The organism is Cupriavidus sp. JZ107 (assembly GCF_053903255.1).
Genome location: NZ_CP096481.1, coordinates 978,053 through 1,034,617, shown reverse-complemented (window position 1 = coordinate 1,034,617; position 56,565 = coordinate 978,053). Strand labels below are relative to the sequence as shown.

The window sequence follows — 56,565 nt, the reverse complement described above, 5'->3', positions numbered from 1 at the left end:
GACCTGATGACCGAGCCGCTGGGCAAGGGCAAGAACGGGCGCGACATCTATATCGGCGACATCTGGCCGACCTCGGACGAGGTCAACGCGCTGATGCGCTTCGCAATGGACGAGGAGACCTTCAAGGACAACTACGAGAAGGTCAAGAAGCCGAGCACGCTGTGGGGCAAGATCAAGGGCACCTCGGGCCAGGTCTACGACTGGCCGAAGTCGACCTATATCGCGCAGCCGCCGTTCTTCGAGAACTTCACGATGGAGCCGGACAGCGGCGCGCGCAGCATCCGCGGCGCCCGCGCGCTCGGCATCTTTGGCGACTCGGTGACCACCGACCATATCTCGCCCGCGGGCTCGATCAAGGACACCTCGCCGGCCGGCAAGTACCTGCTCGAGAACGGCGTGCTGAAGGCCGACTTCAACAGCTACGGCTCGCGCCGCGGCAACCATGAGGTGATGATGCGCGGCACCTTCGCCAACGTGCGCATCAAGAACCTGATGATCCCGCCGCGGGAAGATGGCACCCGCGTCGAGGGCGGCTACACGCTGTTCCAGCCGTCGGGCGAACAGCTGTCGATCTACGACGCGGCGATGCAGTACATCGCCGAAGGCACGCCGACCGTGGTGTTCGGCGGCGAGGAATACGGCACCGGCTCGTCGCGCGACTGGGCGGCAAAGGGCACGCAGCTGCTCGGCGTCAAGGCCGTGATCGCGCGCAGCTTCGAGCGGATCCACCGCTCGAACCTGGTCGGCATGGGCGTGCTGCCGCTGCAGTTCAAGGGCGAGGACAGCGCGCAGTCGCTGGGCCTGACCGGCACCGAGACCTTCGATATCGAAGGCATCGAGGGCGAACTGCGCCCGCAGCAGGACGTCACGCTGGTGATCCACCGCGACGGCGGCCAGACCCAGCGCGTGCCGCTGCTGCTGCGTATCGACACGCCGATCGAGGTCGACTACTTCAACCACGGCGGCATCCTGCCGTTCGTGCTGCGGCAGCTGCTGGTGGCTTAGTCGCTGCTCAGGCGCCGCGCCATGGCCCCGGGTCCGGTGCGACCGGGCGCCATGGCCGTGTCATGAATCTGTCATGGCTCCAGCGCGCACGTATGTAAGTTCCACGCAAGGCTGCGCTGCCACACTCGGTCTCATTCGTAGAACAGCGCGGCCCCGCTCCAGGGGCCGCCATCGAGACTTAGGAGACAAGCATGGCCAAGATCCTGATCGCCTTTATCGTCATCGCCGGCGCCGCCCTGATGCTGCTGATGCAGGGAGGCGGCGACGTCTCGATGGGCGGCGAGCAGCACGGCGCCGAAACCCACGCACCGGCCTCGGGCGAGACCGCGACCCAGAAGTGACCCGGCGGCCCTGACGGGCCCGAATCCCAGGCGGACACCGTTCCGAGGCGTCACACTTGCGCCGGACAGGCGCCGGACGCCGACACGCCGCCCCAGCGGCACATGGCCGATCCATCAGGGTTTGCCCATGCGTTCGCTGGGCCGTGTCAACGCAACGAGTAGAATACCGTTTTACCGAAAAACGGATGAACTCAGCATATGGCAGGTTTTCGCCCCAAGGCCTCTCAACGACTGTCGCCGGACGCCGAGCGTCTGGTCGCCGACGCGCTCGCGCTCGACGCGTCCGGTAGCCGCATGGAGGACGCGTATTGGGAACGGCGCCTATCGCAACGCCTGGGCCGGCTGCTGAAAAACGGCAGCCAGTCCGCGCTGGACGCCGCGCTCGAGCATCTGTTCAAGCACAACGTCGACGCCTCCGACGTGCTCGCCGAGCAGGCCGAGACGCTGGCCGAATCCGCCACGGTCGAGATCGACGGCGTGCGTTACGACGCGCTGCTGATCGCGGCGCCGATCCTGGCCCACACCCGCTACGCGATTCCGTCCGGCGCGCTCAAGCCCGAGCAGGCGCAGACGCTGGCCGTGCACCTGCAGGCGCATGTGGTGGCCTCCAACGCCCGCATGGCGCTGTCGCCCTATCTGTACAGCATCGACCAGCTGCCGCGCACCCATAGCGACACCTTCGCGCTGACCCACAAGCTGATCTCGGCCGCGCTGGCCGGCGTCGCGCCCAAGGTCGACCTGCGCGACCTGCCGGAGACGGCGCCCATCCTGGCCGACCCGCGCTATCTGCTGGCGGTGGTCGTCGCCGAGCACGAGCAGCCGCTGTTCCGCTGGCAGGAAGAGTCGAAAGAACACCACGCGGAGCGCTCGGTCTGCCTCGAGCAATGGCGCACGCAGGTCCAGCCCTCGCTGGCGCTGCTGCTGCCCGGCTGCGAGTTCGAGTTGCTGCTGCCCGACGCCTTCTTCCTGTCGTGCCGCGAGTCGGACAAGAGCATCCGTCCGCTGACGGTGCGCGCCGCGGTCAACTATCTGTGCGGCACGCTCGATATCACCGCGGGCCAGCTGGCGGCGGTGACCGCGGCATTCGGCGAGGACGAGGTCGAGGAATACCGCGTCGCGTTCACGATGCGCGGCGAGAAGGACGTGATCTACGGCATCGTCTGGCCGGTCTACGGCCGCGAGTCGGGCGAGATCGACGACAGCGGGCAAGGCAATCCGCTCGAGCAGATCTGCGAGGAGCTGCGCAACGCCGGCGTCGACGATATCTTTCGCCACGCCTCGCTGTTCGATCCCGAATACTGCGAGGACTGCGGCACGCCGCTGTACGCCGACCGCTCCGGCGAGATCGTACACGCCGAGCTGCCCGAGGACGCGCCGACGCAGCAGCCGCTGTTCCATTGAGGTTTCGCCCGTCGTCCCCGCGCAGCAGGGGACCCAGCGTCTTGCGAACCACTGCAGTCACTGGATCCCCGCTTTCGGGGAGACGACAGACAGGTCCACGGCCCGCAGCGATGCGGGCCGTTTTCATTGGGGCGCCGGTCCCTCGCTGACGCAGCGCCACAGCGGATGGCCCGAGGCCTGGTACTTGCGTTCGAACGGCGTCATCGGTGGCTCGGGATGCCACGGCTCGGTACGGGCAGGCCTGCCGACCAGCGCCAGCGCCGCGGCGAATTCGTCGATATAGATCGGCCAGTTGCTGCGGCACTCCAGATAGTCACCGCAGGCGGCCAGCGCGGGGAACACCGCATGGCCATGCCAGCGCCGCCCCAGGTGCCCGATCTTCGGCCACGGATTCGGATACAGCACGTAGTGGCGCGCCACCGCGATGCGGTCGCGCTGCAGCAGGCGCCAGACGTCGACCAGATCGGCGCGGGCCCAGACGTAGTTGTCGGGCAGCGCGCCCTGCCACCAGTCCTTGCCGGCCGTCAGCCGCTTCTCCGACTGATCCACGCCGATGACGAAGTGGTCGGGATGCGCCTGTGCCAGCCGCAGCGTGCTTTCGCCGACGCCGCAGCCGGCATCGAGAATCAGCGGCGCCCCGCCGGCGGCCTGCCAGCTGGCCAGCGCCGCGTCCAGCGCGCGCCGGCTGACCTCGCCGATCGGCTTGCGGAACGGCTCGGCGAGATGGCGGGCGACACGGGTGGCGAGCTGCTGGTGGGCATCGGTCTGGGCCGATGCGATCGGGCGGGAGTTGGCGAACATGGGCGCGATTCTACCGGGGGCGATTCCGCCCGGCGCGATTCGCCGAGCCCCATTGGCGCCCGCGCTCGCCATAAGCATATGACGCACGCATCGCACGCGGCCCGCCATTTATCGGCACAATGCGCATCAAAGCCATCCGCGAACCCGCCTGCCCGCCTCGGCCGCAGCAGCAGCAACAGCACACCAGCAGCCACCGCGCAGGCCCGTACCAGGAGCCAAGCAACGATGCCGCACCGCCAACGCCCCCTTCACCCGTTTCGCCAGACCACCCCTGCCCTGCCATCGCGCCGCGGCTGGCTGCAGGCCAGCGCCGCGCTGCTGGCCACGCTCGGTGCCAGCGCGGCCTTCACGCTGCTGCCCGCCGGCGCCGCGCAGGCCGAGGACCTGCGCATCGGCCTGGCGGCCGACGTCACGTCGATGGACCCGCACTGGAACAACGCGGGGCCCAACAACGCGATCGCACTGCATATCTTCGAATCGCTGGTGTTCATGGACAAGAACGCCCGCTACATCCCGGGGCTCGCGCTGTCGTGGAAGCCGATCGACGCGACCACCTGGGAAATCAAGCTGCGTCCCAACGTCAAGTGGCACGACGGCTCGCCCTTCACCAGCGAGGACGTCAAGGCGTCGCTGCAGCGTCCCGAGAAGCTGACCAACGCGCCGGGCTCGTTCACCAGCTACACCAAGCCGATCGCGCGAATCGACACGCCGGACCCGCTGACGGTGCGGCTGACGATGAACGTGCGCAACTACGCCAACCTCGCCAACGACCTGAACAGCGTGTCGATCATGCCCAAGCGCATCGCGGCGACGCTGAACCAGACGGACTTCGACAGCGGCAAGGCGATGATCGGCACCGGGCCGTTCAAGTTCGTCCGCTTCGCGCGCGGCAGCGAGATCGTGATGGAGCGCAATCCGGACTACTGGGGCCCGAAACCCGAGTGGGACCGCGCGGTGTTCCGCATCATCACCGACAGCGGCGCGCGCACCTCGGCGCTGCTGGCCGGCGATGTCGACGTGATCGAGAGCGTGCCGTCGGCCGACGTGGCGAAGCTGAAGAAGGACGCACGCTTTCGCATCGAGCAGCAGGTCTCGTGGCGCACGATCTTCTGGCAGATGGACCAGTCGCGCGACAACCCGCCTTATGTGACCGACCGCGCCGGCAAGCCGCTCGGCAAGAACCCGTTCAAGGACGCGCGCGTGCGCGCCGCGATCAGCCACGCGCTGAACCGCGACGCGATCGTCTCGCGCATCATGGAGGGCCTGGCGGTGCCCGCCTCGTCGATCGTCTCGCCGCAGATCTTCGGCCATCCGGGCACCAAGCCCGACGCCTACGATCCGCAGCGCGCCAGGCAGCTGCTGGCTCAGGCCGGCTACCCGGACGGCTTCGGCCTGACGCTGCATGCGACCAACAACCGCTACCTGAACGACGCGCAGGTGGCGCAGGCCACCGCCAGCATGCTGACGCGCATCGGCATCCAGACCAAGGTGGAGACCATGCCGGTGGCGGCCTACTTCACGCGCGCGCGCCAGGGCGATTTCTCGTTCCAGATGCTGGGTTGGGGCTCGGCCGCGGCCGACGTCGCGCTGCGCTCGATCACCGGCACGCCCGATCCCAAGACCGGCTATGGCACGTGGAACTGGGGGCGCTACAGCAATCCGCAGCTGGACAAGCTGATCGAGACCTCGCTGACCACGATCAGCAGCGACAAGGCGCGCGAGGAGAACGCCCGCACCGCCGCCAAATTCGCACTGGCCGACCACGCCATCATTCCGTCGCACAGCCAGCTGGCGATGTGGGCGATGCGCAAGGGCATCCGCTACGAAGCGCGCACCGACGAATGGTCGCTGGCGCAGTTCTTCCGCAAGGAATAGCGACAGATAGCGCCCGAATCGGGCTAGGGGCTCCCCTCTCCCGCGCGCGGGAGAGGGGTTGGGGGAGAGGGCAACGGCGGTCCCGACACCGCCGCGCTCGAAAACCACCTCCCTCTCCCCAGCCCTCTCCCCCTGAGGGGGAGAGGGAGAACACCACGGCCGGCAATATAGTCCGCCTAGATCCTCAACCGCTCCTCCTGCCGCGCATTCGCCCTGCGCAAGCCCTTGACCCACTGGCGCGCCGGCAGGCCCGTCGCTTCCTGCACCACGCGCGCGCGCTGGTCCAGCGTTTCCCAATCGATGTCGATCGCCGGCCCATTGAAGGCCAGCGCGATGACGTTGCCGTCGTGCACCTCGGGAAACACCAGCACGCGATCGTCGAACGCCTCGCAGATCCGCACGATGTTCTTCGGAAAGCTGTCGTGGTCGCCGAACAGGTTGATCGTCATCACGCCGGGGTCCTTCAGCACGCGCCGGCAGGCCTTGTAGAACGCCGTGGTGTCGAGCACCGGCCCGCGCGCGGTGGCGTCGTACAGGTCGACCTGCAGCACGTCGTGCGCGCCGGTGCTGGCGGGGTCCATCACATAGTCCCAGGCGTCCTGTTCGCGCACGGTCAGCCGCGCGTCGTTCTCGCGCAGGCCGAACATGCTGCGGCCCGCGACGATCACGGCGGGATTGAGCTCCACCGCGGTGACGCGCGCGCTGGCGAAATGCCGATGGCAGAACTTCGTCAGCGAGGCCGCGCCGAGACCCAGCTGCGCGATATGGAAATCGCGCTGCGACGGCGACAGGAACAGCAGCCAGGCCATCATCTGCTGCGCGTATTCGAGCTCGATCGCATCGGGCTTGCGCAGCCGCATCGCGCCCTGCACCCACTCGGTGCCGAAATGCAGATAGCGCACGCCATTCCATTCGGAGAAGGTCACCGGCGCAAAGCGCGGCGTCATCCGTTTTTCGTCGTTGCGCAGATCACGGTCGGCGGCCGTGTCGCGATCGTGGCGGCGCGCGGCGCGCTCGCGTTCGCCGCGCGCGGGGCGGCGCGAAGCCACGGCTTCGATCGATTTTCTTTTCAACAGGGTCATGGGTCGGCAATGCGGTCGGCAATGCGGTCCGCAACGCAGTCAGCAATGCGGCGGGCTACGGAAAGACCGCCCCATTCGAAGAGGCGGTCCGGCGTCAATCACGGCCGCGATTGTGACAGAAGCGCGCGCCACAGCTCCAGTTTCTGCTCGAAGGTGCGCGCGGCATGGGCGGGGCTCGACGAGGGGAGCACCACGGTCTCGTAGCCGGCCGCGGCGAATTGCGGCGCGAAGCGGCCCGAGGTGCCGCCGTTGAAGCCGACGCGGCGCAGCGCCGGCGCCAGCTGCCGCAGGCGCTCGAAATCGTTGGCCTGCGGATGGCGGATATTGGAATCGAGGCTGCCGGGCCGCACGCAGGCGCCCAGCACGTCCCAGATGCCGACGCGATGCGCCAGCACGCGCGTCAGCCGCTCGGCATAGGGCAGCTCGGGCAGCGGTTCGCCGAGCAGCGCGCCGAGCAGCGGCCAGAACTGGTTGCGCGGATGCGCGTAGTACTGGCGCGCGGCCAGCGACGCGGCGCCGGGGAAGCTGCCGAGGATCAGCACGCGGGTATGGCGGTCGATCACCGGCGGCAGGCCTTGCTGCAGGTCTGGCGGCGCCTCTGGCGACGCCGCCGACGGTACCACCCGGGGCACGCCGCGCCTGGCCGGCATCAGGCCAGCAGCTTGTTGATCCGCTGCACGTAGGCCGCGGGGTCTTCCAGCATGCCGCCCTCGGCCAGCAGCGCCTGGTCGAACAGCACGTGCACGCGGTCGGCGAACGCATCGCCCTCGGCTCCCGCATCGGCACCGGCCAGCTGACGCAGCTTGCCGACCAGCGCGTGCGACGGGTTCAGCTCGAGGATCGGCTTGGTCTGCGGCGCCTTCTGGCCGGCCTGCTTCAGCAGCCGCTGCAGATAGCCGCTGATCTCGCCCTCGTCCGACACCAGGCACGAGGCCGAATCGGTCAGGCGCAGCGTCACGCGCACGTCCTTGGCCTTGTCGACCAGCACCTCCTTTGCGCGCGTCAGCACGTCCTTCCATTCGTCCTCGGCCTTCTGCTGCTCGGCCTTTTCCTCTTCGTCGGCCAGCGCGCCCAGGTCCAGGCCGCCGCGCGCCACCGACACCAGCTCCTTGCCGTCGAACTCGTTCAGGAAGGACAGCATCCATTCGTCGACGCGATCGGTCAGCAGCAGCACCTCGATGCCCTTCTTGCGGAACACCTCCAGATGCGGGCTGGCCTTGGCGGCATTCCACGTGTCGGCGGTCACGTAGTAGATCTTGTCCTGCCCTTCCTTGATGCGGCCGACATAGTCGGCCAGCGACACGGTCTGCTCGGCCGAATCCTGATGGGTCGAGGCGAAGCGCAGCAGCCTGGCGAGGCGCTCCTGGTTCGCGGTGTCCTCGCCCAGGCCCTCCTTGAGCACCTGGCCGAACTGCTGCCAGAAGCTGGCGTACTTGTCGCGCTCGGCCTGGTCCTCGCTGTCGGCCATCGCTTCGAGCATCGACAGCACGCGCTTGGTGCTGCCTTCGCGGATCGCCTTGACGTCGCGGCTTTCCTGCAGCAGCTCGCGCGACACGTTCAGCGGCAGGTCGGACGAATCGATCACGCCCTTGACGAAGCGCAGGTAGTTCGGCAGCAGCTGCTCGGCGTCGTCCATGATGAAGACGCGCTTGACGTACAGCTTCAGGCCGCCGCGATGGTTGCGGTCCCACAGGTCGAACGGCGCGCGCGCCGGGATGTACAGCAGCTGCGTGTATTCGTTGCGCCCTTCGACGCGGTTGTGCGTCCATGCCAGCGGCTTCTCGTGGTCGTGCGCGATGTGCTGGTAGAAGGCGACGTACTGCTCCTCGGTGATGTCGCTCTTGGCGCGGGTCCACAGCGCGCTGGCCTGGTTGACGCTCTCCCACTCGTCGGTGCGCTTGTACGCGCTGGTGTCGGCGTCCCAGACCTCCTTGGGCATGCGGATCGGCAGCGAGATATGGTCGGAGTACTTGCGGATGATGTCCTTGATCTTCCACGCCGACAGGAAGTCGTCCTCGCCCTCGCGCAGATGCAGCGTGATCGCGGTGCCGCGCTCGGCGCGCTCGATCGCATCGACGGTGAACTCGCCGTCGCCGCCGCTCTCCCAGCGCACCGCCTCCGAGGCGGGCACGCCCGCACGGCGGGTCTCGACGGTGACGCGGTCGGCGACGATGAAGGCCGAGTAGAAACCAACGCCGAACTGGCCGATCAGCGCGGCGTCCTTCTGCTGGTCGCCCGACAGCTGCTCGAAGAATTCCTTGGTACCCGAACGCGCGATCGTGCCCAGGTTGCGGATCGCCTCGTCGCGGCTCATGCCGATGCCGTTGTCGGTGATCGTGATGGTGCGGGCCTGGCTGTCGGTCTCGATGCGGATCGCCAGGTCGGCGTCGTTCTCGAGCAGCGCGGGATTGGCGATCGCCTCGAAGCGCAGCTTGTCGGTGGCATCCGAGGCGTTCGAGATCAGCTCGCGCAGGAAGATCTCCTTGTTGCTGTACAGGCTGTGGATCATCAGATGCAGCAGCTGCTTGACTTCCGCCTGGAAGCTCATCGTCTCGTGCGTGGCGTTCATGGTTCTCCTCGTCAATGGGTCCCGGCGCCGCCGCCGCGCAAAGGCGGCAGCGCCCATCGTTCAGTTCGGTGCGCCGCGGGCGGGTGGCATGGCGGCGCCGGTGGCGGCCAGATAGGGACGCCCCGGCGGATTTTCAAGTGGCAAGCCCGAAGCCCGGGTCAGCCCCGGTGCAGCCCCGGGCGGCCGGGGGCTATAGCCGGTCGAGCTGGCGCGCCAGGAAGTCCAGCATCTGCGGATCGTGGCCGCAGGCGACGTTGAAGCGCATCCAGCCGGATGGCAGCTGCGACGGCGAGAACAGGCTGCCGGGCGCGAAGAGATAGCCCTCCTCGTGTCCGGCGGTGGCGATCGCATTGGTATCGCGGCCGGTATCGGCCCACAGGTACATGCCGGCATGCTGGCCCGGAAACAGCGTCAGCCCGAGCTTCTCCAGCTCGTGCCGGGTCTCGTCGCGGGCGCGCTCGAGGCGGTTGCGCACGCGCTCGACGTGCTTGCGGTAGTGGCCCTCGGTCAGCACCTTGTACAGCACGCGCTCGTTGATCTCCGGCGTGGCCAGCCCGGCCAGCAGCTTGGCGTCGGTCAGGCTCTGCGCCAGTTCGGAACGCGCCGCGACGAAGCCGACCCGCAGGTTGGCTGCCAGCGTCTTGGAGAAGCTGCCGAGGTAGATCACGCGCTTGAGCTGGTCCAGGCTCGCCAGCCGCGTGGCAGGATGGCCGGGCGGGCACAGGTCGCAGTAGATGTCGTCCTCGACCACCAGGAAGTCGTACTGCTCGGCCAGCCGCAGCAGCTGGAAGGCCTTGGCGGCCGACAGCGAGGTGCCGGTCGGGTTGTGCAGCACCGAATTGAGGACCAGCAGCCGGGGACGGTGGGCCTGCACGATGCGCTCCAGCGCCTCGAGGTCGGGTCCCTCGGCCGTGTACGGCACGCCGATCACCTGCGCGCCCTGGGCGGCGAAGCGCGCGAACATCACGAACCAGGCGGGATCGCCGACCAGCACCGGATCGCCGGGCCGGACATAGAGCCGCGCGATCAGGTCCAGCGCCTGCGTGATGCCCGAGGTCAGCACGATCTGTTCGGGTGCGGCGCCGATCTCCAGCTCCGCCAAACGCGTGCGCAGCTGCTGGCGCAGCGGCAGGAAGCCCTCGGGCGTGCCGCTGGCCAGGAAATGGCTGCCCGGCTGGCGCGCCAGGCCGCGCAGCGCGCTGCCGATCAGCTCGCCATCGAGCCAGTCGTTGGGCAGGAAGCCCAGGCCCGGCGCCTTGCGCGGCTCGGCACGGTGGAACATGTTGCGCAGCAGCCAGGGCACGTCGATGTTGCGCGACGCATGCGGCGCCGTGGCGCCCTCGCTTGGCATGCCGGCGCCCAGGCCCGGGCCGATCGACGGCCCCCGCTCGCGCACGAAGAAGCCAGAGCCGCGCCGCGATTCGAGATAGCCCAGCGCGACCAGCCGGTCGTAGGCCTCGACCACGGTAAAGCGCGAGATGCCCTTGTCCTGCGCCAGCTGGCGGATCGACGGCATGCGCATGCCGGGGCGGAACACCCGCTCCTCGATCCGCATCCGCGCCCATTCGGTCAGTTGCCCGACCAGCGTCATCTGCGCCGAGGGCACCGGGTCGGGCAGGCTGTCGGCGGCCGACAGCTCGCCCGATGCCGGAGGGGCCGACGGCAACACCAGCCGCAGCGGACGGCGGGTGGCGGCACGGGCCGGCCTGCCGGCCGCCTCGTCCTTGCCCTGGCCGATCGCCTGCCCGGCCGGCGGCGTTTGCCCGGTCTCGCCGTGCGGCGACCCGGCCTGATTTCCTGTTTCCATGGACGGCCCCCGAAAACTGTACTGAGGATCAGCAGAATAACTGTATCGGTACTGTACCGACAACCTTGTCTAACATCGACACACGATAAAAGCCGGTCCGGCGTCACCCCGCGAACCGGTGCCGGCTGTCCGGCCGGCAAGGCCATGCCGGCACAGGCCGCCGCACCGGTACAGGCTCCGGCGCTCGGCCAATACCGGCCCACATACCGACACCCCGCAGAACAAGGAGACCCCGATGTCCGACACCCCGCTGCCGCCCACGCGCAAGCGCTTCGACGAGGACGCCTATCTCGACCGCTGCGACGCCACCGTGCTCGCGGTACTGCCCGAGGGCATCGTGCTCGACGAAACGGTCTGCTACGCGCGCAGCGGCGGCCAGGCCGGCGATACCGGGACGCTGACGCTCGCCGACGGCAGCACGATCGCGCTGGCCGAAACCGTCTACGCACCGGATCGCAGCGCGATCCTGCACGTGCCCGCGCCCGATCAGGCGCTGCCGGTAGTGGCCCCCGGCGACCGCGTCACGGTCGCGATCGACTGGGCCCGCCGCCATCGGCTGATGCGGCTGCACACCTGCCTGCATCTGCTCGGCGCGTTGATCCCGGTGCCCGTCACCGGCTGCAACATCAACCCGGACACGGCGCGGATCGACTTCGACCTGCCCGAATCGACGCTCGACAAGGCCGAGCTCAGCGAGCGGCTCAATGCCCTGATCGCCGCCAATACGCCGGTCCGCATCGACCGCATCACGCCGGAGCAGCTGGCGGCCGAGCCCGAGCTGGTGCGCACCATCGGCGCGGCGCCGCCGGCGGGCACCGGCCAGATCCGCATCATCGAGATCCCCGGCATCGACCGTCAGCCCTGCGGCGGCACCCATGTGGCCGCGGTCGGCGAGATCGGTCCGGTAGCGGTGACCAAGATCGAGAAGAAGAGCCGCACCAACCGGCGCGTGGTGGTCAACTTCGCCGAGGGGGCCGGGCAGGCCGCCGCTTCCGCCGCCGCTTCCGCGGCCGACTCCAGCGCCGGCCCGGCGCGCGCCGCCGCATGAGTGCGATGCCGATGGATGCCGCGCTGACCGGCTGGCTCGCCGGGCTCAGCGTGACCCAGTTTGCCGCGCTGCTGTCGCTGATGACGGTCGGCCTGTTCACGCCCGGGCCCAACACCACGATCGCCGCGGTGACCGGCGCCAACTTCGGCCTGCGCGCGACGCTGCCGCACTGCATCGGCGTCGCGCTCGGCTTCGCCAGCATCCTCGCGCTGTGCGCGGCCGGTGTCGGCGCGCTGATCGTGGCGAGCCCGGTGCTGGCCACGATCGTCCATCTGGCCGGCGTGGCCTATCTGCTGTGGCTGGCCGCGAAGATCGGCCGCAGCGCCGCGCTCAGCGACCGGCAGGTGCTGGCGCCGTTGTCCGTCTGGCAATCGGTGGCGCTGCAGTACGCCAACATCAAGGCCTGGATGCTGGCGCTGGCGATCGCGGCCTCGTACATGTCGGGCGCCGCGTCGCCGCTGCAGCGCGGCCTGCTGGTGTGCGCGGTGTTCGGCGTGTTCGGCTTTCTCAGCAACGGCGCCTACGGCGCGATGGGCGCGTCGCTGCGCCAGTGGCTGCAGGTCGGCCAGCGCATCCGCTGGTTCAACCGCGCGATGGGGCTGGCGCTGGCGGCCACCGCGCTGTGGATCGCCGTCGCCGGGCGGCCCGCGATTTCGTAGTGCCACGCCGGAATACGGCCGCCCAACAAAGCCTCGCATGAACGCCACCAGGACCCTGTCATGACGCAACGCGACACCGCCGCGCCCTGTCCCCCGACTGCCGCCACGCAGGCCGACGCGCCGAGCGGCGGCATGCTGCTCGGCTTCATCGGCGTGGCGATCTTCAGCCAGACGCTGCCGTTTACGCGGATGGCGGTGGCCGAGCTCGATGCCACCTTCGTCGCGCTGGCGCGCGCGCTGGTGGCCACGCTGCTGGCGCTGGCGCTGCTGTGGCAGCGTGGCGCGCTGTCGGCGGCGCGCCGTCCGCGCGGCGGCCAATGGTTCCGGCTCGCCGTGACCGCGCTCGGCGTGGTGATCGGCTTTCCGCTGTTCTCGTCGCTGGCGATGCGCGAAGTGCCGGCCGGCCACGGCGCGATCGTGGTCGGGCTGCTGCCGCTGGCCACCGCGGTGTTCGCCGCCTGGTTCGGCCGCGAGCGGCCGTCGATGGCGTTCTGGGCCGCGGCGCTCGCCGGCAGCGCGCTGGTAGTCGCCTTCGCGCTGTGGCAAGGCGCCGGCGCGCTGCAGCACGCCGACTGGCTGCTGTTCGCCGCGATGGTGCTGGGCGCGCTCGGCTATGCCGAAGGCGGCAAGCTGTCGCGCGAGCTCGGCGGCCTCGAAACGATCAGCTGGGCGCTGGTGGTCTCGCTGCCGGCGGTGCTGCCGACGGTCGCCTGGCTGGCCGCGCAGACGCTGCCGCAGATCGCCGCCGCGTCGGCGCGCGCATGGCTCGGCATGGCCTACGTCTCGCTCTTTTCGATGTTCATCGGCTTCGTCTTCTGGTACGCCGGACTGGCAAAAGGGGGCGTGGCCCGCGTCGGCCAGATACAATTGCTGCAGCCGTTCATGACGCTGGCCGGCGGCGCCTGGCTGCTGGCCGAGCCGCTCGACGCGCCCACCATCGGTTTCGCCGTCGCGGTGATCGCGGTGGTGGCGCTGGGCCGCCGCACCGCGGTGCGTGCCGCGCCCGCTGCTGCGACTGCCGCCACGGCTGCCGCCGCCGCGTCCGCCGGCCTGCCGCCGGCACGATCCCGCTGAACCACCCCGAACTCTCGAGAACAGGAGTCTTCATGTCCGTCTATGACACCCTCGCCCGCCTGGGCATCGAACTGCCGACCGCCGGCGCCCCCGCCGCCGCCTACGTGATGGCGGCGCAGACCGGCAACACGGTCTTCCTGTCGGGCCATATCGCCCGCAAGGACGGCAAGCCATGGGTCGGCAAGCTCGGCGACCAGCTGGGCACCGAAGAGGGCAAGGCGGCGGCGCGCGCGATCGCGATCGACCTGCTGGCGACGCTGCACGCGCATGTCGGCGACCTGAACCGCGTGACGCGCATCGTCAAGGTGATGAGCCTGGTCAATTCGACGCCGGACTTCACCGAGCAGCACCTCGTCACCAACGGCTGCTCCGAGCTGCTGGCCGAAGTGTTCGGCGACAAGGGCAAGCATGCCCGCAGCGCGTTCGGCGTCGCGCAGATTCCGCTGGGCGCCTGCGTCGAGATCGAGATGATCGTCGAGGTGCAATCCGCGCAATAAGGCCAGCCCCACCGTTTCAGGCGTGCGCCCCGCGCGCATCGCCACATCGATTTGACCGACATCGCGCGGCGCCGCCGCGCGAGAACCACACCAAGAGACCATCATGCATTGGGCCATCTCCCGCCGGGCGCAACAACTGACCAGCTCGGCCATCCGCGAAATCCTCAAGGTCACCGAGCGTCCGGAAGTCATTTCGTTCGCCGGCGGCTTGCCGTCGCCCGCGACCTTCCCGGTCGCCGCGATGGAACAGGCGGTGGCCCGTGTATTCGCCGACAACCCGCACGCGGCGCTGCAGTACACCGCCACCGAGGGCTATCTGCCGCTGCGCGAATTCATCGCGCGCCGCCATGGCGTGGATGTCGAGCGCGTGCTGATCACCACCGGCTCGCAGCAGGCACTGGACCTGCTGGCCAAGGTGCTGATCGATCCGGGCAGCCCGGTGCTGGTCGAGACGCCGAGCTATCTTGGCGCGCTGCAGGCCTTCTCGCTGTTCGAGCCCGAGTTCGTCTCGCTGCCGAGCGACGACCAGGGCCTGCAGCCCGAGGCGCTGACCGCCGAGCTGACCGCCGGCGCGCGCTTCCTGTACGCGCTGCCCAACTTCCAGAATCCGACCGGCCGCCGCATGCCGCTGGAGCGCCGCCAGGCGCTGGTGCAGCGCGCCCGCGAGCTGAACGTGCTGCTGATCGAGGACGATCCGTACGGCGAACTCAGCTACACCGGCAACCAGCTGCCGACGCTGCTGTCGATGAATCCGGACGGCGTGATCTACATGGGTTCGTTCTCGAAGGTGCTGGCGCCGGGCCTGCGCCTGGGCTATGTGATCGCCCCGCCCGATCTGCATTTCAAGCTGTGCCAGGCCAAGCAGGCCTCGGACCTGCATACGCCGAGCTTCACGCAGCGCGTCGCCTACGAGACCATCCGCGACGGCCTGCTCGATACGCATATCCCGACCATCCGCGAGTTGTACGGCAACCAGTGCCGTTACATGCTGGATGCGCTGGCGCGCCATATGCCGGCCGGCGTCAAGTGGAACCAGCCCGAGGGCGGCATGTTCATCTGGATGTCGCTGCCCGAGGGGCTGGACAGCATGGCGATCCTGCAGGAGGCGGTCAAGCGCAACGTCGCCTATGTGCCCGGCGCCCCCTTCTTCGCCACCAATCCGCGGCAGAATACGCTGCGGCTGGCCTTCGTCACCGTGCCGCCCGAGCGCATCGAGCAAGGCGTGGCGATCCTCGGCAAGCTGTTCGCCGAGGCCATCGCCGCGCAGGCAGGCCAGGCGAAGGCGGCCTGATCCGCGTCGACAGGCCGCGGCACCGACCAGAACAAGGAAGACCGATATGTTGCGCATCTGGGGCCGGCTCTCTTCGATCAACGTCCAGAAGGTCGTCTGGTGCGCGCGCGAACTGCATCTCGATCACGAGCGGATCGATATCGGCGTCACGCGCGGCGACCTCGACACCGAGGCCTACGTCCGGCTGAACCCGAACCGGCTGATCCCGGTGATCGAGGACTTCCGCGGCACCGATATCGGCGGCGAGCCGTTCGTGCTGTGGGAATCGAATGCGATCGTGCGTTACCTGTGCGCGCAGTATGGCGAAGGCACGCTGTGGCCGGAGGACGTGCGCACGCGCGCTTCCGCGGACCGCTGGATGGACTGGCAGAACACCGCCTTCACGCCGGCCATGGTCGACGCCTTCGTGCAGACGGTGCGCACGCCGGCCGAGCGCCGCGACGCCGATGCGGTGGCCTGCTCGATCGCGCGCGCCGAGCCGCTGGCCGCGCTGCTCGACAAGGCGCTGACCGGGCGCGAGTTCATCTGCGACGACCGCTTCAGCATGGCCGACATCTCGCTGGCCTGCGCCGCGCACCGCTGGATGGGCATGCCGATCCGGCGCGAGCCGCGTCCGGAACTGGAGCGCTGGCTGGCCAAGATGCGCGCGCGGCCGGCGGCGTCGGGCATCCTGGTGTTGCCGCTGGCTTGATTCACGCGGGCGCCGGCATCGACGCCGGCCGCCCGCCTCCCTCTCCCCCGGAGCGGCCTCTCCTCCCCGTTCCATCGCCGCCGTGCCGGCAAGCAGACATTTCCGTTCCGCAACAATTGGAGTACGCTGCACACCGGACGCGCGCCCCGGGCAAACCCTGATTCCTGAATCCGGTTCACGCCCATCGTGACGCGATGTATCGCGGGTGACGTATAGCCGTCCTTACAATCCTTCGCTTGCTCGTGCGCGAAGCTTGGGTCACCCCTGCGCGTCCCTCGCGTGCGCAGGCAAACCGGCGAGGATCGCCCGCAGAAGGATGGCTCGCCGGCCCATCACTGAGGAGGATTCAATCGTGTGGAGTCAAGTCTACGACCCGCTCGGCAGCATGGCCCTGTCCACGCTCGCCGCGGGCGTGCCGGTCGCGGTGCTGTTGGGCGCGCTGGCGTTCTTTCATCTGCAGGCCCATCTGGCCGCCGGCCTGGCGCTGGTGGTCGGCATCGTGGTCGCCTCGGCGATCTTCGGCATGCCCGCCGCGATGGCCGGCAAGGCCGCCGGCCTGGGCATCGCATCGGGCCTGTTCCCGATCGGCTGGATCGTGCTGAACATCATCTTCCTGCACCGGCTGACCACGCTGAACGGCTCGTTCAAGGTGCTGCAGGGCTCGATCGCCGGCATCACCGAAGACAGGCGCCTGCAGCTGCTGCTGGTCGCGTTCAGCTTCGGCGCGTTCTTCGAGGGCGCGGCCGGCTTCGGCACGCCGGTGGCGGTGACCGGCGCGATCCTGATCGGCCTGGGCTTCTCGCCGCTGGCCGCTTCGGGCCTGGCGCTGATCGCCAATACCGCGCCGGTCGCCTACGGCGCGCTCGGCTCGCCGATCATCGCGCTGTCGGCCGTCACCGGCCTTGACCTGCTCGACCTGTCGGCGATGATCGGCCGCCAGCTGCCGCTGTTCTCGGTGCTGGTGCCGTTCTGGCTGATCTGGGCCTTTGCCGGCTTCCGCGGCATGCTCGAGGTCTGGCCGGCGATCCTGGTGGCCGGCGTCAGCTTCGCGATCCCGCAGTTCCTGGTGTCGAACTACCACGGCCCGTGGCTGGTGGACGTGATCGCCGCGCTGGTGTCGATGGGCTCGCTGGCGCTGTTCCTGAAGGTCTGGAAGCCGAAGAAGATCTGGACCACCACCAAGATCCTTGGCCGCCACGACGAATCGAAGGTCGACGATCCCGAGGCGGTCGCCGCCGAGGCGCGCGCCAACGCCGCTGCCGCCGGCATCTCGACCGCCAAGGCCTGGATGCCGTGGGTGATCCTGACCGTGTTCGTCTTCATCTGGGGCGTGCCGCAGATCAAGAAGGCGTTCGACGCGATCTGGTCGTGGAAGTACGCGATCCCGGGCCTGGACAAGGCGGTGCTGAAGGTGCCGCCGGTGGTGCCGCAGCAGATCGCCGAGGCCGCGGTGTTCAACTTCAACGTGCTGTCGATGGCGGGCACCGGCATCCTGGTCGCCGCCGTGGTCGGCGGGCTGCTGATGGGCTATTCGGTGCCGCGCCTGCTGCGCGAGTACTGGAACACGATCAAGCTGGTGCGCTACTCGCTGCTGACGATCTGCGCGATGTTCGGCGTCGGCTACCTGACCCGCTACTCGGGCCTGGACGCGACGCTGGGCCTGGCCTTTGCGCACACCGGCGTGTTCTATCCGCTGTTCGGCACGATGTTGGGCTGGCTGGGCGTCGCGCTGACCGGTTCGGACACCGCGTCGAACGTGCTGTTCGGCGGGCTGCAGAAGACCACCGCGGAGCAGCTCGGCCTGTCGCCGGTGCTGATGGCCTCGGCCAACAGCTCGGGCGGCGTGATGGGCAAGATGATCGACGCGCAGTCGATCGTCGTGGCCTCGACCGCGACCAAGTGGTACGGCCACGAGGGCGACATCCTGCGCTACGTATTCTTCCACTCGGTCGTGCTGGCGATTCTGGTCGGCCTGTTCGTTACGCTGCAGGCCTATGTGGAGCCGTTCACGCGGATGGTGATTCACTGATATCGCCGTCGTTCCGCGTAGGCGGGAATCCAGCGTCTTGGCATAGCCACTGGGTCCCCGCCTGCGCGGGGACGACCAATCCAACGGCAAACTGCGCCCCGCTCCTGCGGGGCTTTTTTTCGCTCACAGCGCGCAGGTACGAAACCCTACGAAGGCTGCGTCTTCCTCCGGCGCCAGCGCCAGCCGTGCACGCGCATGGCGCAGCCGCGTCGGGCCGACGAAGCAGGCGCCGCGCACGGCCTGGCAGACGCCGAAGCGCGCCTGCATCTCGCTGTCCCCGGGGCCGGGGTGCGCCGGCAACTCGGTAAAGCCGGCATAGGGCTCGTACGGTGTCGCGGTCCATTCGCGCACCATGCCCCAGCGGAAGCCACCGCGATTCTGCACCGCGGCCATTTCCCACTCGGCCTCGTCCGGCAGCCGGCGTCCGGCCCAGGCGCACCAGGCCTGCGCCTCGTACAGCGTCACGTGCCGCACCGCCTCGTCGGGATTGAGCGTGCGCAGCGTGTCGAAGCGCTGCGCCATCCAGGCGCGCGTCTGCGCATGGCGCTCCCAGTAGCGCGGCGCCGAGCGCTCCTGCGTCATCAGCCACTGGCGGCCGGCCGGCGACCACCAGTTGGGCCGCTCGTAGCCGCCGTCGTCGACGAACTCCAGGTATTGCGCGTTGGTGACCGGCGCGGCGTCGATCTCGAAGGCCGGCACATAAGTCGGCTGCGCGGGCAGTTCGTCGGGCATCGCGAAGCCGTCCGGCTCGCTCCAGCCCTGCGTGAAACGGCCGCCGGGAAACTGCAGCGTGCCGGCGTCGGGCACGCTGACCGGCGGGCGGGTCAGCGAGGGATCGTCGGGCGCCATCGCCAGCGCCTGCAGCAGTGCGGCGATCCGTTCGATCTGCGCGTCCTCGTGCTGCAGCGCGCGGCGGTAGGGATACAGCGTGTCGTCGCCATCGTCGGGCAGCAGCGCGATCCGGCGCAGCACCGCGTCGAGCACCGAGGCCGCGTAGTGCTTCAGTGCGGCAACATCGGGCAGGGCGGCTTCCCAGCGCGCATCGGGACCGATGCGTTCGGGATCGAACCACTCGTCGGCACCGTCGAGCATCGCCGGCGCGGCCGGCACCGGCAGCAGAACGCCGCCGCGGTCCTGCCATTGGACGTCGCGCAGGCACCACCATTCGGCGTGCCAGGCGAGATGGCCCAGCGTCCATAGCGGCGGATCGGCATCGTACTGGCGCGGCACGATCCAGCCGCGCCGGGCCGCGCCGAACGCGGCCAGCCAGGCCAGCGTGCGGTTGCGGCTGTCGACCAGCGCCTGCGCCAAGCCCTCGCGCGGCAGCCGCCGCGCATCGCTCCAGTCGTGCCGGCCGCCGGCGAAATACAGATCGGGAAGCATGGTGAAGCCGCTCATCGGATTGCCCGCCTCGTCAAAAGCCGCTGGAAAACCGCGCGCAGCGCGAGCGGCATGTCAGCGGGCATTATGACACCGCGGCTTTCCCCTTCCCTTCGGCCTGCCTTTTCGGCCTGCCTCTTCGGCCAGCCTCTTCCGTGCGGTCCTCGACCCTCAGGCCGGCACGCGCGCGTGGAACACCGCGAACCATTGCCGCGCGTCGGTCCAGCAGACCGGATCGGCAAAGCCCGCCTCTTCGAGCAGCGCGGCAAACCCGTCGACGCGGTACTTGTGCGAGTCCTCGGTATGGATGCGCTCGCCGGCATGGAAGGCGCGGCCGCCGCCGGTCCAGTGGACCTCGACATCGCGCACCGCCTCCAGATGCATCCGGATACGCGAACGCTGCCGGTCGAAGCTGGCGACATGGCGCCAGTCGGCCAACGCGAAGTTGGCATCGATCGCGCGATTGACGTTGCGCAGCACGTTGCGGTTGAACGCCGCGGTCACGCCCAGCGCATCGTCGTAGGCCGCTACCAGCTGCGCCTCGTCCTTGACCAGATCGACGCCGATCAGCACGCCGTCGCCCTGCCGCGCCGCCGCGCGCAGCCGCTGCAGCAGCGCCAGCGCGGCATCGGGCGCGAAGTTGCCGATGCTCGAGCCCGGATAGAAGAACAGCCGCCGGCCGTGCCGGATCGGCGCCGGCAGCGCGAGCGGCGCGCACAGGTCCGCGCCCAGCCCCAGCATCGGAATCTGTGGATGCTGCTGCTGCAGTCCGGCCAGCGTGTCGCGCAGGAACTCGACCGAGATATCGAGCGCGACATACTGGGCGGGCCGCAGCACGCCGAACAGCCGCGCCGCCTTCTGGCAATTGCCGGCACCGAGGTCGATCAGCACCCCGCCGCTGCCGCAGCGCGCGCCGATCGCACTCGCATGGGCGGCGAAGATCTCCGCCTCGGTGCGCGTCGGATAGTACTCGGGCAACGCGGTGATGGCCTCGAACAGCCGCGAGCCAAGCACGTCGTAGAAGTGCTTGGGCTGGACGCTGGCGTGCGGAGCCAGCAGACCGTCGATCAGCTCGGCGCGCTCGGCCTCGTCGTCGTGGCGGTACTGCTGCACGAAGGCGAGCGGATCGCCGAAGCGCGAGCGCGCCCTGGCCAGCGACGAGGCCACGGCGGCGGATCGAGAAGGCGGGGAAGACGAGGAAGACGAGGGAGACGATGAGGACGCTGCGGAAGACGGGGACGGTGAAGAGGCGGCGCGCGGTGCGGATCCGTTGTCCTGGCGGAGGCGGCGCGATGGCATACCGATCGGGTCAGCCGGCATAGGGTTCTTGTTCCTTCTGGTCGGTTGATGTGGCTGGATGACACTGGGCACCGCGCTGCGAGCCTTGAGCACTGAGCGCGGCGCAACCCCGAACCCCGGTCACACCGCCGCCGCCGTCTCGGCAAACGCAGCGAACGCCAGCAAACGGCCGGTGTGGGCAGAGGACACGCCGCCATCGCTGTCCGGCGGCGCATCGGCCACTGCCGATCCGGTAAGAATAGGCGCTATCGGGCTCGTCTGCCTGCCCGCCTGCCTCCGACACGCGCGCGGCGCTGTTCCGGAGCCATGGCGGGGCCAAGGCGGGACCAGGGCGGGGCTGGAAGCGGGTAAAGGCGTGGCGCGAGGCCGGGTAAACGCCATTTGCCGCAAAGGCGACAATCGCCATGAACCTCGTTTATAATCCGTGCCCAAGCAAGGCCGACCACGGCCAAGCCCCTTCAAAGGGGAGTAGCTCCAGGGCAGCCCGCCCTTAGCACAATCGTCATTACGAGCGCCGCGCCCATTGCGGCCTCCGGTTGTGCTGACCGTACCGGCGATATCGGCGTTTCGGCAATATCGCAGATCGGTCGAGCAAGACCTTTGCAACCTGGATTCATGGTTTGCAGAGGCTCCCGTCCGCGGCTGCATGACTCCAGGCGAACCGATATTTCACGTTTCCAACAGGAGAGTTCATGGAGTGGCTTACCGATCTGTTCACGATGCAGTTTCTGACGGCACTGCTGTCGATCGTCGTCATCGACCTGGTGCTCGCTGGCGACAATGCCATCGTGATCGCGCTGGCGGCGCGTAACCTGCCGCCGCACCTGCAAAAGAAGGCCATCGTCTGGGGCACCATCGGTGCCGTCGTGGTCCGTTCGGCCATGACCATCGGTGTCGTGTGGCTGCTGAAGATTCCTGGCCTGATGCTGGTCGGTGGCCTGGCGCTGGTGTGGATCGCCTACAAGCTGCTGTCCGACGAAAACGGCGAGGACGAGCATGGCGCCCCGGCAACCACGCTGGCCGGCGCGATGAAGACGATCATCATCGCCGACGCCGTGATGGGCGTCGACAACGTGCTGGCCGTGGCCGGCGCCGCGCACGGCAGCTTCCTGCTGGTGGTGCTGGGTCTGCTGATCAGCATCCCGATCGTGGTCTGGGGCTCGCGCCTGGTGCTCAAGCTGATGGCCCGCTACCCGATCATCATCTACCTGGGCTCCGGCGTGCTGGCATTCACCGCGGCCAAGATGATCCTGGGCGAACCGCTGGTCAAGCCGTTCTTCGCCGCCAACCCGGCGCTGGCCTGGCTGCTGTATGCCGTGATCATCGGCGGCGTGCTGGGCGCAGGCTATATGGTGCAGAAGCGCCGCGCGCCGGCGGTCGAAAGCCAGTAAGCGGCAAGCTGTCGTTCCCGCCCGTGCGGGAATGACAGCGATCCGATCAAGGGGCGGCTCCATCGGGGCCGCCCTTTTTTCATGCCGGCGCCCCATCGGAGCGCATCGGCTAGAATGACGCCCTGGCCCGCATGCCGCTGCGCTGCGGCCCTTTTTCCTTTCCGACGCCGATGAAACAGTATCTCGACTTCATGCGCCATGTGTACGAGCATGGCACCGTCAAGGCGGACCGCACCGGCACCGGCACGCGCTCGGTGTTCGGCTATCAGATGCGCTTCGACCTGCGCGAAGGCTTCCCGGTGGTCACCACCAAGAAGCTGCATCTGAAGTCGATCATCCATGAGCTGCTGTGGTTCCTGCAGGGCTCGACCAATGTGCGGTGGCTGCAGGAAAACGGCGTCACGATCTGGGACGAATGGGCCGACGAGAACGGCGAGCTCGGCCCGATCTACGGCTATCAATGGCGTTCGTGGCCGGCGCCGAACGGCGAGCATATCGACCAGATCGCCCAGCTGATCGAGCAGATCCGCAGCAATCCGGATTCGCGCCGGCTGATCGTGTCGGCCTGGAACGTCGGCGACATCCCCCGCATGAAGCTGCCACCCTGCCACGCGTTCTTCCAGTTCTACGTGGCCGACGGCCGGCTGTCGTGCCAGCTGTACCAGCGCAGCGCCGACATCTTCCTCGGCGTGCCGTTCAATATCGCCAGCTATGCGCTGCTGACGCACATGATCGCGCAGCAGACCGGTCTCGAAGTCGGCGATTTCGTCTGGACCGGCGGCGACTGCCATATCTACAGCAATCACGAGGAACAGGTGCGCACGCAGCTGGCGCGCGAACCGATGCCGCTGCCGAAGCTGGAAATCCTGCGCAAGCCTGATTCGATCTTCGACTACCGCTACGAGGACTTCGCGCTGGTCGGCTACCAATCGCATCCGGCCATCAAGGCCCCGGTCGCGGTATGACGCTGCTGACGCTGATCGTCGCGCGCGCGCGCAATGGCGTGATCGGCCGCGACAACACGCTGCCGTGGCGGCTGCCCGAGGACCTGGCGCACTTCAAGCGCACCACGATGGGCGCGCCGGTGATCATGGGCCGCAAGACCTGGGAATCGATCGGCCGGCCGCTGCCGGGCCGCCGCAATATCGTGGTGAGCCGCAATCCCGAACTGCGGCTCGATGGCGCGGAAACCGCGTCCTCGCTCGAGGACGCGCTGCGGCTGTGCGTCGGCGTTGAGCAGGTGTTCCTGATCGGCGGCGCGCAGCTCTATGCCGAGGCGCTGCCCAGCGCCGACCGGCTGATCGTCACCGAGATCGACGCCGACATCGACGGCGATGCGCACTTCCCCGACATCGATCCGCAACGCTGGATCGCCACCGAGCGGGAGCGGCATCATTCCGAGCCAAATGGCTTCGACTATGCGTTCGTGACGTACGAACGGGCGCCGGAGTAGTCTGCGGCAGGAATCTGCCAGCGCTGTCGCCGTGCGCACTGCACGGGCGGCACTCCCTCTCCCGCTTGCGGGAGAGGGTTGGGGAGAGGGGCCGGGCGGTTCAAGCCGTGGCGGCATTGGCCAGTGCTGCTGCCCTCTCCCCTACCCCTCTCCCGCTCGCGGGAGAGGGGAGCCGATGGCAGGCGCCCTTAGTTTCCCGCGTCTCAATTCCCCGCGATCGTCATCTGCTCGATCAGGATCGAGCCTGTCTCCTTGGTGCCGCGCACCAGCGTGTCGGCGCCGATCGCGACGATCTGGCGGAACATCTCGGCCATGTTGCCGGCGATCGTGATTTCCTCGACCGGGTACTGGATCACGCCGTTCTCGACCCAATAGCCCGAGGCGCCGCGCGAATAGTCGCCGGTCACGTAGTTGACGCCCTGCCCCATCAGTTCGGTCACCAGCAGGCCGGTGCCCAGCTTGCGCAGCATCGCCGGGAAATCGTCGCCCGGCTCCGTCAGCTTGCTGGTCAGCGCCAGATTGTGCGAGCCACCGGCATTGCCGGTGGTCTGCATGCCGAGCTTGCGGGCCGAATAGGTCGACAGGAAATAGCCTTGCACCACGCCATCGCGCACCACGTCGCGGGCACGGGTCTTGACGCCCTCCTCGTCGAACGGCGCGCTGCCCATCGCGCCCGGCACATGCGGACGCTCATGGATGTCGATATGCGGCGCGAAGACGGGCTTGCCCAGCGTGTCGTACAGGAAGGTCGACTTGCGATACAGCGCGCCGCCCGATACCGCCTGCACGAAGGCGCCCAGCAGTCCTGCCGCCAGCGGGGCTTCGAACAGCACCGGGCAGCGGCGCGTCGACAGCTTGCGCGCATGCAGCCGCGCCAGCGCGCGTTCGGCGGCGTAGCGGCCGATCGCTTCGGGCTCGGCCAGCGCCGCGGGCGCGCGCTTGGACGAATACCAGTCGTCTCGCTGCATGCCGCCGCCGCTGCCGGCGATCGGCGCGCACGAGACGAAATGGCGCGAATACGGATAGCCGCCGACGAAACCGCGCGTGGTGGCCAGCACGAACTGCGAATGCTGCGCCGATACGCTGGCGCCGTCGCTGTTGCGAATGCGCGGCGACACCGCGAAGGCCGCGGCCTCGGCACGGCGCGCGATCTCGATAGCCTGCTCGGCGTCGATGGCCCACGGGTGGAACAGGTCCAGGTCGAGCGGATCGCGTTCGAGCAGTTCCTCTTCGGCCAGGCCCGCGCAGTCGTCCTCGGCGGTGAAGCGCGCGATGTTGTAGGCGGCCTCGGCGGTGGCGCGCAGCGCGGCCGGCGAGAAGTCCGACGTGCTGGCATTGCCGCGCCGCTTGCCGATCATCACGGTCACGCCGACCACCTTGTCGCGGTTCTGCTCGATCGTCTCGACCTCGCCCTTGCGCACCGAGACCGACAGGCCGCTGCCCTCGGAAATCTCGGTGGCGGCATCGGTGGCGCCCAGTTCGCGGGCGACGCGCAGCACATCGGCTGCCATTTCGCTCAGTTGCGCCTGGGTATAGGTAAAGTGGACGTTCTGGTCGGTCATGAGATCGGACATGCGTAAGTCTGGCCTGGTAGGTCTGGCGAAGGTCGGGCGTGGCGGAGGCGATTCCGGCGGCGAGCCGGGGCGCCGTGGGAGCCGGGAAGGGCAAACGGAAACCCAAACGGGAATCATAGCAAGATAAAATGCCGCCCATGACGCGACATCCCCGCCACTCCCCCGGCGCCGGCTTTCCCGGCGCCTTTGCCCCCGAGCCCGAAGACGATTCGCCCAAGAGCAAGTCTCAGCGCAAGCGCGACATGCATGCGCTGCAGGACCTTGGCAGCGAGCTCGAGGCGCTGCCCAAGGACCGGCTGGCGCGCGTGCCGATGCCCGAGGTGCTCGAGGACGCGATCCGCGAGGCCCGCCGCATTACCAGCCACGAAGGCAAGCGCCGCCAGATGCAGTATGTCGGCAAGGTGATGCGCGGCCTGAACGACGACGAGATCGACGCCATTCGGCGCGCGCTGGACGGCTTCAAGGGCACCAGCAAGGCCGAGACCGCCCGGCTGCATCTGATCGAGCGCTGGCGCGAGCTGCTGCTCAAGGACGACGAGGCGCTGACGCGCTTCCTCGCCGAGCATCCGAGCGTCGACGTGCAGGCGCTGCGCAGCCTGATCCGCAACGCGCGCAAGGAACAGCAGCTGGCCAAGCCGCCGAAGCATTTCCGCGAGCTGTTCCAGGCGATCAAGAGCGCGCTCGAGGCGCGCGAGCAGCCCGGTGCGGCGTCCGCCGCGCCTTCAACCGGAGAGGATCAGGAGCCCGCATGAGCGACCTTGCCCAAACCATCGGCCAGCCCGTGGCTCGCCGCCACCCCGACGAACTTGTCGTCGGCTTCGTGTCGATCTCGGACCGCGCGTCCGCGGGCACCTATCAGGACGAGGGCATCCCCGCGCTGCGCGAATGGTTCGGCCGTACGCTGACCTCGCCGTGGCAGGGCGTGGAACGGCTGATCCCCGACGAACAGGCGCAGATCTCGCGCACGCTGATCGAGCTGGTCGACGTGGCCGGCTGCGACCTGGTGCTGACCACCGGCGGCACCGGTCCCGCGCGCCGCGACGTGACGCCGGAAGCCACGCTGGCGGTCGGCACCAAGGAAATGCCTGGCTTCGGCGAGCAGATGCGCCAGGTCAGCCTGCATTTCGTGCCGACCGCGATCCTGTCGCGCCAGGTGGCGGTGATCCGCGAAACGCCGAGCCGTGCGGCGCTGATCATCAACCTGCCGGGCCAGCCGCGCGCGATCCGCGAAACCCTCGAAGGGCTGCGCGGCGACGACGGCAAGCCCGTCGTGCAAGGCATCTTTGCCGCGGTGCCCTACTGCATCGACCTGATCGGCGGCCCCTACATCGAGACCGACGAGGCCGTGGTCAAGGCCTGGCGGCCGAAGCACGCGATCCGGCAGAAGGGCTGAGCGGCACCGAGGTTGCCCTCGCCCCTGCCCCTCTCCCGCACGCATGAGAGGCGGGAGAGGGGAACACCGAGGGCATTTGCCGAGCTCTACCCCTTCCCCCGCTTGCCGGAAGATCAGACACCGAAGGCATCTCCCGCACTCGCTCCCCTCTCCCGCTTGGGGCAGAGGGACACATCGAAAGCACTGGTCGCGCTCGCTCGGCGCTCCCCTCTCCCGCTTGCGGGAGAGGGGCTGGGGGAGAGGGCAGCCCGGAGGCGGACGCCTACCGCAGCCCCAGATAGAGCCCGACCGGCACGAACACCACCGCGGCAATATTGCCCAGCAGCACGATCGACGCCACCTGGTCCGGCTCCTGCCGGAAATGGTCGGCCACCAGGAAATTCAGCACGGCCGGCGGTAGCGCGGCGAACACGAACAGCAGGCCGCGCTGCAGCTCGGTCAGCGGCACCACCGCCGCCAGCGCCAGCGCGCAGGCGATGCCGGTCAGCGGGCAGATCACCGCGCCGGCCACCCCCATGCCCCAGTTGCGCAGATTGACGTCCTTCATCCGCACGCCCAGCGCGAACAGCATCAGCGGCACGGTGGCGTCGCCCAGCAGCTTGATCGATTGATAGACCGGATCGGGCAGCGCGAACCACGGGCGCGCCAGCGACAGGCCGACGCCGGCGATCGTCGCCAGCACCATCGGGTTGCGCGAGATCTGCGCGAGGGAGGCATGGCGATTGACGATCTTCAGCCCCAGCGTGAAGTGCATCAGGTTCGAGGCCGCGAACAGCGCCACCGCTGGGGCCAGCCCGGCCGGCCCGAAGGCGAACACTGACAGCGGCAGCCCCATGTTGCCCGAGTTGTTGAACATCATCGGCGGCACGAAGGTGCGCGGGTCCGCGCCCATCAGCCGCGCCGCGCCGAGCGCGAGCAGGCCCGAGCCGAGCACCACGCCGACCGCGCAGGCCAGCAGCGCGAGCTGGTCGGCCAGCACGAACTCCTTGCTGACGAAGGCCGACACCACCAGCAGCGGCGCGATCACGTCGAGCGTCGCGCGGTTGATGCCCGCCATGTCGGGATGGGCCTTGCGCCCGTACAGCCAGCCGACCAGGATGATCAGGATGACGGGCGTGATGATCGAGACGATGCGCTCAAGCATGGCGGGATGGGGAGGAAGGATCGAATCGAGCCGCGATGCCCGTCGTTCCCGCGCAGGCGGGGACCCAGCGGCTCATCGCAAGTCACTGGGTTTCCGCATCCGCGGGAACGACGAACCGGCTGGGTCAGGCTGCGCCGGTGGAGCCCGCCGCGTCCTGCGCCGGCGCCGCCTGCTGGCTGCTGCGAATGAAATGCGTGCGGTAGTAGCGCAGCTCCTCGATCGACTCGAGGATATCGGCCAGCGCAGTATGCAGCTGCCGCTTGATGAAACCCTTGTGGATCGCCGGCTCCCAGCGCTTGCACAGCTCCTTCAGCGTCGACACGTCGAGGTTGCGATAGTGGAAGAACGCCTCGAGCTTGGGCATGTAGCGCGCCATGAAGCGGCGGTCCTGGCAGATCGAATTGCCGCACATCGGCGACTTGCCGGCCGGCACCCAGCGCTTGAGGAAGGCGAGCAGTTCGGCTTCGGCCTGCGCCTCGGTCAGCGTCGAGGCCTTGACCTTGTCGATCAGGCCCGAGCGGCCATGGGTGCCCTTGTTCCAGTTGTCCATCGCGTCGAGCACGGCGTCGTCCTGGTGGATCACCAGCACCGGACCCTCGGCCAGGATATGCAGCTCGGAGTCGGTGACCACCACCGCCACCTCGATGATGCGGTCGTTCTCGGGGGACAGCCCGGTCATCTCCATATCGAGCCAGACCAGGTTGTTTTCGCTCTTGACCGACTTGACGGCGGGCGGGGCGGAGGCGGGCGCGGCGGGGGGTACGGAGGCGGCGGGGCTGGAGCTTGTCATCGGACTGCGTGAGGATCGGATAGCGGAGGGATGGGAATATCGTGCGTCGGCATCGTGGGCCCTGGCGGGTGTGCCGGCGCGAAGTCATATAATTCTCGCATATCGAAGGCACTAGACCGCTCCACAAGGCAAGGACCCGATGTTCACGCTGCTTTTTCTCGTCGCCCTGGTGGTGATGGTGCTCACCAAACTGTGGCTGGCCGCGCGCCAGGTTCGCCATGTCGGCCTGCATCGCGACACCGTGCCGCCGCGCTTCGCCGATACGATCTCGCTGGCCGCGCACCGCAAGGCCGCCGACTACACGATCGCCCGCACGCGGCTGTCGATGCTCGAGGTGCTCGCCGGCGCCGCCGTGCTGATCGGCTTCACGCTGCTCGGCGGCCTGCACTGGCTGAACCAGTTCTGGTACGGCACCTTCGGCCCCGGCTATGCCTATGGCGTCGCGCTGATCGCCAGCGTCGCGCTGATCGGCGGGCTGGCCGAGCTGCCCTTCACGCTGTACGCGCAGTTCGGCATCGAGCAGCGCTTCGGCTTCAACCGGATGACCTGGCGGCTGTGGCTCGTCGACACCATCAAGATGCTGGTGGTCGCCGCGGTGCTGGGCCTGCCGCTGCTGCTGGCGGTGCTGTGGCTGATGGACCGGACCGGCACGTGGTGGTGGCTGTGGACCTGGATGGTCTGGATGGCCTTCAACCTGGTGCTGCTGGTGATCTTCCCGACCTGGATCGCGCCGTTGTTCAACAAGTTCGAGCCGCTGACCGACGAGACGCTGAAACAGCGCATCGAAGCGCTGATGCGCCGCTGCGGCTTCGCCAGCAAGGGCCTGTTCGTGATGGACGGCTCGCGCCGCAGCGCGCACGGCAACGCCTATTTCACCGGATTCGGCGCGGCCAAGCGCATCGTCTTCTTCGACACGCTGCTGTCGCGGCTGAACGCCGACGAGATCGAGGCGGTGCTCGCGCACGAGCTCGGCCACTTCAAGCGGCGCCATATCGTCAAGCGCATCGTCGTGACCTTCGCGCTGAGCCTGGCCTTCCTGGCGCTGCTGGGCTGGCTGTCGACGCAGGCGTGGTTCTACACGGGCCTGGGCGTGCTGCCGAACCTGATGTCCGACAGCCACGCGCTGGCGCTGGTGCTGTTCTTCCTGACGCTGCCGGTATTCACGTTCCTGCTCGGGCCGCTGTCGAGCCTGACCTCGCGCCGGCACGAGTTCGAGGCCGATGCGTTCGCCGCCGAGCATGCCGATGCGGGCCATCTGGTGTCGGCGCTGGTCAAGCTGTACAAGGACAATGCGTCGACGCTGACGCCCGATCCGCTCTACAGCGCGTTCTACTACTCGCACCCGCCCGCGGCGCAGCGCATCGACCGTCTGCTGGCGCACGCATGAGCCGCCCCGCCCGACTACGCGGCGGCGACGCCCAGCGCCGACCCGCCGGCGCCGCCGTGCCCAACGCCGCCGCGCGCGAATCCGCGCTGATCGTGGCCGCGCACGGCCGCCACTATGTGATCGAGCTCGACGATGGCGAGCGCACGCGCATGCATGCGTTTCCCCGGGGCAAGAAGAGCGAATGCGCGGTCGGCGACCGCGTGCGCGTCGAACGTGCCGCGGCCGATCAGTGCGTGATCGTCGAGGTCGAGCCGCGCCGCAATCTGCTGCATCGCTCGGACCAGTTCAAGTCCAAGCTGCTGGCCGCCAATATCGACCAGGTCGCGATCGTGCTGGCGACCGAACCGAGCTTCTCCGAGGACCTGCTGGGCCGCGCGCTGGTGTCCGCCGAGGCGCTGGAAATCGCGCCGCTGATCCTGCTGAACAAGACCGACCTGACCGACCGGCTGGAGGACGCGCGGCGCCGGCTGACGCTGTACCGGCAGCTGGGCTATCGCACCGTCGAGCTGTCGGTGCACGGCAATCCCGACGACGCGCTGGCGCAGCTGCGTCCGCTGACCGCCGGGCGCGCGACGATCCTGATCGGCCAGTCCGGCATGGGCAAGTCGTCGCTGCTGAACCTGCTGATTCCCGGCGTCGAGGCGCAAACCCGCGAGATCTCGGCCAAGCTCGATTCGGGCAAGCACACCACGACGTTCACGCGGCTATACCACCTGCCCGACGACTGGGGCCAGGGCGGCAGCCTGATCGATTCGCCCGGATTCCAGGAGTTCGGCCTGCACCATCTGTCCGAAGGCATGCTCGAGCGCGCCTTCCCCGAATTCCGCCCGCGGCTGACCGAATGCCGCTTCTACAACTGCCACCATATCAACGAGCCGGGCTGCGGCGTGCTGGCCTCGGTCGAAGCCGGCGGCATCGCGCCGCGGCGGCACCAGCTGTACCTGCAGCTGCTGCACGAGTCGCGACAGCAGAAGCCGTGGTAGCAGTGCTGTAGATGGTCTCCCCCTCTCCCGCTCGCGGGAGAGGGCAGCGGCATTGGCCAATGCCCTGGCCCTTGCACCGCCCCCTGCCCTCTCCCCAACCCTCTCCCGCAAGCGGGAGAGGGAGCGGCTCATCGCGTGATTTGCTGCCTTGGCACCGCGCCCGTGCTAAGGTCCAAAGCATCCCCACTGCCGTTGACGCCGATGAAACTGCTGCTGTCGACGCCCTCGCTGGTGCATGCGGCCCATTGCCGCAATCTGCTGCTGGCCGCGGGCATCCGCGCGCAATTGCGCAATACGTGGCTGGCCGGCGCGACCGGCGATATTCCGTTTCAGGAGAGCGCGCCGCAGGTGTGGCTGCTCGACGATGCGCGCGAAGAGGAAGCGTGGGCGGTACTCGATGCCGCCGCGAATCCGGCGCCGGGGCCGCGCTGGCGCTGCGCGCGCTGCGGCGAATGGCACGAGGCGCAGTTCGGCGCCTGCTGGCAGTGCGGCAGCCCTCGGCCCTGAATCGGAGGTAAGACCTGTTCCGGCCGCTGTTCCGGCCGCCCTCCCGGCCTGCCGGAACTTGCCCCCACCTTGGCCGTACCCCTGGCGAACCTCAGCCGACCCAGCTGGCCAGCGACAGCATCGCCAGCAGCAGCATCCACAGCACCACCGCGCGCCAGACCAGGCCGACCGCCGACTGCAGCGCCCGTACGCCGGGATCGGCGCCGAGCTCCGGCGCGGCCGGCTCCGGCGCGCCGTCGTCCTCCATGCCCGGGGCATAGTCGAACGCCGCACCGGTGCCGGGGGTCGCCAGCACCACGCTGGTGTCGTCCTCGGCCAGCGGCGTGCCGAGCCGCACGCCGAGCGCGCCGCCGCCGCTGGCCAGCAGGATGCCGTTGGTCTCGTCGCGCCACTTGCGCGCATGGTTGCGCCACGCGTAGACCGCGTCCTCGAAGTTGCCGACGATCGCAAAGCCGATCGCCGTCAGCCGCGACGGCACCCAGTCCATCAGATGGAAGGCGCGCGCGGCAAACCGGCCGAACGCCGGGCTGCGCTCGGACGACGGCAGGTTCCATTGGCGCGACAGATATTCGGCGACGCGGTACAGCACCACGCCGGCCGGGCCGATCGGCAGCAGGAACCAGAAGAACACGCCGAACACGTGCCGGTGCACGGCAACGATGGCCGCCTCGAGCGTGTGGCGCACGATTTCGCTGACCGGCATGTCGACGGTGTCGAGCCCGGTCCACTCGTGCAGCAACGCACGGGCAGTGGCCGGATCGTCTCGGTTCAGCGCGTCGTGGATATCGGTGAAGTAGTGGCTGAACTGGCGGAAGCCCAGCGTCAGGTACAGCAGCAGCACGTTCCACGCCAGCGTCAGCGCCACGCTGATCGTCGCCAGCAGATGGTGGACCGCCAGCGCCGCCAGCGTCAGCGGCAGCGCCACCGTCATCCACGCCAGCGCCGCGTCGCGCGGCCGGCCGGTGTCGAAGGCGCGCTCGGCGCGTTCGGCGAGCGCCCGCACCATTTCATAAATGGGATTGTTGCGGCCCAGGGCGCGGAACTGCTCGGCGATCAGCGCAAGAAGGACGGAAACGAAGGTCATCTCGGGTCGGAAATGGGCGGCAAGGCGAGCTGCCGGGCCGTCCCGGACCATGTGCTGGTCCGGGCGCTTATCTATAGCGAGAAGATAGCACAGCGCTTCCGCCTGCCCTGCCGCGCCGGGACTTCGCGTTACATCTGCTTGCCGAAATCCCGTCGTCCCCGCGCCTGCGCCGATGCAGCGGCTTGCGACACAGAAATGCGTCACGGGGTCCCCGCTTTCGCGGGGACGACCTCCGGCATGTCACGGCAGATCGAATACCAGCACCTCGGCCGCGTCGCCCTGCGTCAGGGTGACCGCGTCGACCTCCTCCAGCTTGGCCGCATCGCCAGCCTCCAGCGCCTGGCCGTTGACCGTGATGGCGCCGCGGGCGACGTGCACATAGGCGCGCCGTCCCGGGGCCAGGGCCAGCGTGGCGGCCTCGTCGCCGTCGAACAGGCCGGCAAAGAGGCGCACGTCCTGGTGGATCCGCACCGAGCCGTCGGCACCGTCGGGGCTGCCGACCAGGCGCAGCCGGCCGCGCTTGTCGGCGGCGTCGAAGTGCTTCTCCTCGTAGCCCGGTTCGATGCCGTTGCGATCGGGCACGATCCAGATCTGCAGGAAATGCGTGGTGTCGTGCGCGGCGTGGTTGTACTCCGAGTGCCGCACGCCCGTGCCGGCGCTCATCCGCTGCACGTCGCCGGGGCGGATCACGCTGCCGTTGCCGATGCTGTCCTTGTGCGCCAATTCGCCCGACAGCACATAGCTGATGATCTCCATGTCGCGATGACCATGGGTGCCGAAGCCCATGCCGGGCGCGACGCGGTCTTCGTTGATCACTCGCAGCGGCCCGAACTGCACATGGCGCGGGTCGAAGTAGTCGGCAAACGAGAAGCTGTGATACGACTGCAGCCAACCATGGTCGGCGTAACCACGTTCTGCGGACTTGCGAATTTCAATCATTTTGATGTCCTTCCTGGCTAGTGGTCCGCTGCTTCGTCCTGCCGGACTTGCATATAGACCGTCTGTTCTGCAACGATGCTAGGAAGTTTAGGACGGCTGCGCTATATTTGCGGCGGGCCATTTGCAAGCACTCATTCAGAATTTCTGAATATGCCACTCTCTCTCGAATCCCTGGAAGTTCTCGACGCGATCGAACGCAAGGGCAGCTTCGCAGCCGCCGCGCATGAAATGGGCAAGGTGCCGTCGGCGCTGACCTATGTGGTGCGCCGGCTCGAAGAAGACCTCGACGTGCTGCTGTTCGACCGGCGCCGCCACCGCGCCGAGCTGACGCCGGCCGGCCGCGCGCTGCTCGACGAGGGCCGCCACCTGCTGCACGCGGCCGACGACCTGGCGCGCCGCGTCAAGCGGCTGGCCACCGGCTGGGAGGCCAGCCTCAATATCGTCGTCGACGACCTGATCAATTTCCGTGCGTTGCTGCCGGTGATCCAGGACTTCTACGCGGAGAACAGCGCCACGCGTCTGCGCTTCGCCAAGGAGGTGCTGGGCGGCTCCTGGGACGCGCTGGTCAGCAACCGCGCCGACCTGGTGATCGGCGGCGCCTACGATGCGCCCAGCACCCAGGGCTTCCAGATCCGTTCGCTCGGCGCGATGCCCTTCGTGTTCGCCGTGGCCGCCCACCATCCGCTCGCCAGCGAACCGGGGCCGCTGACCAGCACGCAGATCGCCCGGCACCGCATCGTCGCGGTCGGCGATACCTCGCGCAACCTGCCGGCGCGCACGCATGGCGTGCTGGCCGGGCAGGACATGCTGGTGGTGCCGACCATGCGCGACAAGCTCGATGCGCAGATCCGCGGCCTGGGCTGCGGCTGGCTGCCGGCGCCGATGGCGCAGCCGCATATCGAGAGCGGCGTGCTGCAGGTGCGCGAGACCGTCGAGGTGCGCGCGCCCGGTACCTTCACCATCGCCTGGCGCACCAGCAATCGCGGCAAGGCGCTGCAGTGGTGGACCGACAAGCTGCAGAATCCGCGGCTGGCGCAGGCGCTGCTGTCGCAGCAACCGGGCGCGCCGGAGTAGCCAGACATGAGCGCAGTACCCGGGCAGACCGATCAGCCGTCCGATCGTCCGCCGACCGATCGCCGGCCGTCAAACCCGCAATACCGCGGCCGCTTCGCCCCCTCCCCCACCGGCCCACTGCATCTGGGCTCGCTGGTCACCGCGCTGGCCAGCTGGCTCGATGCCCGCGCCCACGGCGGCCAGTGGCTGGTCCGCATCGAGGACATCGACTATCCGCGCTGCGTGCGCGACGCGGACCGGCAGATCCTGCATACGCTCGAGCGCCTCGGCCTGCATCCGGACGAGGCGCCGGTCTGGCAGAGCCGGCGCGAGCCGCTGTACGCCGACGCGCTGCACCGGCTCGAGGCGGCCGGGCTGGTCTATCCCTGCGGCTGCTCGCGCAAGGAAATCGCCGACTCGCTGCGCCATGTCCGCGAGCGCCATCAGACGCTGGCCTACCCCGGCACCTGCCGCGGCGGCCTGCACGGCAAGCTGCCGCGCGCCTGGCGCGTGCGCGTGCCGGACGGCGAGGCGGCGCTGCTGTGCTTCGACGACCGCTGGCAGGGCCGGCAATGCCAGGACCTGGCCACCGAGCTCGGCGACTTCGTGCTGCGCCGGGCCGATGGCCTGTGGGCGTATCAACTGGCGGTGGTGGTCGACGACGGGCTGCAGGGCATCACGGATATCGTGCGCGGCGCCGACCTGCTGGATTCGACGCCGCGGCAGATCCATCTGCAGCGGCTGCTGGGGTTGCCGACGCCGGCCTATCTGCATGTGCCCGTCGTGGTCAACGAGATCGGGGAAAAACTGAGCAAGCAGACCGGCGCGGAAGCGATCGACGCGCTGGCGCCGCTGGACGCGCTGCGCGCCGCCGGCGCGCATCTGGACTTGCGCAGCGGCCGCGCCGATGTGGAAGGCTGGCTGGCCGAGGCGACCGCGCAGTGGGCGGCGCGGTGGGTGTCGAACTGAGCGGCCTTGCCGTCCCCGCGCAGACGGGACCCGGCAAAATGGAAGACGCTGGCTTCCCGCGTTCGCGGGAAAGACGGATCGGCTCAGCCCGACGCGATCAGGACTTGCGCGGCACGCCGCCGAGCAGCGCGGCGACCGGGCGCTTCGGCCGGGCGCGCGCGAGGCCAACCTGACGCGGATCGAGGGTCGACTCGCTGGACGTGGACGACGCCGACGACGCGCTCGGGCTCGGCTCATAGGGCCGCGAGAAGAACGGGTCGTCCGAGGCGCGGAAGGCATTGCGCGCATTGCCGTGGTCGGGCTTGCGCGGACGCTCCTCGCTGTCGGCGCGCGGGCGGCGCGGCTCGGCCGAGCGGCCGCGGCGGCGATCGTCGTCGGCGGCACGGAAGCGCGCCGCCGACGGATCGAAGCCTTCGAGCTGCGCGCGCGGAATCTGCCGCTTCAGCATCTTCTCGATATCGGCCAGCAGACGCTCGTCGCCGGGCACGAAGATCGACAGCGCATCGCCGGTGGCGCCGGCGCGGCCGGTACGGCCGATCCGGTGCACATAGTCCTCGGCGTTGAACGGCAGATCGAAGTTGATCACGCAGGGCATGTCGGCGATGTCCAGGCCGCGCGCGGCGACGTCTGTCGCCACCAGCGCGTCGATGGTGCCCTGCTTGAAGCCCTCCAGCGTCTGCATCCGTTCGGTCTGCGTCTTGTCGCCGTGGATCGCGGCGGCATTGATGCCCTCGCGCTCCAGATGACGGGCCAGCCGCGAGCAGCCGATCTTGCTGTTGACGAAGACGATGCACTGGCGCGACAGGCCCTGGTCGGCACGCTGCTTCAGCAGATGCACCACGGCCTCCTGCTTCTGGCCGTCCTGGACCTGGTACACGGTCTGGCGCACGTTCTCGTTGGCCGAGTTGCTGCGCGCCACTTCGATCGTCACCGGCTGGTGCAGGTAGCTGGCCGCCAGCTTCTTGATCTCGGGCGAGAAGGTCGCCGAGAACAGCAGCGTCTGGCGCTTGGCCGGCAGCAGGTTGATGATGCGCTGCAGGTCCGGCAGGAAGCCCATGTCCAGCATGCGGTCGGCCTCGTCGAGCACCAGCATCTGCACCTGCGACAGGTTGACCGACTTCTGCTGCACGTGGTCGAGCAGGCGGCCCGGGGTCGCGACCAGGATCTCGACGCCGCGCCGCAGCGCGTCGGTCTGCGGATTCATGTCGACGCCGCCGAACACCACGGTGCTGCGCAGGTCGGTGTGGCGCGCATAGCGGGCCACGTTGTCGTAGACCTGGTCGGCCAGTTCGCGCGTCGGCGTCAGCATCAGCGCGCGCACCGGGTGCCGCGCCGGCGAGGCGCTGGCGTTGGCCAGCGGCAGCAGGCGCTGGATGATCGGCAGCGCGAAGCCCGCGGTCTTGCCGGTGCCGGTCTGCGCGGCGCCCATCACGTCCTTGCCCAGCAGCACCACCGGGATTGCCTGCGCCTGGATCGGCGTCGGCTTGGTATAGCCCTGCTCGGACAGCGCGCGCAGCACGCGCGGGTCGAGGCCGAAGCTGTCGAACGTGATGTCGTCGGCGGGAGTCGGTACAGCAGAGGTGTTCGTGTTCGTGGTGGTGGTCATGGTATGGGTGTCTGGCGAAGGCGAACCCGGCGCCAGCGGACACGCATCGATCGAACGCAATGGAACTGGCGGTAGCCGCGCAGCGCTTGGCCTGGGCGGCAAGGGCGGATCGGGCGGATGGGGACTGGGGCCGGCGCCACGTTCCGGCACCGACTTCGAGGCCCCTGCCGCGCCGAGATCGGCAACCAGATCGGCAATATCTGGGCACGCCGATCAATAGCGCTACAGAATCAAAGACTTAGATTCTACAACAGCGGGCAGATGCGGGGTAGTACAGCGCGCGGCGCTGTGGTAGCGCCGCGGCGCGACGACTCATTGCCCTGGCCGTCGCGTACGAGGCCTACGGGGCGGGCGCGTCGCCGGTGTCCGCGCCTTGCCGGAGGCCTGGCGCCACTGGTCCCGTTGCGCGCCGAATGCCGCCCCTTCCGACACCAGCCACGCCTCGATCGCGGCCACCTCGGCTCGCTGTCCCTGGGCCGATACGAAGTGATAGGCGGCCGGGCTCGGCAGATGCAGGCCGAACAGATCGACCAGCCGGCCCGCCTCGAGGTCTTCCAGCACCAGCGCGGTCCGTCCCATCGCGACGCCCTGCCCCGCCAGCGCCGCGCCGATCGCCAGTTGCGACAGGTTGAAGCGCTGGCCCTGCTCCAGATCCTGCACCGTGACGCCGGCCTGCTGCAGCCACGCGGCCCATTCGTCGAACTCGCCGGCGCCGTCCCAGGGGCTGGCGTCGTGCAGCAACAGTTCCCCGCGCAGATCGGCCGGCGAGCGCAGTTCCGGATGCGCGGCGACGAAGGCGGGGCTGGCCACCGGCAGCAGCCATTCGTCGAGGAAGCGCCGCGCATGCACGTCGCGGTACGCCCCGGGATCGAAGCGCACCGCCGCATCGATGCCCTCGCGCAGCATCCGGCCGCGGTCCAGCGCCTGGAATTCGCCATGCACGCGCAGTCCGATGTCGGCATGGTCGCGAAAGAAGCTGCCCATCCTCGGCGTCAGCCAGCGCATCGCGAACGACGGCGAGCACGACAGCGAGACCGGCCCGGCCTCGCCGCGCCGGCGCAACTGGCTCAGCGCACCCGCGATCGCTTCGAACGACTCGCGCAGCACCACGCGCAACCGCTCGCCCTCGGGCGTCGGCATCAGCGCGCGCGGCGTGCGCACGAACAGCGGGCGCCCCAGCCATTGCTCCAGCTGCTTGACCTGCTGGCTGACCGCGCCCTGCGTCACGCACAGCTCCTCGGCGGCGCGGGTAAAGCTGCGGTGGCGCGCAGCGGCTTCGAAGCAGCGCAGCCAGGCCAGCAGCGAGGAAGAGAGCGTCGTTGTCATCGTTGTCACCGTCATCATTAGCTGCACTAATGCGTGGCCGAGCACGAATGATTTGCCGGAATCGGTGCCTGGGAGAACAATGCGGAACAGGCGCCGGCCGAGGGTTGCCTGCCCGATCGCCGCAGAACAACGCCAACCGCGCTCGAATGGCGTTCCCATGCCGACCACCGAAATGAACGACTCCAACCAGAACACCACGTTTTCCCCGCGCGAACACACCCATTCCGCAGCGGCAAGCGCTCCGGTGCCCGCCGCCGATGCCACGCTGCTGGCGGCGCTCGGCGAGGCCCGGCCATGCCTGTGGACCAATCCGCTACTCGCGCCGCAAACCCCGGCCCCAGTCCGCGCAGGCGCGAAGGATATTAGTCTAGCTGATGTCCACGCGGCCCACGCCCGCTTCGAGCGCTTTGCCCCGCTGCTGCAGCGGCTGTTTCCCGAACTGGTGGACAGCGCCGGCGCCATTGAATCGCCGGTGATGCCGGCCGCGGCGCTGGCGTCCGCGATCGGCTTGCCGCCCGGCAGCGGCGCGCTGTGGATCAAGGCCGATCACAGCCTGCCGGTGGCGGGGTCGATCAAGGCGCGCGGCGGCATCCACGAGGTGCTGGAATCCGCCGAACGGCTGGCCGTGCAACATGGACTGGTGACCAACGATGCCGGCCCCGACGACTATCGCCGGCTGGCCGAACCGGCGGCGCGCGCGGTCTTCTCGCGCTACCAGGTCGCGGTGGGCTCGACCGGTAATCTGGGCCTGAGCATCGGCGTGATGGCGTCCGCGCTGGGCTTTCGCGCCGTGGTGCACATGTCGGCCGACGCCAAGCCGTGGAAGAAGGACCGGCTGCGCGCACGCGGCGTCGAGGTGATCGAGCACGAGGGCGACTACCAGCAGGCGGTGGCCGCGGGCCGCGCGCAGGCGCGGCAGGACCCGGCCTGCCACTTCGTCGACGACGAGCGTTCGCTGTCGCTGCTGCTGGGCTACAGCGCGGCGGTGCTGCGGCTCGATGCGCAATTGCGCGAGCATGGCATCGCGCCCGGCGCAAAGCGGCCGCTGTTCGTCTACCTGCCGTGCGGCGTCGGCGGCGCGCCGGCCGGCATCGCCTTCGGCTTGAAGCAGCTGTACGGTCCGCACGCGCACTGCTTCTTTGCCGAGCCGACCCAGTCGCCCTGCTTCCTGGTGCAGATGATCGGCGCCGAGGTCAACGGCGCCGGCGGCAATCCCTCGGTCTACGACTACGGGCTCAGCAATCGCACCGAGGCCGACGGCCTCGCGGTGCCGCGCGCCTCCGAGCTGGCCGCGGCGGCGATGCGCGAACTGCTGTCGGGCGTCTACACCGTGGCCGACGAGCGGCTGTTCCGCGACCTGTACCTGGCCAGGCGCGATGCCGGCATCGAGATCGAGCCTTCGGCCGCCGCCGGCTTCAGCGGACCGGCGATGCTGACAGGCACCGAGGCCGGGCAGGCCTATCTGGCCCGCCATGGCTTGGCCGACGCGATGGGCACCGCCACGCATCTGGTCTGGACCACCGGCGGCCTGTTCGTTCCCCCGGAGGAATACCGGCACTTTCTCGCGCGCGGCGAGGCGCTTGCGGGCTCGTCGGCACGGCAGTAAGGGCCCGAGCAGACCGCGATCGGCTGCAGCCATCGAGCGCAGCCACAGACCGCCGTCACCGAGCGCAGTCACCGAGCGCAGTCACCGAGCGCAGACATTTACGGCGGCCATCGCTGGCAACCATCGAGGGCCGCCACAAAGAGCAAGGGCCGGCGACCATACGATCGCCGGCCCTCACCCTACCCCGCTAAGACAGGCAAGCTACGGTGCGCCCATGACGGGCGCGGGCGTATCAGTCGCCCTTGATGCCGTTGTCCTGGATGACCTTGCCCCACTTCTTGTCGTCGGCGCGCATCCGCGCGGCCAACTGTTCGGGCGGCATATAGGCCGCCACGGTGCCCGCGCCCAGCATCTTCTGCTGGACGGTCGGATCGGCCAGCGCCGCCTTCAGCTCGGCGGACAGCTTCGCGATGATCTCCTTCGGCGTGCCGGCCGGCGCCAGCAGGCCGCCCCAGGCGGTCGCCTCGAAGCCCGGGAAGCCCTGCTCGGCCACGGTCTTGACCTCGGGCGTGAAGCTGACCCGTTTGGCCGAGCCCACCGCGATCGGGCGCAGCTTGCCGGCCTTGATATGCGGCAGCGCGGCGATCATGTCGGAGAACATCATCGGCACCTGGCCGGCGAGCAGGTCGGACATCGCCGGCGCGCTGCCCTTGTACGGCACGTGCTGCACGTCGAAGCTGCCCAGGTTCTGCAGCAGCTCGGTCGACAGATGACCGAAGCTGCCGTTGCCGGCGCTGGTGTAGTTCATCTCGCCCGGCTTGGCCTTGGCCTTGGCGATGTACTGCTGCAGCGTGGTCACGTCGGGCAGCGCGTTCGGATTGACCACCATCACGATCGGCAGATCGTAGGCAGCGCCGATCGGCGCGAAGTCCTTGAACAGGTCGTAGCCCTTGCGGTCGATCAGGTGCGGCGCGATCAGCGTCGGCGTGGCCAGCACCAGCAGCGTATAGCCGTCGGCCGGGCTCTTGGCCACGGTCTCGGCGCCGATGGTGCCCGAGGCGCCGGGGCGGTTGTCGACCACGACCGGCTGCTTCAGCGAATCGCTGAGCTTCTGGCCGATGATGCGGGCGGCGGTATCGGTCGGGCCGCCCGGCGGGAACGGCACCACCAGCCGGATCGGCTTGGCGGGATAGCTGTCGGCGAACGCCTGGGTGGCGCACAGCGGCAGCGAAACGGTCAGCATGGCGGCGCCCAGGCGGCGCGCGAAGGTACGGCGGCTTGTGTTCTGCATGGCAACAAGAGAAACGTCATCCGAAATCGGCGCGATCCGCGTCGGGCGCGCCGGCGACACAGGTAACGCTTGGCAACTCGCATGGCAGCCCGCGGGCCCCTGGAGCGCAAATCGATCCCGTCATTTCCAGTCGAAACAAGGCGTGGTTGGTCTCCTTGGTGTACAGCGTGGCCGGTGGTCCGGCCTTGTCGTTGTCGTGGAGGAAGGGCGGTCGATGCTCCGCCCCGCGAATCGGTCTCTGAGTCAATGGCGCGTTGGCGCCCGTTGGCACGCGTTATTGCGCTTCAGCCCGCCGTGGCGATCGAAAACGGTCCCGGCCGGAACAGGCAGGCGTCCATCGGGCGCAGATCCAGCGCGACCGCGATCGGCGTCGCACACTGCGCCAGCACATCGCGCTGCAGGTCCACGCCGGGTGCGATCTCGATCAGCGTCAGGCGGGCTTCCCCGTTGGCGTCGGCACGCATCTCGAACACCGCGCGCTCGGTGATGTACAGCACCGGCACGCCCAGCGAGGCCACGTATGGCCCGTTGAAGCTCAGGTGCGAGACCTCGGGCACGATCTTCCTGACGCGGCCCTCGCGCGCGATCTGCAACTGGCCGCCCTCGGCGCGGACCTCGAGTCCGCCGGCCGTCAGCGTGCCGATGAAGACCACGGCCTTGGCGCTCTGCGTGATGTTGATGAAGCCGCCGACGCCGGCGATCAGCGCCTGCGCGCCCTCGCCGAACTTGCTGACGTTGACGTTGCCGTGGCCGTCGAGTTCGGCCAGGCCGAGGATGGCCAGATCGATGCCGCCGCCCTCGTAGAAATCGAATTGCGAGGGCTGGTCGATCACCGCCTCGGGATAGGCCGACGCGCCGAAGCTCAGGCCGTCGGCCGGCGTGCCGCCGATCGGGCCGGCCTCGACGGTCAGCGTGAAGCCGTCCAGCCCCGCCTGTTCGGCCAGCATGCCGACCGCGGCCGGCATGCCGACGCCCAGATTGACCACGCGCGGCCGGCGCCTGGCGAGCTCCAGCACGGCACGGCGCTGCGCGATGGTGCGGGCGTCGAGCGCCGCGGGCGCCGGGTCGGGATCGGGCACCACGCGCGCATCGGCGTCGACACGGGCCGGCGCTGCATCGTTCGCCGCATTCTTCGCCGCCGACTCGCCGCGCCACGGCGTCACGTAGGCCGGGTTGAAGCGCTCGGCGAACGTCATCTGATGATGGGCCGGGTCCTCGCTGACCACCACGTAGTCGACCAGGATGCCCGGCACATGGATGGCCTGCAGGTTGTCGTGATGGTCGACCAGCTGCTCGACCTGCGCGATCACGATGCCGCCGGAGTTGTGCGCGGCCTGCGCCATCGCCAGCAGCTCGTGGTGGAAGGCTTCGCGATGCGTGCTCAGGTTGCCGCGCGGGTCGGCCGCGGTGCAGCGGATCAGCGCGCAATGGATCGGGAAGCTCGGATAGAACAGGTAGTCGTCGCCGCGGAAGGACACCGCCTCGACCCAGTTGGCGCGGCCCGCGGCGATCGCCTCGCGGGCGCGCCCGTTGACGGCGCCGCCGTGGTAGCGCGGATCGCGCTCGCTGCGCGGATCGACGAAGGTGTGCAGGCCGATCTTGGTCATCACGCCGGGCTTGCCGCCGGCGATCGCGCGGTACAGGTGCGTCAGCACGCCCTGCGGCAGGTTGTAGCCCTCGCACTGCTCGGCCATCGCCAGGTCGGCGAGCCGGGTCGCAGAGCGCCAGTGACCGCCGACGATCGACGCGGTCATGCCCGCATTGCCGAAGTGATTGACGCCGCGTGCGCCGCGGTCGCCCTGCCCGGCCGAATAGACCAGCGTCAGGTCGCGCGGCAGGCCGCTCTGCAGAAAGCGCCGCTCGAGCGCCTCGGTCACCGCCTCGGCATGGCCGGCCCCGACGAAGCCGGCGCTTGCCACCGTCCATCGGTCCTGTACCAGCGCCGCCGCCTGGTGCGCGGTGATCACCTTCATGCTGTCTCCTGATGCTGCGGCACGTCCGCCGATGCGGGTGCCGCTGTCGCCGCCGGCGCCCGGCATCGGAGCGCGCTTGTTGGCGTAAAAATCGGGCGTAAAAATCGGGCGCAAAAATCGGGGTTGCGTTTTCGCGAACATTTGTTCGCGGAACGCCGTATCATACGGACGACCTGCCGAGTCGCGCAAGTCCGAAGTCGGCACTAAAATCGCCGCAACTCCACCGCGACGTATATTCCACGTCACTTCAACGCTTCCTCCAGGACCCACGCCATGCCCGAAGCCGAGGCGCCGACGCAGAAGAAGGATGAGTTGCTCGACTCCCTGAACAAGGGGCTGGCGCTGCTGCGGCTGTTCGCCAGCGGCGTCGAGAGCCTGACGATGCAGGACGTCGCGGACCGGCTCGATGTCACCCGCGCAGCGGCGCGCCGGCTGCTGTTGACGCTGCACCACAACGGCTATCTGGCGCAGAACGGCCGGCAGTTCTCGCTGACGCCGCGCGTGATGGAGCTTGGCTACGCCTATTTCGCCTCGATGAGCCTGCCGCGGCTGGCCCAGCCGCATTTGCGCGCGCTGGCGAGCCGCTGCGGCGAGACGTGTTCGGTCGGCATGCTGGACGACGACGCCGTGGTGCTGGTCGCGCGCGAGGAGCCGCGCCAGATCCTGCGCGTGGACATGGCGATCGGCCGGCGCATGCCGGCGTACGCGCATTCGCTGGGCCGCGTGTTGCTGGCGGGACTCGACGACGAAGCGCTGGAGCGCTACCTGGCGCACGCCGAGCTGCGCAAGCTGACGCCGTTCACGATCGATTCGCGCGAGGCGCTGCGCGCCACGCTGGCGCAGGTGCGCGAGGACGGCCATTGCGTGCTGGTCAGCGAGCTGGTCGACGGCTTCGCCGGCATCTCGGTGCCGCTGCACGACCAGGCCGGCAAGGTGGTCGCCGGCCTGGGCTTCAGCATGGTGCTCGGCAGCCGCAATGCCGGCACGCTGGTCGAGCGCTACCTGTCGCCGCTGCGCGAGGCGGCCGCGGCGATCGAGGCAGTGCTGCGCGCCCGCTGAGCGCGCAACGCCCACCGGCCGGATTCGGGCTCAACACAAAAAAAGCCCCGCAAGCCGGGGAGCTGCGGGGCACAGTGGTAGCGGGGCCGACATGCATTCGGGCCCACGGCCGCTATCTTGCTCAAGGTTTGGCCCGCGCACATCACCCGCCTGTAGGGTTGATCGGCATCTTCGCTACCATTCGGCCTTTGAACAGCACCACGGCGGATCGGGCATGGAACTCAGACAACTGCGCTACTTCGTCTCCGTGGTGCAGCACGGCAGCATGGGCAAGGCGGCGCTCGAACTGGGCGTCGTCACCTCGGCGCTGAGCCAGCAGATCAGCCGGCTCGAGAGCGAGCTGTCGACGCGGCTGCTGCAGCGGACCTCCAGCGGCGTGCTGCCCACCGATGCCGGCCTCGCCTTCTGGCGCCAGGCGCAACTGGCGCTGCGGCATATCGACGACGCCGCCGAGGCCGCGCGGCATGCGCGCCTGTCCGGCCATGTCAGCGTCGGGCTGGCGCCGACCACCGCCAGCGTGCTCGGCCTGCCCTTCATGCGCGCGATGGCCGAGCGCTACCCCGACGTGCGGCTGCGCATGGTCGAAAGCCTGTCGGGCTATCTGGCCGCGATGCTGAACGCGCGCCAGATCGATCTGGCGATGCTGTTCAACGACGAACCCGCGCAGCGCTGGACCGTGCAGCCGCTGCTCGACGAACGGCTGTTCGTGATCGGCGTGCGCTCCCTCGCCGGCATGCCCGACGGCGAAGGCGTGGCGATGGCCTCGCTGGCCGGCCTGCCGCTGGTGCTGCCGAGCGGCACGCATGGACTGCGCGCGCTGGTGACCAGCTGCTTCCATGACGCCAAGGCGCAGCCACGCATCGTCGCCGAGGTCGACGGGCTGGCGGTGCTGATGGACGCCGTGCAGGGCGGCCTCGCCGCGACGATCCAGCCCGGCGCGGCGCTGGCGCGCACCCACAGCGACCGGCTGGCCAGCGTGCCGCTGCTCGACGAGCGCGCGGTCCGGCCGAACCTGCTGGTCAGCCTGAACGACGACGAACTGTCGCCCGCCGCGCTGGCCGCGCGCGTGGTGCTGACCGATGTCGCGCGCACGCTGGTGCGCGAAGGGAAATGGCCGGGTGCGACGCTGCGCGACGGCGCGGCCGGCACAGTTCACGACGGCGGCGTTGCCACGGGCTGAAAGCGCCGCCGATCTCAATTCAAATATACTGAACAACTTCTTCGCAAACCGGCCGGCTCTGCGGTTTCCTTGGTCCGTATAGTTCACCCCATCGCAGCACGACACCGAAACGAAGCGCGCCGCGACGGATTCAACGAATTTCACAAAAACTGACCAAAGGAACCACCATGTCGAACCCGAAGCTCGAAGTCCTGACCCCGCAAAACAGCCAGCTGATCATCATCGACCACCAGCCGCAGATGGCCTTCGGCGTGCAGTCGATGGACCGCCAGCTGATGAAGAACAATGTGGTGGGCCTGGCCAAGGCCGCGAAGATCTTCGAGATTCCGACCGTCATCACCACGGTCGAGAGCGAATCGTTCTCGGGCTACACCTATCCGGAACTGCTCGATGTGTTCCCGAACGAGAAGACGCTCGAGCGGACCTCGATGAACTCGTGGGACGACCAGAAGGTGCGCGACGCGCTGGCCGCCAACGGCCGCAGGAAGGTGGTCGTGGCCGGGCTGTGGACCGAGGTCTGCAACACCACGTTTGCGCTGAGTGCGATGCTGGAAGGCGACTACGAGATCTACATGGTGGCGGACGCATCGGGCGGCACCTCGAAGGACGCGCATGATTACGCGATGCAGCGGATGATCCAGGCCGGCGTGGTGCCGGTGACCTGGCAGCAGGTCGCACTGGAATGGCAACGCGACTGGGCGCGCCGCGGCACCTACGACGCGGTGATCGGCATGGCGCAGCAGCATTCGGGCGCCTACGGCATGGGCATCGACTACGCCTACACGATGGTCCACAAGGCCGCGCAGCGCACCGCCACGCCGCACGAGTCGATCGCGCCGGTGGCGGCGAACTGAACGACTGAACGACTGAACCGACGCGACGCCGCGCCGGCGGCTGGAACAGTCAGAACAACCCCAACTGCCGGCTGACCACGTTGTCGAAGGCGTCGCCGACAAAGGGCAGGATCGCGTCGGCGACCGGCTGCAGCTGCCGGGTCAGATAGTGGTCGTAGTCGATCGGGGCCCGCCGCACTTCCAGCGGTTCCGGGCCCGCGATCGTCATCACGTACTGGATCCACGCGCCCTGCCGGTATTGCAGCGGCCGGCCTCGCTCACGGTTGAAGTCGTCGGCGACGCGCGCCGCGCGCACATGCGGCGGCACATTGCGCTGATAGTCGTCCAGCTGCCGGCGCAGGCGCTTGCGATAGACCAGCAGCGCATCGAGCTCGCCGCGCAGCAGCCTGGCGACGTAATCGCGGACGTAGTCCGCATACGGCTCGCCCTGGAACACACGCCGATACAGCTCCTGCTGGAACGCCTGCGCCAGCGGCGACCAGTCGGTGCGTACCGCCTCCAACCCCTTGAACACCATTTGCTCGCTGCCGTCGGCACCACGCACCAGGCCCGCATAGCGCTTCTTGCTGCCGTCCTCGGCGCCGCGCACCGTCGGCATCAGGAAGCGCCGGTAGTGGGTCTCGTACTGGATCTCCAGCGTGCTGTCGAGGCCGTACTGCCGACGCAGATGCTCGCGCCACCAGCCGTTGATGTGCGCGACCAGCTCGCGCCCGATGCGGTCCGCCTCGTCGTCAGCATGACGGCGGCCGAGCGCGACGAAGGTCGAATCGGTATCGCCGTAGATCACGGTATAGCCGCGCCCCTCGACCAGCTCGCGCGTCCTGCGCATGATCTCGTGGCCGCGCATCGTGATCGACGACGCCAGCCGCGCGTCGAAGAAGCGGCAGCCCGTCGAACCCAGCACGCCGTAGAACGCGTTCATGATGATCTTCAGCGCCTGCGACAGCGGCTTGTTGCCGTCGCGCTTGGCGGCGTCACGGCCCTGCCAGATCTCGGCGACGATGGCCGGCAGCGCGTGGCTGTCGCGCGAGAAGCGCGCGCCGCGAAAGCCGGGCACCGTGGCCGCCGGGTCGTCGCTGTGCATACCCTCGACCAGCCCGACCGGATCGATCAGGAAGGTGCGGATGATCGACGGATACAGGCTCTTGTAGTCGAGCACCAGCACCGAGTCGTACAGCCCGGGGCGCGAGTCCATCACGAAGCCGCCGGGACTGGCCTGCTCCGGCTGGTCGCCGAGGTTCGGCGCCACATAGCCGAGCCGGTGCATGCGCGGCAGGTACAGGTGCGTGAAGGCGGCCACCGAGCCGCCGCTGCGATCGGCCTCCAGGCCGGTGACGGTGGCGCGGTCCAGCAGGAACTGGAGCAGCTCGGCCTTTTCGAAGATGCGCGTGACCAACTCGCAGTCCTTCAGGTTGTAGCGCGCCAGCGCCGGCTTGTCGGTCGCGAACATGCGGTCGATCGCGTCCATCCGGTCGTAGGGATCGTCGATGTCCTTGCCCTCGCCCAGCAGCGAGCGCGCGACGAACTCCAGGCTGAACGAGGCGAAGCTCCAGGTCGCCGACCGCATCGCCTCGATGCCGTCGATGATCAGCCGGCCCGGCAGCGCGGCGAAGTAATGGTGCTCGCGCGTGCCGTGCTGCCGCCATTCGAGTGGCGCGCCGCCGCGGCCCAGGCGCAGCGGCACCTTCAACTGCTCGGCATGCTGGCGCAGCACGCGCAGGTCGAACTGCACCAGGTTCCAGCCGATGATCGCGTCGGGGTCGTGCCGGTCGAACCATTCGATCAGCCGGTGCAGCATGTCGGCGGGGCTGTCGCAGTATTCGAGATGATGGCTTGGCGAGCGCCCCTGCCCTCTCCCCTGCCCCTCTCCCGCAAGCGGGAGAGGGGATAGGAATGGTTCGCCCTGTCCGCGTTGTTCGCTCGCTCTTCCCTGCCCCTCTCCTGCAAGCGGGAGAGAGGAGAGGACGGGTTCGCTTTGTTCGCGCTGTTCGCTCCCTCTCCCCCTCAGGGGGAGAGGGTTGGGGAAAGGGGGCGGTGTCGAAGCGCCGGCATCGTTGCTATCGTCGTGCGGATCGCCGTCCGTCGGCGGGCCCAGCATCAGCACCGTGCGGTCGCCGCAGCCTTCCAGCGCGATCGAATAGAGATCGCCCTGCATGCTGGTCTCGATATCGAGCGACACGCAGCGCAGCCGCGGGCGATAGCTGGCGGCCGGCTTGATCTGCACGTCGACCAGCGCGCCGTCCGCGTCCGGCCGACCGGAAAACTGTACCGGCGCGGTGATGAAGCGCTCCATCAGATAGCGCTCCGGCGGGCGGATGTCGGCCTCGTAGACGTCGATGCCGGCCTGCCGCAGCGTCTTCTCGATGCGCAGCAGCTGACGGTAGTGGCGGCAATAGACGCCGATGACCGGCCGCAGCCTGAAGTCCTTCAACGCCAGGGCCTTCACTTCCGCCTGCGGCTCGCCGCTCAGCAGCGCCTCGACGCGCGGGCGCTGCTCCTCGGGGACAAAGGCGACGCACGGCTGCGGCGGCAGGCGCAGGCGCCGCGGACCGTCATCGGTGGCCAGCCAGATCTCGATCTCGGTGCCGGCCGGCGTGTCGTGCCAATGGCGGGTCAGGATGAAGCCGTGCTGCGGCGGGGCCACGGTGGGGTGTCGGGAAACGTTCGAGGATGCGGGCATCTGCGGCGCGGGCGGCCGGCAGTCGGCGGCGAGTCTACCATGGGGCTTCGCCGCTCATTGGCCCGCTCATTGGTCCGCTCATTGGCAGGTTCACCTGCCGACGAGCGCGGCCATCGTCAAATGCGCCACCACATGCGCGATAATCGCCGCCTCAAGGCCGTAGCGCCAGAACAGCAAGCCGGCGATCAGCCCGAAGGCCGCGTTGGCCGCCGTCAGATGCAGCACCACCGGCCACGCCAGCGGTCCGGCGAGCGCTGCGGCCGCGGGCAGATGCGCGAGCCCGAACACCAGCGCGCTGATCGCGATGGCCATCGATACCAGCACCGGACCCGGCGTGCCGGCGCCTCGCTGCAGCCCCCACCACAGCATCCACACCAGCAGGCTCATCAAGCCCCAGCGCACCAGCACTTCCTCGGTCACGCCGCCGTAAAGCAGCCGCACGGCCAACGGCATCGACACGTTGTGGACCGGTGCCGCCGCTTGCGGCGCCGTGGCAATCAAGGCCCACAGCAGCACGCCCGCAAGCAGGCCGCCGAGCAGGCCCGGCAAGCACTGCGGACGCAGCGCGCGCCACGGCGCCCCGCCTGACGCGAGCGCCGCGATGGCGGGCGCCCGCAGCCCGACCTTGCCGGCCAGCCTCGCCCCGACGAACGCCGCCAGCGCGAGCAACAGCGCGCTCTGCACGCCGCTGGCCAGGCCGACCGCCCACATCGGCACCGGAAGGCGCTGGTGCTGCAGCAGCACGGGCACGCCGAGCCAGACCATGGCGATCACGCCGGGAAGGCCGGCGCACCAGGTCAGCAGGAACAGGCGGCGGGTCGGATTGCGCGCCGGAAGCGGCTTGGTGTCGATGGCTTGCGTCTGCATTGTTCTTGTGGAATCTGCCAACGGTGGTGGTAACGGATTGGCCAGCCGATTGGCTACCGGATCTGCTCGTACTCGTAGGCGCCGAGGATGTAGTCGTTCAAATACCCGCCCTTCGACGAGGCATCCATGAAATCGCGATGGACGCTGGCCGGGACGCCGAAGTAGCGATAGAGATTGCCGCTGACGAATTCGACGAAGAGCTTGCGCCCTTGGTAGTCGTAGCCGATCGCGGCCACGACGGACGATTCGACGGGTTCGAGATGCATGGCTGCGGTCCTCGTGCAGGCCTGAAGCGCAAACAAAAAGGGGTTACGTTCGCACGTAACCCCTTTTTACTACAGTGGTGGGCCTCCCGTGAGTCGAACACGGCACCAACGGATTATGAGTCCGCTGCTCTAACCAGGCATGAGCTAGAGGCCCGGAAGCGTTCAGCTGCCTTCCAGGAAGCTCTTCAGCTTGTCGGAGCGGCTCGGGTGACGCAGCTTGCGCAGTGCCTTGGCCTCGATCTGACGGATCCGTTCACGGGTGACGTCGAACTGCTTGCCGACCTCTTCCAGCGTGTGGTCGGTGCTCATTTCGATGCCGAAGCGCATGCGCAGCACCTTGGCTTCGCGCGGCGTCAGCGAGTCGAGCACGTCCTTGACCACGTCGCGCATCGAGCCGTGCAGCGCGGCCTCGGCGGGCGCCAGCGTGTTGGTGTCCTCGATGAAGTCGCCCAGATGGGAATCGTCGTCGTCGCCGATCGGCGTTTCCATCGAGATCGGCTCCTTGGCGATCTTCATGATCTTGCGGATCTTGTCCTCGGGCATCTCCATCTTCTCGGCCAGCGTCGCCGGATCCGGCTCGTTGCCGGTTTCCTGCAGGATCTGGCGCGAGATGCGGTTCATCTTGTTGATCGTTTCGATCATGTGCACCGGGATACGGATGGTGCGCGCCTGATCGGCGATCGAACGCGTGATGGCCTGACGGATCCACCAGGTCGCGTAGGTCGAGAACTTGTAGCCGCGGCGATATTCGAACTTGTCCACCGCCTTCATCAGGCCGATGTTGCCTTCCTGGATCAGGTCGAGGAACTGCAGGCCGCGGTTGGTGTACTTCTTGGCGATCGAGATCACCAGACGCAGGTTGGCCTCGGTCATCTCGCGCTTGGCCTCGCGGGCGCGCTTCTCGCCCTCGGACATCTTGCGGTTGACTTCCTTCAGTTCCTTCAACGGCAGCACCACGCGCGCCTGCAGGTCGATCAGCTTCTGCTGCAGCTCGTGCACGGCCGGCACGTTGCGCTCGACGATCGTGCTGTACGGCTTGTTGTCGGCGACGACCGTGTGGATCCAGTCCAGGTTGGTCTCGTTGCCCGGGAAGCGGGCCACGAAGTCGGCGCGCGGCATGCCGCACTTGTCGACCACGATATTCAGGATCGCGCGCTCGAGCTTGCGCACTTCGTCGACCTGGCCGCGCAGCGTGTCGCACAGGCGTTCGACGTTGCGGGCGGTGAAGCGGATGCCCATCAGCTCGTTCTGGATCGCTTCCTGCGCCTTGATGTAAGGCTTGGACTTGTAGCCTTCCTTCTCGAAGGCGCGGCGCATCTTGTCGAACTGGTCGGCGATCACGCGGAATTTTTCCAGCGCGGCAACCTTGAGCTCTTCCAGCTGGCGTGCCGAGGCACCGCCGCCGGCGGCGTCGTCATCGTCTTCCTCGTCGGCTTCCTCGTCGTCCGATTCCAGTTCCTCGTCGTCCGAGGCAGCGGCGGCCGCCGGCGTCACGCCGACTTCCTCGACCGCTTCCTCGGCGTTCGGATCGATCAGGCCGTCGACGAACTCGTCGATCTTGATCTCGTCATTGGCCACGCGCTCGGCGTGCGCCAGGATCTCGGAGATCGTGACCGGGCAGGCCGAGATCGCCATCACCATGTCCTTCAGGCCAGCCTCGATCCGCTTGGCGATCTCGATTTCGCCTTCGCGGGTCAGCAGCTCGACGGTACCCATCTCGCGCATGTACATGCGGACCGGGTCGGTGGTGCGGCCGAATTCGGAGTCGACCGTCGACAGCGCGGCTTCGGCCTCTTCCTCGGCCTCTTCCTCGCTGGTGGCGGACGGGGCATTGTCGTTGAGCAGCAGCGTCTCGGCGTCCGGCGCCTGCTCGTAGACGGCGATGCCGATGTCGTTCAGCGTCGCGACCAGCGTGTCGATCGTTTCCGAATCGACCATGTCGTCCGGCAGGTGATCGTTGATCTCGGCGTAGGTCAGGTAGCCGCGCGACTTGCCCAGCTTGATCAGCGCCTTGAGCTTCTGGCGGCGCGCCTCGAGCTCTTCCTCGGTGCCCTGCTGGGCCGAGGCGAACTCCTTGAGCAGCGCCTTTTCCTTGGCCTTGCGGTCCTTGGCCTTCTGCTTCTCGGTCTTCGGGGCGGCCGCCGGCGCGGCGGCTCGCGTGTCGTCTTCGTAAAGCTCGTCGTTCACGTCGTCAGTATGGCTGTCGTCTTGCAGCATCTCGGCCTTGGGCTTGCGGCCGCGCTTCTTCGGCTCCGGCGCGACGGCCGCAGCGGGACGCTGGGATGCTACGGGTGCGGAGGTGGCGGCGCGCGCCTTGGACGCCGCCGCGGTGGCGCCGGACTTGGCGCTGGCGGTCTTGGCGCCGGCGGCTGCCGTTCGCTTGCTCTCGACTTCGGTGTTCTGCTGTTTCGCCACGGGGATACTCTTGCCTTTAACAGGTTCGGACGCGGCACGTTTGCCGCCCGCTGTTGCCGTATGCGCGCTTGCGCTCGCGCTTGCATTGGCGTTCTTGCCGCTCTCGCGTGCCGAAGTCGAGGGCTGTTTCTCGGATGCGCGGGTTCTGGTGGGTGTCGTCGTTGCGGCCGCCTTGGCGGGACGCGCTGACTTGGCTGGCGCAGACCTGGCTTGCGTCGCAGATCGCGTGGCGGGCTTTTCCGCCGCGGCTTGCATCGACGCCTTGCCGCTCCCCGCTCGGGGAGCCTTAGTGGAAACCTTTTCGGTTGCTTTGGCCTTTGCCATTGGCACGCTCACTTTCACCAGAACTGGAGAGAAAGATTTCGCAATCCAAACCGGCTATTGTAGCACGTCGCCACTAGCCGGCCTTCCCGACAGGTGAGGTTTTCACCTGAAAAATCAAGGCTTAAGCCCAAAACCAACGGACTTTGCCTTGTTTATGCTGTCCTTCTGCCACCTGGCCGCGTACCTGTTTCCGGTATGGCGGCCGAATTCCGTTTTTTCAACCAAGGCGCTTGCGCCGGTGGATCTCCGCGATCAGCCAGCGCATGCGCGTCTTGCCCGCCTCGTCGGCCGTGCCGTTCTCGACCGCCGACTGCAACTGCGCCAACTCCCGCTGCAGCGGCTCGACCAGCAGCTTGGCGATCGCCGCGTCGAATTCCAGCGTCGCCGGCTCCTCGTCGATGTCCTCGCGCAGCACGCCGGCGCGCACATTGGCATAGACGTCGGCGAACGGCGACTGCGCCAGCTGCTCGCTGAAGGCGGCGAAGTTGACCTCGCCCTGCAAGGCGTCGCAGCTGGCGACCAGATGGGCCAGCACTTCGGAGCCGCCGGCCTCGGCATCGAGCAGCAGCGCGCGCGCATCGTCGTCGAGCCGCGCCGACAGCGCCGGATAGCGCATCAGCAGTTGCAGCACGCGCTGCTCCAGCCCTGCGGGCGCCTGGCGCCGCGCCCGCGCGCGCGGCTGGGCGAAGCGGCCGACGCGCGCGGCATCGCTGCCCAGGCCGCACACCGCCTCGATCTCGGCCGGCGTGGTGCCGGTGGCCTCGGCCAGCTCGCGCACGATCTGCAGGCGCAGGCCGCCGGGCGGCATCGCCTTGAGCAGCGGCTTGGCCTCGTACTGCGCACGCGCACGGCCTTCTGGCTGCCGCAGGTCCTGCTCCTCGGTCACGCATTGCAGCAGGAAGCGCGACAGCGGCATCGCATCGCGCACCTGCGCGGCGAAGGCCTCGGTGCCTTCCTCGCGGACGTAGCTGTCGGGGTCGTGCTCGGCGGGCAGGAACAGGAAGCGGATGGTCTTGTTGTCGGCGACATAGGGCAGGCACGCCTCCAGCGCGCGGCGCGCGGCACGGCGCCCGGCGGCATCGCCGTCGAACGAGAACACCACCGCGTCGGTCTGGCGCAGCAGCTTCTGCACATGCACGGGCGTGCAGGCGGTGCCCAGCGTGGCCACCGCATTGGCAAAGCCCAGTTGCGCCAGCGCCACCACGTCCATATACCCTTCGACCACCAGCACATAGCCGGTTTCCCGGATCGCATGCCGCGCCTCGAACAGCCCGTACAGCTCGGTGCCCTTGCTGAACAGCGGCGTTTCGGGCGAGTTCAGGTACTTGGGCTCGCCCTGCCCCATCACGCGGCCACCAAAGCCGATCACCTGCCCCTTGGTATTGCGGATCGGGAACATGATGCGGTCGCGAAAGCGGTCGTAGCGGCGCGGCTTGCCGTCGGCATCGCGCTTTTCGCTCTCGATCAGCAGGCCGGCCTCGATCAGCGGCCCCGCGATCGCGTCGTCGCGATAGCTGCCGAACACCGACTCCAGCCCCTGCCAGTCGTCCGGGGCATAGCCGAGGCCGAACTGCGCGGCAATCCCGCCGGTCAGGCCGCGGCCCTTCAGGTACTGGATCGCCCCGGGCGCTCCGCGCAGCTGGCGCCGATAGAACTCGCTGGCCCGCGTCATCGCGTCGGACAGCGCCAGCGACTTCGCCTGCTGTTCGGCACGCTGGGCCGGCGGCAATCGGTCGCGCTCCTCGGGCACCGACAGGCCGACCGACTGCGCCAGTTCGCGCACCGCGTCGGGATAGCTCTGCCCGGAATATTCCATCAGGAAGCCGATGGCCGACCCATGCGCGCCGCAGCCGAAGCAATGGTAGAACTGCTTGGCCGGCGACACTGTGAACGATGGTGACTTCTCGTTATGGAAGGGGCACAGCCCCATGAAGTTGGCGCCACCCTTCTTCAGCTGGACATACTTGCCCACCACATCGACGATGTCGACGCGGTTCAGCAGGTCCTGAATGAAGGATTGCGGAATCACCCGGTTGGCCGTCCTGACGACGCGGCCGCCGCAAACTTCGGGCGGCCCTTGTAGAAATGCAAGCCGGGCGGTGTCTCACCCGGCGAAGAGTGAAATTATTGTAGTGCGTCGATCGCAGCTTGCCAGAAATTTGTGACTGTATTGCCACTATGCGGCACCGCCGCAGGCGAACGCACTGGCGCTGGACGCTACTTGGCGGTCAGCGCCGCCTTGACCTGGGCCGACACGGCGCTCATATCGGCGCGGCCCGCCAGCCGGCCCTTCAACAGGGCCATGACCTTGCCCATGTCCTGCGGACCCGCGGCGCCGCTCTCGGCCACCGCGTTGGCGACTTCGGCCGCCACTTCGGCGTCGGACAGCGCAGCCGGCATGTAGACCTGCAGCACCTCCAGCTCGGCGCTCTCCTTGTCGACCAGGTCGGTGCGGCCAGCCTGCTGGAACTGCGAGATCGAGTCCTTGCGCTGCTTGATCAGCTTCTCGACCACCGCCAGCACGGCAGCGTCGTCCAATTCCGTCCGCTCGTCGACTTCACGCTGCTTGATCGCCGCCAGCAGCAGCCGGATCGTGCCGAGCCGCTCCGACTCGCGCGCCCGCATGGCGGCCTTCATGTCATCGGTGATTCGTTGCTTGAGGGACATGGCAATCTTTCCAGGTGGACTCGTCAGCACAAAACAGCAACGAGCGAGGGCGGACAGGGAGGCGGAGCACCAACACAAAAACCCGCCGGAGCGAGGCCCACAGCGGGTCTGGATGCTGACGCGGAAAGGCGTTCAGCCGATCGACCGGTCGATCAGTACAGCTTCTTCGGCAGCATCTGGCTGCGAATGCGCTTGTAGTGGCGCTTCACCGCCGCCGCCTTCTTGCGCTTCCGCTCTGCCGTCGGCTTTTCATAAAACTCGCGCGCCCGCAGTTCAGTAATCAAACCGTTCTTTTCGATGGTGCGCTTGAAGCGTCGCATCGCAACTTCAAACGGCTCGTTTTCTTTGAGGCGAATCGTGGTCATGTGCCAAAAGTGGAGTTAGCGGTTTTACGAAGACTTGGAGTCTAGCACGAAATTCGTCAAGCGTGCCGGTTTACGGCTCGGGTTTACCACTGAGATCCGGCCGCGCCTTCGACGCCGCGGCGATGGTCCACACGTTCTCCGCGACCGCCTTGCCAGCCGCCACACCAGACGCCCAGGCCCACTGGAAATTGTAGCCGCCGAGCCACCCGGTGACGTCGACCACCTCGCCGATGAAGTACAGATTCGGCACCGAGCGCGCCATCATCGTGCTGGACGACAGCGCTCGCGTGTCAACCCCACCGCGCGTGACCTCGGCCTTGCGGTAGCCCTCGGTACCGGACGGCACCAGCTGCCAGCGGTTCAGCGCCTCGCCCAGCTTGCGCAGCGCCTTGTCCGGCAGATCGTGCGGCAACTTCGCGGCGTCGAGCCCGGCGGCGCGGCACCAGGCGTCGGCCAGGCGCGCCGGCATCCGGGCGGCCAGCAGGTTGCCCAGATGCTTGCGGGTGCCGTTCTTGGCCTCCAGCAGCCAGGCCGCGGCGTCCTCGCCCTCGAACAGGTCGATCGTGATCGGCGTGCCGGGGCGCCAATAGCTGGAGATCTGCAGCACCGCCGGGCCGGACAGCCCGCGGT

The 56,565-nt window shown here is 68.5% G+C and carries 49 protein-coding genes and 1 tRNA gene (2 of these 50 only partly in view); 25 read left to right on the top strand and 25 right to left on the bottom strand.

What is annotated here, in order from left to right:
- The 3 genes from acnA to M1D55_RS14250 all read left to right on the top strand — a co-directional run.
- A protein-coding gene (gene acnA / locus M1D55_RS14260; protein WP_064575918.1) for an aconitate hydratase AcnA crosses the window boundary here: on the top strand, positions 1–1,005 show its final stretch. The gene continues 1,701 nt to the left of window position 1, outside the view; only the last 1,005 of its 2,706 coding nucleotides appear in the window; its start codon lies beyond the left edge, outside the window; the stop codon is at positions 1,003–1,005.
- A gap of 191 nt (positions 1,006–1,196) precedes the next feature.
- Complete coding sequence (locus tag M1D55_RS14255) at positions 1,197–1,346, top strand: hypothetical protein (RefSeq protein WP_023264052.1); 150 nt, start codon at positions 1,197–1,199, stop codon at positions 1,344–1,346.
- Between the two features lie 198 nt (positions 1,347–1,544).
- On the top strand, positions 1,545–2,747 hold the full coding sequence (locus M1D55_RS14250) for a DUF2863 family protein (RefSeq protein ID WP_006579014.1): 1,203 nt from the start codon (positions 1,545–1,547) through the stop codon (positions 2,745–2,747).
- Positions 2,748–2,870: 123 nt separating this feature from the next.
- Here the strand turns inward: M1D55_RS14250 and trmB are convergent, their stop codons facing one another.
- Positions 2,871–3,548, bottom strand: coding sequence for a tRNA (guanine(46)-N(7))-methyltransferase TrmB (trmB, locus tag M1D55_RS14245; protein WP_456282443.1), 678 nt, complete (start codon positions 3,546–3,548; stop codon positions 2,871–2,873).
- A 225-nt stretch (positions 3,549–3,773) separates the two neighbouring features.
- Between trmB and M1D55_RS14240 the strand changes: the two genes are divergently transcribed.
- Positions 3,774–5,423 (top strand): ABC transporter substrate-binding protein, encoded by a 1,650-nt coding sequence (locus M1D55_RS14240; RefSeq protein WP_456282442.1) that lies wholly within the window; start codon positions 3,774–3,776, stop codon positions 5,421–5,423.
- A 176-nt stretch (positions 5,424–5,599) separates the two neighbouring features.
- On the opposite strand, the gene M1D55_RS14235 is transcribed toward M1D55_RS14240, so the two are convergent.
- The 4 genes from M1D55_RS14235 to M1D55_RS14220 all read right to left on the bottom strand — a co-directional run bounded on the left by M1D55_RS14235 (position 5,600) and on the right by M1D55_RS14220 (position 10,881).
- Positions 5,600–6,505: a spermine/spermidine synthase domain-containing protein gene (locus M1D55_RS14235; RefSeq protein WP_064575914.1), complete on the bottom strand. Its 906-nt coding sequence runs from the start codon at positions 6,503–6,505 to the stop codon at positions 5,600–5,602.
- 98 nt (positions 6,506–6,603) lie between these two features.
- A complete protein-coding gene (locus M1D55_RS14230) occupies positions 6,604–7,155 on the bottom strand; it encodes a DNA-deoxyinosine glycosylase (protein WP_232205863.1) in 552 nt (183 codons plus the stop codon).
- Positions 7,155–9,074, bottom strand: a complete 1,920-nt coding sequence (gene htpG / locus M1D55_RS14225; RefSeq protein WP_456282441.1) for a molecular chaperone HtpG — start codon at positions 9,072–9,074, stop codon at positions 7,155–7,157. Before htpG ends, M1D55_RS14230 begins: the two co-directional genes overlap by 1 nt.
- A 190-nt stretch (positions 9,075–9,264) precedes the next feature.
- Positions 9,265–10,881: an aminotransferase-like domain-containing protein gene (locus M1D55_RS14220; RefSeq protein ID WP_456282440.1), complete on the bottom strand. Its 1,617-nt coding sequence runs from the start codon at positions 10,879–10,881 to the stop codon at positions 9,265–9,267.
- A gap of 235 nt (positions 10,882–11,116) precedes the next feature.
- Between M1D55_RS14220 and M1D55_RS14215 the strand changes: the two genes are divergently transcribed.
- The 7 genes from M1D55_RS14215 to M1D55_RS14185 all read left to right on the top strand — a co-directional run bounded on the left by M1D55_RS14215 (position 11,117) and on the right by M1D55_RS14185 (position 18,170).
- Positions 11,117–11,929, top strand: coding sequence for an alanyl-tRNA editing protein (locus tag M1D55_RS14215; protein ID WP_456282439.1), 813 nt, complete (start codon positions 11,117–11,119; stop codon positions 11,927–11,929).
- 5 nt (positions 11,930–11,934) lie between these two features.
- On the top strand, positions 11,935–12,588 hold the full coding sequence (locus M1D55_RS14210; RefSeq protein ID WP_232205891.1) for a LysE family translocator: 654 nt from the start codon (positions 11,935–11,937) through the stop codon (positions 12,586–12,588).
- 132 nt (positions 12,589–12,720) lie between these two features.
- Positions 12,721–13,662, top strand: coding sequence for a DMT family transporter (locus tag M1D55_RS14205; RefSeq protein ID WP_456282708.1), 942 nt, complete (start codon positions 12,721–12,723; stop codon positions 13,660–13,662).
- Between the two features lie 32 nt (positions 13,663–13,694).
- Entirely contained in the window at positions 13,695–14,159 is a 465-nt protein-coding gene (locus M1D55_RS14200; protein WP_006579863.1) for a RidA family protein, read from the top strand.
- 103 nt (positions 14,160–14,262) lie between these two features.
- Complete coding sequence (locus tag M1D55_RS14195) at positions 14,263–15,450, top strand: aminotransferase-like domain-containing protein (RefSeq protein WP_006579864.1); 1,188 nt, start codon at positions 14,263–14,265, stop codon at positions 15,448–15,450.
- Between the two features lie 46 nt (positions 15,451–15,496).
- The gene (locus M1D55_RS14190; RefSeq protein ID WP_456282438.1) at positions 15,497–16,141 is read left to right on the top strand and encodes a glutathione S-transferase family protein; all 645 of its coding nucleotides are present in this window, start codon (positions 15,497–15,499) and stop codon (positions 16,139–16,141) included.
- Between the two features lie 352 nt (positions 16,142–16,493).
- The gene (locus M1D55_RS14185) at positions 16,494–18,170 is read left to right on the top strand and encodes an L-lactate permease (RefSeq protein WP_023264137.1); all 1,677 of its coding nucleotides are present in this window, start codon (positions 16,494–16,496) and stop codon (positions 18,168–18,170) included.
- Between the two features lie 123 nt (positions 18,171–18,293).
- Here M1D55_RS14185 and M1D55_RS14180 read toward each other — a convergent pair whose 3' ends face one another.
- Both M1D55_RS14180 and egtD read right to left on the bottom strand, forming a co-directional pair.
- A complete protein-coding gene (locus M1D55_RS14180; RefSeq protein WP_456282437.1) occupies positions 18,294–19,568 on the bottom strand; it encodes an SUMF1/EgtB/PvdO family nonheme iron enzyme in 1,275 nt (424 codons plus the stop codon).
- 153 nt (positions 19,569–19,721) lie between these two features.
- Positions 19,722–20,717, bottom strand: coding sequence for an L-histidine N(alpha)-methyltransferase (gene egtD / locus M1D55_RS14175; RefSeq protein ID WP_456282436.1), 996 nt, complete (start codon positions 20,715–20,717; stop codon positions 19,722–19,724).
- Positions 20,718–21,541: 824 nt separating this feature from the next.
- On the opposite strand from egtD, the gene M1D55_RS14170 reads away from it, so the two are divergent.
- From M1D55_RS14170 to M1D55_RS14160, 3 genes are all read left to right on the top strand, one after another.
- A complete protein-coding gene (locus M1D55_RS14170) occupies positions 21,542–22,240 on the top strand; it encodes a TerC family protein (protein ID WP_006578124.1) in 699 nt (232 codons plus the stop codon).
- Positions 22,241–22,410: 170 nt separating this feature from the next.
- Positions 22,411–23,205 carry a thymidylate synthase gene (locus M1D55_RS14165; protein ID WP_456282435.1) on the top strand — a complete coding sequence of 265 codons (795 nt, stop codon included), beginning with the start codon at positions 22,411–22,413 and terminating at the stop codon, positions 23,203–23,205.
- Positions 23,202–23,693, top strand: coding sequence for a dihydrofolate reductase (locus tag M1D55_RS14160; protein WP_064575895.1), 492 nt, complete (start codon positions 23,202–23,204; stop codon positions 23,691–23,693). Before M1D55_RS14165 ends, M1D55_RS14160 begins: the two co-directional genes overlap by 4 nt.
- 203 nt (positions 23,694–23,896) lie before the next feature.
- Here the strand turns inward: M1D55_RS14160 and pmbA are convergent, their stop codons facing one another.
- Positions 23,897–25,267, bottom strand: a complete 1,371-nt coding sequence (gene pmbA, locus M1D55_RS14155) for a metalloprotease PmbA (protein WP_456282434.1) — start codon at positions 25,265–25,267, stop codon at positions 23,897–23,899.
- A 137-nt stretch (positions 25,268–25,404) separates the two neighbouring features.
- On the opposite strand from pmbA, the gene yjgA reads away from it, so the two are divergent.
- Both yjgA and mog read left to right on the top strand, forming a co-directional pair.
- Positions 25,405–26,019, top strand: a complete 615-nt coding sequence (yjgA, locus tag M1D55_RS14150) for a ribosome biogenesis factor YjgA (protein ID WP_006578128.1) — start codon at positions 25,405–25,407, stop codon at positions 26,017–26,019.
- Positions 26,016–26,660, top strand: coding sequence for a molybdopterin adenylyltransferase (gene mog / locus M1D55_RS14145; RefSeq protein WP_006578129.1), 645 nt, complete (start codon positions 26,016–26,018; stop codon positions 26,658–26,660). The genes yjgA and mog overlap by 4 nt, the downstream gene beginning before the upstream one ends.
- A gap of 262 nt (positions 26,661–26,922) precedes the next feature.
- On the opposite strand, the gene M1D55_RS14140 is transcribed toward mog, so the two are convergent.
- Together M1D55_RS14140 and orn are read right to left on the bottom strand one after the other, a co-directional pair.
- Positions 26,923–27,804, bottom strand: a complete 882-nt coding sequence (locus tag M1D55_RS14140) for an AEC family transporter (RefSeq protein WP_006578130.1) — start codon at positions 27,802–27,804, stop codon at positions 26,923–26,925.
- A 124-nt stretch (positions 27,805–27,928) separates the two neighbouring features.
- Entirely contained in the window at positions 27,929–28,594 is a 666-nt protein-coding gene (gene orn, locus M1D55_RS14135; protein WP_456282433.1) for an oligoribonuclease, read from the bottom strand.
- A 139-nt stretch (positions 28,595–28,733) separates the two neighbouring features.
- Between orn and M1D55_RS14130 the strand changes: the two genes are divergently transcribed.
- The 3 genes from M1D55_RS14130 to M1D55_RS14120 all read left to right on the top strand — a co-directional run bounded on the left by M1D55_RS14130 (position 28,734) and on the right by M1D55_RS14120 (position 31,471).
- The gene (locus M1D55_RS14130) at positions 28,734–29,981 is read left to right on the top strand and encodes a M48 family metallopeptidase (protein WP_006578133.1); all 1,248 of its coding nucleotides are present in this window, start codon (positions 28,734–28,736) and stop codon (positions 29,979–29,981) included.
- Entirely contained in the window at positions 29,978–30,964 is a 987-nt protein-coding gene (gene rsgA, locus M1D55_RS14125) for a ribosome small subunit-dependent GTPase A (RefSeq protein WP_456282432.1), read from the top strand. Before M1D55_RS14130 ends, rsgA begins: the two co-directional genes overlap by 4 nt.
- Positions 30,965–31,165: 201 nt before the next feature.
- Complete coding sequence (locus tag M1D55_RS14120) at positions 31,166–31,471, top strand: putative signal transducing protein (protein ID WP_023264867.1); 306 nt, start codon at positions 31,166–31,168, stop codon at positions 31,469–31,471.
- A gap of 91 nt (positions 31,472–31,562) precedes the next feature.
- Here the strand turns inward: M1D55_RS14120 and M1D55_RS14115 are convergent, their stop codons facing one another.
- Both M1D55_RS14115 and M1D55_RS14110 read right to left on the bottom strand, forming a co-directional pair.
- On the bottom strand, positions 31,563–32,555 hold the full coding sequence (locus M1D55_RS14115; RefSeq protein ID WP_023264866.1) for a CobD/CbiB family protein: 993 nt from the start codon (positions 32,553–32,555) through the stop codon (positions 31,563–31,565).
- Positions 32,556–32,795: 240 nt separating this feature from the next.
- The gene (locus tag M1D55_RS14110; RefSeq protein ID WP_456282431.1) at positions 32,796–33,494 is read right to left on the bottom strand and encodes a pirin family protein; all 699 of its coding nucleotides are present in this window, start codon (positions 33,492–33,494) and stop codon (positions 32,796–32,798) included.
- Between the two features lie 150 nt (positions 33,495–33,644).
- Here M1D55_RS14110 and M1D55_RS14105 point away from each other — a divergent pair, with 150 nt between their 5' ends.
- Positions 33,645–34,568: a LysR family transcriptional regulator gene (locus M1D55_RS14105; RefSeq protein ID WP_006579087.1), complete on the top strand. Its 924-nt coding sequence runs from the start codon at positions 33,645–33,647 to the stop codon at positions 34,566–34,568.
- Between the two features lie 6 nt (positions 34,569–34,574).
- Positions 34,575–35,516 carry a tRNA glutamyl-Q(34) synthetase GluQRS gene (gene gluQRS, locus M1D55_RS14100; RefSeq protein ID WP_456282430.1) on the top strand — a complete coding sequence of 314 codons (942 nt, stop codon included), beginning with the start codon at positions 34,575–34,577 and terminating at the stop codon, positions 35,514–35,516.
- Positions 35,517–35,613: 97 nt separating this feature from the next.
- Here gluQRS and M1D55_RS14095 read toward each other — a convergent pair whose 3' ends face one another.
- Both M1D55_RS14095 and M1D55_RS14090 read right to left on the bottom strand, forming a co-directional pair.
- Complete coding sequence (locus tag M1D55_RS14095) at positions 35,614–37,122, bottom strand: DEAD/DEAH box helicase (RefSeq protein WP_456282429.1); 1,509 nt, start codon at positions 37,120–37,122, stop codon at positions 35,614–35,616.
- A 312-nt stretch (positions 37,123–37,434) separates the two neighbouring features.
- Positions 37,435–38,448, bottom strand: a complete 1,014-nt coding sequence (locus M1D55_RS14090; RefSeq protein WP_456282428.1) for a LysR substrate-binding domain-containing protein — start codon at positions 38,446–38,448, stop codon at positions 37,435–37,437.
- 157 nt (positions 38,449–38,605) lie between these two features.
- Between M1D55_RS14090 and M1D55_RS14085 the strand changes: the two genes are divergently transcribed.
- Positions 38,606–40,054 (top strand): D-serine ammonia-lyase, encoded by a 1,449-nt coding sequence (locus M1D55_RS14085; protein ID WP_456282427.1) that lies wholly within the window; start codon positions 38,606–38,608, stop codon positions 40,052–40,054.
- A gap of 232 nt (positions 40,055–40,286) precedes the next feature.
- On the opposite strand, the gene M1D55_RS14080 is transcribed toward M1D55_RS14085, so the two are convergent.
- Both M1D55_RS14080 and M1D55_RS14075 read right to left on the bottom strand, forming a co-directional pair.
- A complete protein-coding gene (locus M1D55_RS14080) occupies positions 40,287–41,285 on the bottom strand; it encodes a Bug family tripartite tricarboxylate transporter substrate binding protein (RefSeq protein ID WP_456282426.1) in 999 nt (332 codons plus the stop codon).
- A 284-nt stretch (positions 41,286–41,569) separates the two neighbouring features.
- Complete coding sequence (locus tag M1D55_RS14075; protein ID WP_064575884.1) at positions 41,570–43,258, bottom strand: acyl CoA:acetate/3-ketoacid CoA transferase; 1,689 nt, start codon at positions 43,256–43,258, stop codon at positions 41,570–41,572.
- A 273-nt stretch (positions 43,259–43,531) separates the two neighbouring features.
- Here M1D55_RS14075 and M1D55_RS14070 point away from each other — a divergent pair, with 273 nt between their 5' ends.
- The 3 genes from M1D55_RS14070 to M1D55_RS14060 all read left to right on the top strand — a co-directional run bounded on the left by M1D55_RS14070 (position 43,532) and on the right by M1D55_RS14060 (position 46,351).
- Entirely contained in the window at positions 43,532–44,317 is a 786-nt protein-coding gene (locus tag M1D55_RS14070; protein WP_064575881.1) for an IclR family transcriptional regulator domain-containing protein, read from the top strand.
- A gap of 214 nt (positions 44,318–44,531) precedes the next feature.
- Positions 44,532–45,497, top strand: a complete 966-nt coding sequence (locus M1D55_RS14065) for a LysR family transcriptional regulator (RefSeq protein WP_456282425.1) — start codon at positions 44,532–44,534, stop codon at positions 45,495–45,497.
- Positions 45,498–45,664: 167 nt separating this feature from the next.
- Positions 45,665–46,351, top strand: a complete 687-nt coding sequence (locus M1D55_RS14060) for a hydrolase (RefSeq protein WP_456282424.1) — start codon at positions 45,665–45,667, stop codon at positions 46,349–46,351.
- Between the two features lie 49 nt (positions 46,352–46,400).
- Here M1D55_RS14060 and M1D55_RS14055 read toward each other — a convergent pair whose 3' ends face one another.
- From M1D55_RS14055 to M1D55_RS14015, 9 genes are all read right to left on the bottom strand, one after another.
- Complete coding sequence (locus M1D55_RS14055; RefSeq protein ID WP_456282423.1) at positions 46,401–49,031, bottom strand: DNA polymerase II; 2,631 nt, start codon at positions 49,029–49,031, stop codon at positions 46,401–46,403.
- A gap of 90 nt (positions 49,032–49,121) precedes the next feature.
- A complete protein-coding gene (locus tag M1D55_RS14050) occupies positions 49,122–49,898 on the bottom strand; it encodes a CPBP family glutamic-type intramembrane protease (RefSeq protein ID WP_456282422.1) in 777 nt (258 codons plus the stop codon).
- Between the two features lie 53 nt (positions 49,899–49,951).
- Positions 49,952–50,164, bottom strand: a complete 213-nt coding sequence (locus tag M1D55_RS14045) for a KTSC domain-containing protein (protein WP_006578331.1) — start codon at positions 50,162–50,164, stop codon at positions 49,952–49,954.
- A gap of 75 nt (positions 50,165–50,239) precedes the next feature.
- Positions 50,240–50,318, bottom strand: a tRNA-Ile gene (locus M1D55_RS14040).
- 8 nt (positions 50,319–50,326) lie between these two features.
- The gene (gene rpoD / locus M1D55_RS14035; RefSeq protein WP_082928510.1) at positions 50,327–52,834 is read right to left on the bottom strand and encodes an RNA polymerase sigma factor RpoD; all 2,508 of its coding nucleotides are present in this window, start codon (positions 52,832–52,834) and stop codon (positions 50,327–50,329) included.
- A 286-nt stretch (positions 52,835–53,120) separates the two neighbouring features.
- Positions 53,121–54,932: a DNA primase gene (gene dnaG, locus M1D55_RS14030; protein WP_064575875.1), complete on the bottom strand. Its 1,812-nt coding sequence runs from the start codon at positions 54,930–54,932 to the stop codon at positions 53,121–53,123.
- A 188-nt stretch (positions 54,933–55,120) separates the two neighbouring features.
- Positions 55,121–55,570 (bottom strand): GatB/YqeY domain-containing protein, encoded by a 450-nt coding sequence (locus M1D55_RS14025; RefSeq protein ID WP_064575871.1) that lies wholly within the window; start codon positions 55,568–55,570, stop codon positions 55,121–55,123.
- Positions 55,571–55,722: 152 nt separating this feature from the next.
- On the bottom strand, positions 55,723–55,935 hold the full coding sequence (gene rpsU / locus M1D55_RS14020; RefSeq protein WP_006576196.1) for a 30S ribosomal protein S21: 213 nt from the start codon (positions 55,933–55,935) through the stop codon (positions 55,723–55,725).
- A gap of 70 nt (positions 55,936–56,005) precedes the next feature.
- Positions 56,006–56,565, bottom strand: the end of a protein-coding gene (locus tag M1D55_RS14015; RefSeq protein WP_064575868.1) for a BaiN/RdsA family NAD(P)/FAD-dependent oxidoreductase. It continues 688 nt past the right edge of the window; only the last 560 of its 1,248 coding nucleotides appear in the window; the start codon falls outside the window, past its right edge — the gene reads right to left on this strand; the stop codon is at positions 56,006–56,008.

What these genes read in the sequence shown, in the direction of transcription:
- M1D55_RS14170 (WP_006578124.1), top strand. Translation starts at nt 21,542, where the DNA reads ATGGAGTGGCTTACCGATCTGTTCACGATGCAGTTTCTGACGGCACTG.
- rpsU (WP_006576196.1), bottom strand. Translation starts at nt 55,935, where the DNA reads ATGACCACGATTCGCCTCAAAGAAAACGAGCCGTTTGAAGTTGCGATG.
- M1D55_RS14210 (WP_232205891.1), top strand. Translation starts at nt 11,935, where the DNA reads ATGCCGATGGATGCCGCGCTGACCGGCTGGCTCGCCGGGCTCAGCGTG.
- M1D55_RS14025 (WP_064575871.1), bottom strand. Translation starts at nt 55,570, where the DNA reads ATGTCCCTCAAGCAACGAATCACCGATGACATGAAGGCCGCCATGCGG.
- orn (WP_456282433.1), bottom strand. Translation starts at nt 28,594, where the DNA reads ATGACAAGCTCCAGCCCCGCCGCCTCCGTACCCCCCGCCGCGCCCGCC.
- rpoD (WP_082928510.1), bottom strand. Translation starts at nt 52,834, where the DNA reads ATGCAAGCCGCGGCGGAAAAGCCCGCCACGCGATCTGCGACGCAAGCC.
- M1D55_RS14200 (WP_006579863.1), top strand. Translation starts at nt 13,695, where the DNA reads ATGTCCGTCTATGACACCCTCGCCCGCCTGGGCATCGAACTGCCGACC.
- M1D55_RS14060 (WP_456282424.1), top strand. Translation starts at nt 45,665, where the DNA reads ATGTCGAACCCGAAGCTCGAAGTCCTGACCCCGCAAAACAGCCAGCTG.
- yjgA (WP_006578128.1), top strand. Translation starts at nt 25,405, where the DNA reads ATGACGCGACATCCCCGCCACTCCCCCGGCGCCGGCTTTCCCGGCGCC.
- M1D55_RS14240 (WP_456282442.1), top strand. Translation starts at nt 3,774, where the DNA reads ATGCCGCACCGCCAACGCCCCCTTCACCCGTTTCGCCAGACCACCCCT.
- M1D55_RS14070 (WP_064575881.1), top strand. Translation starts at nt 43,532, where the DNA reads ATGCCCGAAGCCGAGGCGCCGACGCAGAAGAAGGATGAGTTGCTCGAC.
- M1D55_RS14115 (WP_023264866.1), bottom strand. Translation starts at nt 32,555, where the DNA reads ATGACCTTCGTTTCCGTCCTTCTTGCGCTGATCGCCGAGCAGTTCCGC.
- M1D55_RS14230 (WP_232205863.1), bottom strand. Translation starts at nt 7,155, where the DNA reads ATGCCGGCCAGGCGCGGCGTGCCCCGGGTGGTACCGTCGGCGGCGTCG.
- htpG (WP_456282441.1), bottom strand. Translation starts at nt 9,074, where the DNA reads ATGAACGCCACGCACGAGACGATGAGCTTCCAGGCGGAAGTCAAGCAG.
- pmbA (WP_456282434.1), bottom strand. Translation starts at nt 25,267, where the DNA reads ATGTCCGATCTCATGACCGACCAGAACGTCCACTTTACCTATACCCAG.
- M1D55_RS14120 (WP_023264867.1), top strand. Translation starts at nt 31,166, where the DNA reads ATGAAACTGCTGCTGTCGACGCCCTCGCTGGTGCATGCGGCCCATTGC.
- M1D55_RS14165 (WP_456282435.1), top strand. Translation starts at nt 22,411, where the DNA reads ATGAAACAGTATCTCGACTTCATGCGCCATGTGTACGAGCATGGCACC.
- M1D55_RS14190 (WP_456282438.1), top strand. Translation starts at nt 15,497, where the DNA reads ATGTTGCGCATCTGGGGCCGGCTCTCTTCGATCAACGTCCAGAAGGTC.
- M1D55_RS14065 (WP_456282425.1), top strand. Translation starts at nt 44,532, where the DNA reads ATGGAACTCAGACAACTGCGCTACTTCGTCTCCGTGGTGCAGCACGGC.
- mog (WP_006578129.1), top strand. Translation starts at nt 26,016, where the DNA reads ATGAGCGACCTTGCCCAAACCATCGGCCAGCCCGTGGCTCGCCGCCAC.
- M1D55_RS14075 (WP_064575884.1), bottom strand. Translation starts at nt 43,258, where the DNA reads ATGAAGGTGATCACCGCGCACCAGGCGGCGGCGCTGGTACAGGACCGA.
- rsgA (WP_456282432.1), top strand. Translation starts at nt 29,978, where the DNA reads ATGAGCCGCCCCGCCCGACTACGCGGCGGCGACGCCCAGCGCCGACCC.
- M1D55_RS14080 (WP_456282426.1), bottom strand. Translation starts at nt 41,285, where the DNA reads ATGCAGAACACAAGCCGCCGTACCTTCGCGCGCCGCCTGGGCGCCGCC.
- M1D55_RS14110 (WP_456282431.1), bottom strand. Translation starts at nt 33,494, where the DNA reads ATGATTGAAATTCGCAAGTCCGCAGAACGTGGTTACGCCGACCATGGT.
- M1D55_RS14250 (WP_006579014.1), top strand. Translation starts at nt 1,545, where the DNA reads ATGGCAGGTTTTCGCCCCAAGGCCTCTCAACGACTGTCGCCGGACGCC.
- M1D55_RS14220 (WP_456282440.1), bottom strand. Translation starts at nt 10,881, where the DNA reads ATGGAAACAGGAAATCAGGCCGGGTCGCCGCACGGCGAGACCGGGCAA.
- gluQRS (WP_456282430.1), top strand. Translation starts at nt 34,575, where the DNA reads ATGAGCGCAGTACCCGGGCAGACCGATCAGCCGTCCGATCGTCCGCCG.
- M1D55_RS14090 (WP_456282428.1), bottom strand. Translation starts at nt 38,448, where the DNA reads ATGACAACGACGCTCTCTTCCTCGCTGCTGGCCTGGCTGCGCTGCTTC.
- M1D55_RS14235 (WP_064575914.1), bottom strand. Translation starts at nt 6,505, where the DNA reads ATGACCCTGTTGAAAAGAAAATCGATCGAAGCCGTGGCTTCGCGCCGC.
- M1D55_RS14140 (WP_006578130.1), bottom strand. Translation starts at nt 27,804, where the DNA reads ATGCTTGAGCGCATCGTCTCGATCATCACGCCCGTCATCCTGATCATC.
- M1D55_RS14130 (WP_006578133.1), top strand. Translation starts at nt 28,734, where the DNA reads ATGTTCACGCTGCTTTTTCTCGTCGCCCTGGTGGTGATGGTGCTCACC.
- M1D55_RS14050 (WP_456282422.1), bottom strand. Translation starts at nt 49,898, where the DNA reads ATGCAGACGCAAGCCATCGACACCAAGCCGCTTCCGGCGCGCAATCCG.
- M1D55_RS14085 (WP_456282427.1), top strand. Translation starts at nt 38,606, where the DNA reads ATGCCGACCACCGAAATGAACGACTCCAACCAGAACACCACGTTTTCC.
- trmB (WP_456282443.1), bottom strand. Translation starts at nt 3,548, where the DNA reads ATGTTCGCCAACTCCCGCCCGATCGCATCGGCCCAGACCGATGCCCAC.
- M1D55_RS14180 (WP_456282437.1), bottom strand. Translation starts at nt 19,568, where the DNA reads ATGAGCGGCTTCACCATGCTTCCCGATCTGTATTTCGCCGGCGGCCGG.
- M1D55_RS14105 (WP_006579087.1), top strand. Translation starts at nt 33,645, where the DNA reads ATGCCACTCTCTCTCGAATCCCTGGAAGTTCTCGACGCGATCGAACGC.
- M1D55_RS14255 (WP_023264052.1), top strand. Translation starts at nt 1,197, where the DNA reads ATGGCCAAGATCCTGATCGCCTTTATCGTCATCGCCGGCGCCGCCCTG.
- M1D55_RS14055 (WP_456282423.1), bottom strand. Translation starts at nt 49,031, where the DNA reads ATGCCCGCATCCTCGAACGTTTCCCGACACCCCACCGTGGCCCCGCCG.
- M1D55_RS14095 (WP_456282429.1), bottom strand. Translation starts at nt 37,122, where the DNA reads ATGACCACCACCACGAACACGAACACCTCTGCTGTACCGACTCCCGCC.
- M1D55_RS14215 (WP_456282439.1), top strand. Translation starts at nt 11,117, where the DNA reads ATGTCCGACACCCCGCTGCCGCCCACGCGCAAGCGCTTCGACGAGGAC.
- M1D55_RS14205 (WP_456282708.1), top strand. Translation starts at nt 12,721, where the DNA reads ATGCTGCTCGGCTTCATCGGCGTGGCGATCTTCAGCCAGACGCTGCCG.
- M1D55_RS14045 (WP_006578331.1), bottom strand. Translation starts at nt 50,164, where the DNA reads ATGCATCTCGAACCCGTCGAATCGTCCGTCGTGGCCGCGATCGGCTAC.
- M1D55_RS14160 (WP_064575895.1), top strand. Translation starts at nt 23,202, where the DNA reads ATGACGCTGCTGACGCTGATCGTCGCGCGCGCGCGCAATGGCGTGATC.
- M1D55_RS14195 (WP_006579864.1), top strand. Translation starts at nt 14,263, where the DNA reads ATGCATTGGGCCATCTCCCGCCGGGCGCAACAACTGACCAGCTCGGCC.